Raw genomic sequence first — 55,480 nt, forward strand, 5'->3', positions numbered from 1 at the left:
AATATTCCATCTTCTTTTTCCCTTGTTCACAGTCATCCTGTGATCTTATCGGGAGCTCGACCTCAGAACAGAGGGTAGCCCAATTACGCATGCTTAGGGCCGTGACTGACATTCGACACAAGCGGCGGAGAGCCGACCTTCGCCGCGCGGCGCACGAATGACTGCAGTGCGAAGCGTTAGTAGGGCTCATCAACCTCCTCAACTCCGCTCGGCGTGATTCTGAGCCATTGACTGTCATCTCTCGCCACAGGCCATGCAATATGGATTCCGCCTGCGGATAGGTGCCTCGAGATGGCCTCTCCTACTCCCGTTCGATTGGCGAGATTGGCACCCGGACGCGGCCCCTCCTTGATCCAAATAGAACCACCCTCATAGAAGAAGACTAGTCCGATTCTTTGGAGTTCGGGTTCACCGTTCAGGTCTTCAATCGTAGTCCTCAATTCTGTTCCGAACATTTCAATTGTCTGCATCACCCCCCCCTGTCGGTGCTGGCTTACTTTCATATCCATCTATGTAGTCTCTGTCACTATGGCAGGGAAGGGCGGATTCTGGACATTCGCTGCGAATGCAAATAGCCGTGAAAGTTCTGAACTAAACCTCGCTTTTGTTCATCTGATTTTCATGATCAATCAATCTCGGGATACTACTGACCAGTCCTGAACGGATCGCGTCCCGCTCTTTTGAATAATGGCACGCCTTGTGGCAGTTCGGGCATAGCCCTACAGCGTTATCCACCGTGTCTGGTCCACCTTCCGCAAGAAAACGAACATGGTGAACTTCAAGGAAGGGCGTGCCATCCGCCCTAACGAACGGCGCCTCAGAACCACATTTCTCGCATTTTCCATTGGCAAAATTTAACGCAGCGGCGACAATAGCAGGGTCTCGTACAAACTGGTTCTGTGTTACTTGCGAACGATTTGGATTTTGATTTCCTAAAGGCGTCAAGATGTTCGCAAAGCGGGATAGTTTTGCACTTTTTGCCTGTAGACTTACCGCGTCATCCGTCGGTGAGAAAAGTGAGGAGTCTAGGCTTCCAACCTCTTCGTGTAGACGACCTAACACCTCCATAACATTGCGTCCGACATTTTTTGCAGGGAGGTAGCCTTTAACTGTCGGCATATCCTTTGTCTCGAAGAATGCTGATAGGTTTTGCATACGGAATTCGATCGAACCGTCCGTTCGATTGTTAAGCGGGCCAGAAATTAATGCGCGGCGATATTCAGCCTTAACTATGTTTTCCCCGGCTTGTTGCTTTCCGAGCATATCAAGATACGCCAACATACAGGCGAGTAGTTCATCGTCAGTCCAACGTTCGGCCGTCAGTGGCCGGTCGATAATGGCAATGACGCCAGCGAATTCTTCCGCCTGTTCTTCTGAAAGAGCAATGGAACGAGAGGTCGTATTCGTAAACAGGTTAGTCACAACCTGACTGGTCTCTTGGTGTGGTTCAACGACCTCGCGAAGAAGATTGCGGCGGCGAATATTTACATCTGAAAATTGGACCGTTGCGCTACCTGTCCGGTCCGTATCGACAGTGCTAATGGTTGCCTCGCCGACAAGACCGCGTCCCCTTAACTCGCCATCTTTACGCTTGTCATGATGCGTCCAAATCCATGCCCGATCACCGGGTTCAATCGTCTCGCGCGTTACCGCGCCCAGGATCGCTTTGGGCTTTGGAACTTCGAAGTCCACTCCGATCCAATTCTTACCGTCCTTGTCAGGCCGGAAAAGCCCATTTGCGCAATGGCGGGGGCCAATTTTAAGGATAAACTGCATCTGATTCATATTCCTTGCAGGGATGTTGGTTTGGAAATGTCGGACGTCAGAAAAGTCCACGATGTGTGAGTTCGAGTAGATCAGTATTTCGGCAGTGCGGCAAAAGTATGGACTGACGGGCCACTACATCTTCAAAACGAATGGCTGGTTTGGCGTGTAGCCCTGCAGCATTAAGCAAGCCAGCCGAACGGCGGCAATGGGCCGGGCCAAACCATGGCTATAGCCATGCGGCCAATCCGATCAATCAAGGTGATATGCTAGCCAAATCACTGTGTCTAATTCCGCGATGTTATTAGCCGGATGCTTTGGATTCTGATCAAGTGAGAGACGGAGCTTTAGCGCAAGATCGAGGTATCTAGCCCCTTCCGACATCCCAGGCGAACCGCTGAACTTCTCATCTGAAAGGTAGTTTTGAACTGGCCTATTTAAAACGGGGTAGAGTTTTGGGAACTCTAAGCATAGCATTTCTGATAGGAACGCTTTTCTCGCTGGGTTCTTTAGTTGTCTTAGGTGATCAAACTCAGCGACGACAGTGTCGTCCCTTGCACCAGCTTTTGCATCAACGATCTTTATATAGCTTTCAGCAAGCTGCTGGAAATTGGCACTCTTTCCTTGCCGCTCCCAGCCCTTACCTTGCAAGCGACCACCGACTTCCCCACCCCAATAGCTTGGAAGTCTCGCATAGAAAGTGGAAGAGCTTATTTTGCCCGCGCCGCACTGGCGAAACAGTTTAATTAGGCCGTCTCGATTTTTTTTATACTGTTCAAGTTGCTTCCGGCGCTTCCTGACAACGGCGGCTGCACCCTTGGGCCGTGGTAGCCGGATTGGGAGCACCTCAGCGTTTTGCTCCTTTTTCCTAGATTTGGTGCCGCTCCCTTTGGGAGGTTTACTCTCTCGGTAGGAGTTAAGCCAATCGGGCGATATCGGAACGGAGCGTGCGGCAATTTGATCTACCCAATGTCGCGCTCGATTTAAATCGTCCGCGCTGATTGGTAGAATCACGTTCACCTCATAGTTACTTTCGAATGCAGCGAGTGAAAGATTGGATGATCCAATTATGGCGTAAGCTTGCCCGTCCGCCTCGCGCCAGAACACCGCTTTGGGGTGAAATCCACTAATTTGATCAGCGACCCGAAAATGTACCTTGTGCTGTGCAGGAGCCCAATTGAGAACTGCGTTGCAAGCTGACTTTCGCGTGATTCCGAAATCTTTCCCAACAACCATCCTGAACCGCTCACAGCCCGCATTAAGCGCGGTGCCGCTATCCCAGTTCGTGAGGTATGCGCTAACAATCAAAAGTTCCGTAGCTGAACTCAAGGCACGTTGATATGCATTGTGCAAATTACCAGTTTCTTCGCTGGAATGAAGGAATAACTGAATTGATTTGTCCACTTCAAGACACCCGCTGCTAAGACCATTAACCTACCAATCTATCCAAGATCCAAATGATTGATAGGTGGAATTAAACTATTCGGAGCCCGCCATGTCAGGCACCAAAGGATACGCTGGCCGCCCATCTGAAAGTGTGTCGTGTCCGCATAGTTGCCATCAAACCTAAAAAACTGCTACGCATCGTTGGCAATGTCCGCTTCGGCGAAGCCGCACTGCGGCGTGGCTACTATTCGTCAAGGTCCGGTTTGGGCCGAAAGCGTACGAGATTTTCGCAAGTTTTGGATCTAGTAGATTGGCCTTATCGCTTCATTCTATTCCGCAGCTCAAATATGAAATACGCGAAAACCAAGCCAACCAGCCCCGTAAAGACTAGAAGAACAATCGACGAAACGACCAAAAAATCGTGTCCAGTTGCCATAGTAAAGGGGCTACCAAGATACTGGGATAACCAGTATTGTGCAAAAAATCCCAAAGCTCCTGCATGAACTATAGAACAATTCGTCAGGCGTTTCTGTAGCCAGTGTTCAACGGACTCGAGCACTGCAAGCTGGTGGGACTTCCATTTTTTTGACGGTCGTTGCATTCGGTTTCCACTCATTGTTTTTTCAATTTTCATTCTCGAACTAGCTCAATCCAAGTGTGAACGTCATCGTCTGTAACTTCACGTCCTTCGACATGTGATTGATACCAGCGGGCGACAATCGCACCGCGTTTTTCACTTCTAATTTTGATTATTTCTTCGTTGAGATGCTGATCGAGTGAGGTCTCGATTTTCTTGAGCGCCTCGAAATCATGACCTGCTCGGACCGCTTTGGTTCCCAATAGGATCCAAGCTGCGTCCACGTCGAACCGATCAGCCATCGCGACCAGAGCTTCAATCGGCAAGCCGCGCTGGCCCTTTTCATAGCTGTGATATGCGCGATGAGAGACCCCAATCGCATCCGCCATAGCGGTTTGCGTCAGGCCGACTTCATTGCGCGCAATCGCAAGGCGCGCACCCATGGACGTGAAGACAGATTTAGCGTCCTGCGGCATGCAAGGTTTCCTATTGACGATACTGTCATATTGAGCAAAACTGCACAAAATGACGTAAAACTACATTCATTTGCATATGACCACGTCAGAAGGTGCGGAACAAGCGATTCCATGCGTACAGAAAATTCAACCCAAACGGATAGGGTGATGAAATGGCAGAGATCGACAAAACAGACAGCTCGCAAATCCTAGGCCTTGGCAAGACGCCAGCACAATGGGTTGAGATCATGGCAGAGCAAGGGATTGAAATTTCCGAACGCACATTGCGAGAACGGGCGAATGAGACGGGCGCGTTCTATCGGCTAGGGCGAACCATGCTGATCACACCTGCGCAGATCGACACCATATTTGAAGGAGGTCAGGCATGCCGCTCACAATCAAAGAGAGGGGGCGCTTCTACTACGTCTATGGCAAGATCGACTACAACGGGCGGCCGATCACCAGTACATACCGAGAAAGCACTCACTCGACTACAAGAGCAGGCGCAGAGGACTGGGTAGCTCGGGAAACGGAAAACCAAATACGTCAGTATCTGCTCGGCGACGAAGCAAGCAAAACCTTCTCAGATGCGATAATGCTCTACAACGCCTCCCCGAAGGCTGCGAAGCAACTGATCCCGATTGTCGAAGAAATTGGCAATACCCCGCTGCGAGCGATCTCCGGTGCTCTGCTGAAAGGGTTAGGGCCAAAGCTGAAGCCGAAGGCGTCTACTGACACGTGGTGGCGCGAGATTGTGACGCCTGCCAGTGCGGTGATCAATAATGCGCACGAGCTGGAGGGTACGCCGTTAATCCGGGTGAAACCCTACGACAAGTTCGAACGGATTGCCCAAGACAGGCGGCGTGGGAAGCTTAGTAGGGTGGAACGCACCCCATCAAACAAGGAGTGGATCGAGGCGTTTTGTGACGCCGCTGATCCTTACAATGCAGCGTTGGTTCGGTTCATGTTCGAGACTGCGGCGCGGATTGATCAAGCCGTATCATTGGAACCTGATGATCTGAAGCCTGTTGAAAACAAGGTCAGGGTGAAAGCACAGAAGGGGCATCCGGAGAGCTGGATCACTGTTTCGCCTGAGATGATGGACGAGCTGCTGGCATTGCCAGCGAAGCGACCCAAGAACCGCAAGACTGGCAAGTTCATGAAACCGCGTGTGTTCGGCTATGGCAGCTCCACAGGTTACAACACCCGTTGGAAGACAATCTGCAAGCGGGCGGGCATTCAATACCTGTCTGCGCACCCGGCTGGGCGGCACGGCTTCTTCACTGAACTGGTGGTTCGCCAAGGCGTTGATCCTGTTACAGCAGCCAAGGCTGGTCGCTGGGCTGACCCTAATTTGCCAATGCGCATTTATGCCCATGCAGAGACGGATGAGGCCGATGTCAGGGCACGTTTTCGTACAAACCATGTACAGGAACACCCTGTACAAACACCCAAGCAACAGAAATCAAAGAAGGAATAACGCTATGAACGGTTCCCTCCTAAGGGGCAGGTTATTGGTTCGAATCCAATCGGGGTCACCATTACGCGGCACATGCGAGGCGTCGTGCCTTTGCTTGCTCTGGCTCGTCAAACCACTTACCCAGCTTCACACGATGTCGTTTACAAATAGTTGAGGATTCATGCCAAATAGCTTTGATGTCGCGCGGCCCGTTCTCAAACTTGGCCATCTGACGGCGCTTGCCGAAGGGTCGCAGCGGGTGATTTATGTGCATCCGCATGATCCGAACAAGTTGGTAAAGGTGTTGAAAACGATCCCTGACACGAAGGGTCGCGCCCGTTTGGCGACCTTCACTGAACGGCATTTCCCGCGCATTCGCACTCGTTGGGCCCGCAAGGAATATACCGAATACTTACGGATGATGCTGCGGATTACGGTGTCAGACGTGCCACCGATCACACATATGTTCGGGTTCACCTTTACCGATCTGGGGTTGGGGTGCGTGACTGAAAACGTTCAGGACGACGGGCTTGGTCAGACGTTATATGCGATGCGCGACACGCTGACTGCCCCAGACCTAGCCCTACTCAACGACACGATCTCGCGGCTTTACCGCTATGATATCAGGGCCAGCGACATGACCGCCCGCAATTTTGTGTTCGGCCATCGCGATTATGCAGGCACCAAAGGGCCGCGCGAATGTGTGCTGGCTGATGGGTTTGGCGACATCCACGCCATTCCGGTCAGGTCATGGGGCCGCTGGGCCAACGGCTTGGGTCTTGACGATAGTTGCAAACGCTTGGCCGTGAAAACTGGCTTGCAGTGGGATGCGAAACACCGTCAATTCACACAAAGTTAATCAGGAGTTTACCATGCCGAAACACCGCGTTCTGACCGAATTTGGCATGGGCACCTCGTTGCGCCGTCAAGACTATACGCAAGCTGCAAAGCGGGCGCTGCAAGACGCGCTGTGGCACAATTCGATCAATATGGCGGAACTCTATGGTTTCCCGAAAGAAGCGATGATCATCGACGTTGAAATCGCGGTGCAGGAACCGGATCGCGTCGACATAGTTGCCCTGCTCGACATATTTCCATACGGCCAACCCAGCGTGACAGTGCACCACGGCGGCCTCGACATACCACGTCCCGATGGCAAGCCGACCGTCATCGCGAACGCCGCTATTAACGTATCATTCATGATGGAGCGGGCATAATGGATCAGCGTATTATTATCGAAATGGGAATGGGCAACGACCTGCACGGAATGGATTATCAAAAGGCAGCGCGCCGCGCGATTGAAGACGCTTTTCGCCACTCAACCCTTCCGATTTTCGCGAGCACTGGGCTTGGGACTGACGACATGCGCGTCCAAGTCACCGTTGGTGTGCAAGAACCGGACAAACTGGACACCGCAGCGCTAGCCGAGATGTTACCAAGAGGCCGCGCGACAGTGACGGCCACCAAAGGCGGGCATAATGTCCGCAACCCTGAAACGGATGATACTGCCGTGATCGCCACCGCCGCGATTGAGGCGTTCCTGCCCGATCAATCCAGCCTTTGGGTGCAAAGCGATCGCTAGGCGCGACCTCGCAGACCACCTACACATTTGCGCTCAATGAGGTCGCGTCACTGCACAGCGTTAATAGTTGGCAACGCACCTAGACCCTTTATGTATAGGGCCAGCAGTTATGTTAAGGATACGTTATGACCACTTTGCTCGGTATTTCCGGCGCGTTGCGCGCCCAGTCAACCAACACGATGCTGATCCGCAATGCTGCCGCCCTCTTTGGCGCCGACACATTTGTTGAGGCCGATTTACGGTTTCCGCTCTACGACGGCGACATTGAGGAAACCGACGGCATTCCGGCGGCCGTGCAGACATTGGCAGACCAGATCGCACAGGCCGACGCGGTGGTGATTTCCTCGCCAGAGTATAACAAAGGCATCTCCGGCGTCTTGAAAAACGCGCTCGATTGGGTCAGCCGGACGAAAGGTGCACCATGGGCAGGCAAACCAGTTGCGATCATGTCCGCGACCGCAGGCAGGTCCGGCGGTGAACGGGCGCAAACCAATTTGATCGCGACACTGGTGCCATTCGGGCCCACGATTATCCTCGGCTCAGAAGTGCTTGTTGGCGCAAATTACGAACATTTTGACGCAACTGGCACCCTCACCAACGATATCAACAAAGCCGCATTGGCAGATCTAATGCAGCGGTTGAAGGCCACTCTCTAAACTGACTGCATAATCGAGGCTCCATCTGGGGCCTCGCATTTGCGCCGCTCCGGTATTCAGAGTAGGTCCGCATCATGCATTCCAAACCATACCAAACCCAGTCGACCATAGACATTCTTGACCCAACACGGGCGCAGGCCTTACAAGCCACCTTGGGTCAAGAGCCGACAATCCAAAGCGGCGACGCGCTACCGCCATTTGCGCATCACATCTACTTTTGGGATGCAAAAACACCCGATGTACTCGGCGCAGATGGCCATCCTGCAACTGGTAGCTTCATCCCTGACCTAGGGCTGCCAAAGCGCATGTGGGCCGCAGGGCGGATCGTGCAACACCAACCGCTCAAGGCGGGCATCAAGGCAGAGAAAATCAGCACCGTTGAAGGCGTGACACGCAAAGACGGGCAATCCGGACAACTCGCATTCGTGCGCGTGCGCCATGACATCAAACAACGCCACGCGCTGGCAGTCACTGAATGGCAAGAGCTTGTCTACCGCCCCGCCGACGCCCCGACAGCCGCGCCAAAACCAGCTCCGACAGTCGCAGCCCACTCGGAACCGCTCAACTTCACATCCACCCAATTATTCCGCTACTCAGCCCTGACGTTCAACGGTCACCGTATCCATTACGACGCCGATTACGCTCGAGATGTAGAAGGTTACGCAGGCCTCGTCGTCCACGGCCCGCTGTTGGCCCACCTCATGATGCAACTCGCAACAACATTGTACGGCGGCCTCACCGACTTCAGCTATCGCGGCGCATCACCCCTGATCGCTGGCGAAGCGGCGACACTCTGCGCAAGCGACGGCCATTTTTGGGTACGTGGCGAAGACGGACGCCTTTGCAGCAGCGGCCAAATCGCAGCCGCCTAATCAAACGCGCCACGTCCGCCCTTCATTTCGCCAAAACAACTCATTCAACAACGACCGCACCCACATACACCTGCGTTCCGCGCCCCCGCGCGCCGCAGGCGGCCCCGCAAGGCTTACAGGTTTTGATCCGCCTGAAATGCGTCTGGAATCCGGTCCACACCATTCAACACCAAATCTGCCATGACCTCGCCCACCAATGGCGCCATGCCAAAGCCGATTTTGAAACCGCCATTTGCGACAAATGCACCTGTCTCGAACGGATGATGCCCTAACATCGGCGCGCGGCTCCGGCTTCTTGGGCGCACACCTGCCCAGCGCTCATTGATCGGTGCATCTGCCAAAACAGGAAACGCCGCAATCGCGCGGGCGTGGATATCGTCAAGCTGGTGGTCCACATGCGCAGGATCGTCAAATTCGCGTTCTGAAGTTGATCCAATCGCCACGGTTCCATCGCAATGCGGTACGATATGTAGCGCGTCGGCGAATAATTGCGGTGCATCAGGCGCTGCGTAGTCGAGCAGCAGTGCCTGCCCTTTCACGCCAATCCCGACCTGCCGACTATGTCGTGCCGTCATGTCTTGTAGCCCGCGCCAGCCCGTCGCCCAGACAACTTTGCCCTGCGGTGTACCCGTCGCTTCAATCCGTCCACCAAGCCGCAAAACCGCTTCGGCCAAAGCCTGTGTCGCGCGGCGCGGATGGATCAGACCTGTCAGCGTATCCCGCACAACAAACCCCGATGGCGACGGTGGTGCCCATGGACCAAGCCCCTCTGCCGAGATCACATCCCACGTCGCTTTCCCTTGCCACAACTCTGCCGCCGTAACGGCCCGCTGCCGTGCCAGCGCAACTGCGGCATCATCGGCCAAAGGTTGCAATCGCCCTGACCGCGCATAGCCCACATCGCGTCCTGTCAATTTAGACACGCCTGACCAGAACCCGTCCGCCATCATCAGGCTTTCAAACTGGAACGCCTTTTTGCTGTTCCAGTTCTCCGGCACATGCGGGGCCAATGCACCGACCAGACCACCGCTCGCCCCTGCGGCGACGCCGTTCGGGTCAATCACCTGCACGACCGCACCGCGCTGCGCACAGGCGTAGCCCACCGACAGGCCAAACACGCCCGCCCCCATGATCGTCACATCTGCGATTGCCATTTTGCTCCTATCCCCGCAAAGATAACTTAACCTCAAGGTTTCCGCGACACGTAAGGCAAAACCCAATGCGCGACCAGACAACAGACCTGACATGGCGCAAAACGGATTTGGGCGATGTCCCAATTTCCACGCAGTTTGATGATCCGTATTATTCGCTGGATAACGGCCTCGCGGAAACGCGGCATGTGTTCTTAGACGGGAACGACCTGCCTGCACGGTTTGGCGATCATTTGCATATCGGCGAACTGGGTTTCGGAACGGGGCTGAATTTTCTAACAACGGTGCAGACCTGGATTACCGCTGGGCGCGTTGGCACGTGGCACTTCACCAGTTTTGAGGCATTTCCGTTGGATGCGGATACCGCCCGCACAGCGCTTGCTGCGTTTCCCGAACTGGGCGATTTGACTGATCCGTTGTTGGATATATGGAACGCCGCGATGCTGGCCCCGACGATTTACGCTGATGGCATAACGCTTGAGGTCATTACTGGCGACGTCCGCCAAACGCTACCCGCGTGGCAATCACGTGCGGATGCGTGGTTCCTTGATGGGTTTTCCCCGGCCAAGAACCCCGAAATGTGGGAACCTGATGTGATGCAAGCCGTGGGCGATCACACGACACAAGGCGGCACACTGGCGACCTATACCGCCGCAGGTCATGTCCGCAGATCGCTGGAAACCGCAGGATTTACCGTAACCCGCGCCACTGGATTTGGCCGCAAGCGCCATATGACCCGCGCTGTGAAGGCAAGCTGATGCAGTCCAACAATACGCGCCTTGGCATCGTTTTAATGATCGGCACGACATTTATCTTTGCCATTCAAGACGGGATTTCCCGTCATCTTGCTGGCGAATACAATGTGCTCATGATTGTGATGATCCGGTATTGGTTCTTCGCGGCCTTCGTCATCGCGATTGCACGACGTCAAGCCGGATCGATCCGTGCTGCGGCCACGACGCAGCAACCTTTTGTCCAAATTTGCCGTGGTCTTTTGTTGAGCGCAGAAATCTGCGTCATGGTCGCGGGCTTTGTTCTTTTGGGCCTGATCGAGAGCCACGCGATTTTCGCAAGCTATCCGTTGTTGGTCGCAGCCCTATCCGGCCCGATCTTGGGTGAAGCGGTCGGCTGGCGCAGATGGGCCGCGATTGGCGTAGGCTTTGTCGGTGTGCTGATCATCTTGCAGCCGGGCATTACCGTTTTTGCCCCTGCCGCGATTATCCCACTGATCGCCGCACTGATGTTTGCGCTTTATTCATTATTGACGCGCTACGCTGCCCGTAAAGATAGCGCCGCGACCAGCTTTTTCTGGACGGGTACTGTTGGCGCGGTTTTGTTGACGGTTATCGGGGCCACGTCGTGGGAGCCGATGATCGCACGCGATTGGGCGTGGATGGCGACCTTATGTGTGACGGGTGCGGCGGGGCATTTCCTGTTGATTAAATGCTACGAAGCCGCAGAGGCCAGCGCGGTGCAGCCTTTTGCCTACCTGCAACTCGTGTTCGCAACCGCAATTGGCCTGTTAGTGTTCGGCGAAGCGCTAGAACTTCACGTTGCACTTGGCGCGGGGCTTGTGATTGCGTCCGGTTTGTTCACCGTTTGGCGGGCAAGGCAGGTTGCAAAGTCCTAGTTGCCGGGCCGTGAAATCGGACGGATGCTAGGCGCAGCGTTTGGCGCTGGAATAGTCGCGGGTGCTGCAATCGCGGGCGCAGTGGATGTGGACACAACGGACACAGGTGCGGTGGGGCGCGTTTGCGGGCGGATCAAAGGTTTGTCCCCGATCAGCAAAGCGGTGAATTCAATCGGTCCTGTCTGCCCAGTCAGCCGCGCACGGTAAACCGGAATGGATTCAGTCACGCGCATGACGTAGTTGCGGGTTTCGCGAAACGGAATGTGTTCAATCCAATCGACCACATCGGCTTCGCCAATACGCGGATCGCCGCGATCATCCATCCAATTCCTTGGTCTGCTGGGGCCTGCGTTATAGCCTGCGGCAATCTGTACCGGAGAATCGCCAAACTGCTCTTGCAGCATGGCCAAATATTTCGATCCAAGCTGTGCGTTATAATTCCAGTCCGACGTCAAACGCGATTTGGAGTACGGCAAGCCCAGAAAACCTGCGACCTCTTCTGCGGTGGCGGGCATCAATTGCATCAGGCCAAGTGCCCCGACAGGGCTGCCAGCACCTGCGTTAAATTCGCTTTCGCGGCGCGCAATCGACAAGGACAGCGCGTTTTCCACGGGCAGTTCCATCGACGCCACGCCGTGCATGGGGAAATACGCGGATGGGACGATGATGCCACGGGCGGCGGCGGCTTTGCCCAGCAAAACCGCGTAGTATGAATGATCCAATTCTTCCATCAGTGCGGCCAAGCGTCCGGTATCAACCGCATCCATCTGACGACCCAACTCTGCGAAGAACTGTGTGGCCAGCCCGCGTTCGCCTGCCTCTAGCAGCGCCAACCCCGCGATCACCAGCGGATTTTCCATCACGTCCGCGTCTTGCCAATCACGCGCATCCGCACGTCCGGTCAATGCGGGGTCCAGCGTCATGCCAAGCTGTTCTGCCGCGAGCAAACCGTAGAAACCCGTTTGGTGTTCAGCCGCTTCGGCAAAGGCAAGCGCCGCTGCGTTTGCGTCACCCAGTGCCTGATACGCCCGCCCGCGCCAGTATCCGGCACGGCCGATTGATATCGGCGAATCCACGGCGGCGGTCATCGTTTCAAAATGTGCCAAGGCCAGCGTCGGGTTTTCAAGATAGCGCAAGGCGATGTAGCCCGACAGCCATTCCAGATCGGCAAAGGAGCTGCCCTCGGTCAAAAAGTGTTTCGAAGCGAGATCATACGCGCTGTCGATCCGGCCTTCGCGCATTTCCCACCGCGCCAGCACTCTGCGCCAACTTGCCCAGCGAAACGGATCGCCCAGCGCCTCGGCAGATGTGGACCGCCCGCGCAAAATCGCAATCGCTTCGGTCCGCTCGCCATCGCCAGCCAGCCAGTTGTACCGATCATAGGCAAGCCCGGGATTGCGCAGCAATGCGGCGGGCACCGCTTCGACAGCTTCGGGAATACCGCGTTCACGAATGTAGGCGATGCGAGCGGACACCAATGCGGCTTGATCGTCGTCCAACAAGGGCAACATCAACGCGGCCTCGTCGGTGAGCCACCGCCATAGCAGATTGTCAGCGCGTTTCGCGTGATGCGGGGCGACCACATCAGCAAAACCGTCCAGAATTGCGGTCCGGTCGACAGACAATAACCGCAGGTTCAGCCAAGCAGCGACGATGACGTCGTTCGCAGCGTCAGGTTTGCCTTTTGCAATCAACGCTTCTGCTAAACGCACGGCACCGACGCCAGTTTCGGGCGGTGTATCACCAAACCAAGCAATCACCGCGTCGGGGTCTGCACCTTTTTCCAATGCGCGCTCGGCTCTGACCTGCAGCGTTTGCGATCCGGGCCATGTCTGGTGGTCCGCCATAAAACGGGCGTAGGCGTCAAAGTCGCCTTCACCTTCGCGCAACTTCATCCATGTCAGTAGATCACGCGATACGTCGTTATCAACGTTCGCAAATGCTGCGTCAAAATCACCGTTGTCGGCCAGCTGAATCGCATCAACGAGCGCTGGATCAGCCTCCTGCGCAAACGCAGGCGTCAGCCCGAAGGCAACAACAAATGTGGAAATCAGGAAGCGCATAAACATGGACCCTATGGGATGTGTATCATCAAAGTAAGTGTCCTCGGTTAATACACAATGCCGAACTTGTTCATCGGCGGAAAGCTGTCTAGGTTTCGCGCGACTTTAATGGGGCGAATCTGCCTCTCGCACATAAGGAAATGCGTCATGATCACAGGGTCTCTTCCCGCGCTCGTCACGCCGTTTACGAACGGCCAGGTGGATCGTGATGCGCTTAAGAAGCTCGTCAACTGGCACGTCGAACAAGGCAGCCATGGTTTGGTGCCTGTTGGGACAACTGGCGAAAGCCCGACGTTGACCCATTCCGAGCATGACGAAGTGGTCAAAATCGTGGTGGAAACCGCTGCTGGCCGTATTCCGGTTGTCGCAGGTGCCGGATCAAACAACACTATTGAGACTGTCCGCCTTGTGAATGCGGCCAAAGCTGCGGGCGCTGATGCGGCTCTTGTTGTCAGCCCCTACTATAACAAGCCGACCCAAGCGGGCCTGATCGCGCATTTCACTGCGGCGGCTGACTGCGGCTTGCCGATTATCTTGTACAATATTCCAGGTCGGTCGGTTGTGGACATTTCACCCGCGACAATGGGCGAGTTGGCAAAGCACCCGATGATTGTGGGCGTCAAAGACGCGACTGGCGATCTGGCCCGCGTTCCACGCACGCGGATGTCCTGCGGCACAGATTTTGTCCAAGTCTCGGGCGAAGACGCGACTGCTCTCGGGTTTAATGCCCACGGCGGGGTTGGCTGCATCTCTGTGACGGCCAATGTGGCCCCTGCCCTATGCGCTGAATTCCAGAATGCGACGCTTGCGGGTGATTACCCCAAGGCGTTGACACTGCTAGACCGCCTTATGCCGCTGCATGATGCCATTTTCATCGAGCCCGGCCTTGTTGGGGCGAAGTATGCCATGTCTTTGTTAGGGCTTTGCAGCGACGAAGTGCGCTTGCCACTGGTTGATCTGACCGATGAGACCAAAGCAAAGGTCAAATCAGCCATGAGATTCGCAGGTTTGTTCGACTAAACCGCAACATTCGCACACGCCAGCGCGAGCCGCTGAAGCAATTGCGAAACATACGATCACGCGACAGCGACCCACATGAAATATCCCCGCTTCACACTCTGGAGCGGGGATTTTTTTCGTGATCGGCCCAAGTCTAAAGTGATCCAAAATCAGCCCCAAAACGGCGGTTCTGTTCAGAATTGCCAAGCCCGTGTGCAGCCCTGCACTGTTCTCTCGCGTGTGGTGTCCCAGATAAATTTCAAGGGTCTTTTTTGATCAATATCCGTCTCTTTTTCGTGATCGCAAAACCCTTTTCCACGGCGAATTTCTGACCCATCTACAACTCATCGAACACGGCAAATCACTGTCGCTGATCACAAAATAACAAATGACCACCGCGTCGCATTAAATAGGAAATTAGACATGACAAACCTGAAAACATTCGCAGTTGTAGCAGCAACCGTTCTGGCAACAGCAACTTCCGCATCCGCATACAACGCCTTCCCATTCGGCGAAACATTCGAGCAAACAGACCAACTGCAGCTTGACTTCGTTCGTGCCGAAGGCGCTGGCACAGTAGAAGTATACGACTACGCAAACGGCCAACGTGGCGCATTGCTGGGTTCTAAAGACGTTCGTTCCGGCGTGACATCAAACGTTAAAGTTAATCTTGGCCTCGGCGCAAACAGCGATATCTTGGCTGTTCTGAACGTTGGCGGCAACGAAGTGCTGATCAAAGACCTTGACCGTCGCTAAATTCTAGACGGGTGGCTGCATCCTCCCCTAGCGCAGCCGCCCCGACCCTTTTCTACCTCCTCCCATGGCAAATCATTGCCGCAGAATAACACATGCGACCTTCTCCCAGTCGCCCTCCCTAAGGACTAATAAAATGACAAACTTCAAAACACTCGCAGTCGTAGCCGCAACTGTTCTGGCAACTGCAACTTCCGCATCTGCTTACAATGCGTTCCCATTCGGCGAAACATTCGAGCAAACAGACCAACTGCAGCTTGACTTCGTTTTGGCTGAAGGCCCAGGCACAGTAGAAATCTATGACTACGCAAACGGCGAGCGCGGTGCGCTTTTGGGCTCCAAAGCAGTTCGCACTGGCGTGACATCAAACGTTAAAGTTGACCTTGGCCTCGGCGCAAACAGCGACATCCTTGCTGTTCTGAACGTTGGTGGATCCGAAGTGCTGATCAAAGATCTCGATCGTCGCTAAGACCTTGCTAAATTGGCTGCATCTCCTCCCCTAGGGTGCAGCCAGACTAGCTATTGATGCGGTTGGCAGGACTATGTCCTTTGCCAACCGTTTTCATATCTCACATCATCACATCCGCCGAACCGCGCAGCACGGGCAATTTCGCCTTGCAGACGTTTGATCCGGCCTGCCCCCATACGCACTGATTGTTCCGGCCAGAATGCGGTCACGCCCAAGGTCGTGCCTTGGCGTTTCATGTCGATACGTCCGATCAACTGGTCGCCTTCCATCACTGGGAAAACGTAATAGCCGTATTGGCGTTTCGCAGCGGGTACGAAAATTTCGATACGGTAGTGGAAGCCGAACAACCGCTCTGCCCGCTTACGATCCCGCAAGGCTGGATCAAAGGGCGACATGATCCGCACCCGCGTCGATAGTTTTGGTAATGTTAGGTCCAGCATGTCTGGTCGCGCAAAACTGCGGCGCAGCTTGCCATCAACGCCCGCGACGTCGACCTCGATGATCGTGTCGTCCGCAAAAGCGTTTTTGCACCATTCACGTGCCTCAGCCGGCGTGACCAGCGCAAAGAACGCGGCGATTTCGCCTGATGTCGCGAAGCCCAATTTATCCATCGCAAACCCGCAGGCCCAATCGACGGTCTCATCCGATGCGATCCGCGCATTTAACGCATCCGCAGGGATCACCCGTTCGGTGAGGTCGTAAATCTTGGTAAAGTTCTCGCGCCTGACAACCGAGACCTGCCCCGACCGCCATAAGTATTCCAACGCAGTTTTCGATGGATGCCAGTCCCACCAACCGCCCTTGCCACGGTCCTCGTCAGTGCCGACGTCACCAGATGTGCAAGACCCGTGATCCGAGATATGGCGCAGCACCTCGTCGATCTTTTTGGTGAAGTCGTCGCGCCGCCATTCTTTCCATCGGCTTTCCAACCACACGGCGTCACGGGCAAATTTTAACCGCCAATGCGGGAAGTGCGCCATGGAAATCGCAGAGGCATCGTGGGTCCAGTGTTCAAAGACGCCCCGATCCACAGTCAGCAGATTCGATAAATGCGCAGGTCGATACTGTTGACGTCGCGACCACAGGATCAAATCATGCGCACGGGCAAAGGTATTTACTGAATCGAGTTGGACAAAGCCCAGATCGTCCACCGCAGCTTGCAGGTCCGCCCCCTTGCCTGTTCCCGTTGGCGCATCAACCAAACCATGTTTCGACAGAAAAATATGTCGGGCGCGATCATTAGGAATGACGGGAACAGTCAAAGCGGTCTCACTTTTTTATACGTCTTATAACCAAAGACATTCCACACTCTGCCCAGTCCGGTCTTGTAGATCAACGACCCATCGCCTATCTCAATGCGACCATGGCAAAGAAACCTAAAGAAAAGACCAATTACAAAGTCATCGCCGAAAATCGGCGTGCCCGGTACGACTATGCCATCGAGGAAGATCTCGAAGTGGGCATCATCCTGCAAGGGTCCGAAGTGAAATCGTTGCGCATTGGCCAGTCGAATATCGCTGAAAGCTACGCATCTGTGGACGATGGCGAATTGTGGCTGACGAACGCTTACATCGCGCCATATGACGCGGCGATGTTCCCGCATGAGCCACGCCGCAAACGCAAGCTGTTGGTTCGCAATCGCGAGTTGATCAAGATGGCGAACGCCACCAACCGCGAGGGCATGACCCTTGTGCCGCTGGTGATGTATTTCAACGACAAGGGCATGGTAAAACTCAAGATTGCGACGGCCAAAGGTAAGAAAAACCACGACAAACGCGCCACCGAAGCAAAGCGCGATTGGGGCCGTCAAAAGCAACGTCTGTTGCGGCACGGGGAATAACCCCCGCAATCTCCCATCCTTAGACGTGTCGCAAATGTGTTAACGTCTGCGTCATAAAATAAGCGATACGCTTATCAAAAAAGGACGGGGACTATGGAAACACTTATTGCACAACTTATCGCAGGTGTCGTTGGCGGCAATGCTGCTGGCGCTGGCGTGAAATCTGCCTCTATGGGCACGACATTGAATTCAATCGTTGGATTGATCGGTGGCCTTGGTAGCGGTCAGATCATCGGCATGTTGACTGGCGGCGCTGCGGTCGCTGGCGAAGCGGCTGCCCCCGGCGGCGGTCTTGGCGATATTGTCGGCTCTCTTGTCGGCGGCGGTGCTGGCGGTGCGATCCTGACTGCAGTTGTTGGCATGATCAAAAACAAGATGGCTGGCTAAAACCCACCCCATACGCATCAAAGGGCGCCCGAACTGGGGCGTCCTTTTTCGTTTATGGTCAATGTTTGCTTGTCAGAGTTGACGCACCGCGATAGTCACAGCCTCGATCTTTGCAGAGGCGGACGCCATGACCGACGACCCACAAACTCTCGTCAGCGCTGATTGGCTGGCGACCCATTTAAAGGACTCGGACCTGCGTATTTTCGACGCGACATGGTTCCTGCCGACAATGGAACGCGACGCAAAAGCCGAATATGACGCGGGTCACATCCCCGGTGCGCGGTTCTTTGACATCGACGAAATATCCGACCAGCGATCAGAGCTGCCGCACATGGCACCGCCCGTCGAGAAATTCATGTCCCGTATGCGGGCGATGGGTGTCGGCGACGGGCATCAAGTTGTGGTCTACGATTCGCTTGGTCTATTTTCCGCCGCCCGTGTCTGGTGGCTGTTCCGCCTGATGGGCCAGAAAAATATCGCCGTGCTGGATGGTGGTTTGCCGAAATGGCTGGCCGGCGGGCATCCGATTACCAAAGATAAGCCGACAATTCGCGACCGTCATATGACCGTTGTGCCGCGCAATGACCTCGTCAAAGATGTGACCCAAGTCGCGCGCGCTGCCAAGCTGGGCGATTACACCATCATCGACGCCCGCGCCGCTGACCGTTTCCGTGGCGAAGCCGACGAGCCGCGCGCCGGTATGCGCAAAGGCCACATCCCCGGCGCGTACAACGTTCCATTTACAACGCTGCTCAATGCTGACGGCACAATGAAAGAACCTGACGGCATCCGTGCCGTCTTTACTACGGCAGGCACTGACCTGACCAAGCCTGTGATCACCACATGCGGATCAGGTGTGACAGCGGCCGTCTTGGCGCTGGCTCTCGAACGGATCGGCAAAACCGATCATTCTTTATACGACGGCTCATGGTCCGAATGGGGCATGTACGCCGATCTCCCGATACAAACCGGATAATTCAAATGCTTGAAAACCTGATTGCACAACCCGCCGATAAAATTCTCGCGCTGATGGCCGCCTACAAGGCCGACCCGCGTGACACCAAAGTTGACCTTGGCGTTGGCGTCTACAAAGACGCATCCGGCAATACGCCTGTGATGCGGGCCGTCAAAGAGGCAGAGCGCCGGATTTTGGCAGACCAATCGTCCAAGTCCTACACTGGTCTTGCTGGCGACCCTGCGTTTTCCGACGCGATGATCGACCTTGTTCTGGACGGCGCGGTTGCCCGTGACCGTATCGCTGCAGTCGCCACACCCGGCGGCACAGGCGCTATTCGTCAGGCGCTAGAACTGATCAAAATGGCTGCACCGGACGCAACTGTTTGGCTGTCGAACCCGACATGGCCGAACCACCCGTCGATTATCAAATACCTCGGCATGAAGATGTTCGAATACCGCTATTTCGACAGCGAGACACGCGGTGTCGATTTTGCGGGCCTTATCGAAGATCTCGGCACTGTGCCTGCGGGCGACGTGGTGCTGATCCACGGCTGCTGCCACAATCCGACAGGCGCGAACCTGACAGCCGAGCAATTGAGCGAAGTCATCGCCCTGCTGAAATCACGCGGTGCGATCCCGCTGGTAGATATTGCCTACCAAGGGTTTGGCGACGGGCTGGACGACGATGCGCAGGCGACCCGCGCGATTGCTTCTTCGTTTGATGAAGTGTTGATTGCCGCCTCTTGTTCCAAGAACTTTGGCATCTACCGCGAGCGCACTGGCATCCTGATGGCGATTTCCGCCACTGCTGAAGGCCAACCACTGACACAGCAAACGCTCGCGTTTTTGAACCGCCAGAACTATTCGTTCCCGCCAGACCATGGTGCGCGTGTTGTAACCACAATTCTGACTGATCCCGAACTGCGGGCTGATTGGGAAGCTGAATTGGAAGAAACTCGCAACGGCATGTTAGCCCTGCGCCAGCAGCTTGCCGACGAGCTGAAGCGTTTGACAAATTCGGATCGCTTTAGCTTTCTCGCGGATCACCGCGGCATGTTCTCTCGTCTTGGGACAACGCCTGAGATGGTCGAAAAGCTACGGGCTGATCACGGGATTTACATGGTTGGCGATAGCCGCATGAACATTGCGGGCTTGAACGCAAAGACCGTGCCGATCCTTGCCAAAGCGATTGTCGACGCTGGTATCTAAAAGAACTGGCGGAGGGATCGCCCTCCGCCTCGCCACACCAAATTTTTGAAAATTTGGACGATTTTTTAGAAAAATCGCGCGACACGCGACGCTAATGCTGCGCTTGCGAAATGATACTTGCCATCCATCGCGCAACATTCTACCTCTTGAGTAACGAATTACGTAACTTTGATACTCGAAGGATCGCAAATGTCATTCCGCCTGCAACCCGCCCCACCTGCACGCCCAAACCGTTGCCAGCTTTTCGGTCCCGGCTCGAACACAAAGCTGTTTCCGAAAATGGCAGCCTCGGACGCTGACGTGATCAATCTCGACCTCGAAGATTCGGTGTCGCCCTCCGACAAAGACGCCGCGCGTGCGAATATCATCGAAGCAATCAATACCATCGATTGGAACACAAAATACCTGTCGGTGCGGATCAATTCGCTTGATACGCCTTACTGGTATCGCGACGTTGTGGACCTGCTGGAACAAGCAGGCGACCGCATCGACCAGATTATGATCCCCAAAGTCGGATGCGCCGCTGACGTTTATGCCGTCGATGCGTTGATTACCGCAATTGAACGCGCCAAAGGTCGGACCAAACCCGTGTCGCTAGAGGTCATCATCGAATCCGCTGCGGGCATCGCCCATGTTGAAGAAATCGCAGCCTCGTCCCCGCGCCTGCAAGCTATGTCGTTGGGCGCTGCCGACTTTGCCGCGTCGATGGGGATGCAGACCACAGGCATCGGCGGCACGCAAGAAAACTACTACATGCAGCACGGCGAAAATCGTCATTTCTCGGACCCGTGGCACTGGGCGCAGGCCGCTATTGTGGCTGCGTGCCGGACACATGGCATCTTGCCAGTCGACGGCCCGTTTGGTGATTTCTCTGACGACGAAGGTTTCCGCGCACAGGCCAAACGGTCAGCGACGCTTGGCATGGTTGGGAAATGGGCGATCCACCCGAAACAAATCGCTCTGTCGAACGAGGTTTTCACCCCATCAGAAGAGGCCGTCGCCGAAGCCCGCGAAATCCTAGCCGCGATGAAAGACGCAACCGCACGCGGCGAGGGCGCGACCGTCTACAAAGGTCGCCTTGTTGATATCGCATCGATTAAACAAGCCGAAGTCATCGTGGCCCAATCTGAGTTGATCGCTGGGTAAGCGATACGGGATGGCAGGAGGGGTGTCGGCCCTGCCGCACGTCTTCTTGTCATCCCACGCTCACACCATTGCAACTTACCCTCATCACACCCTATATCTGACGTGTTGATACATAAGGCGCGTCATGACCCAATACCTTGAGTTTGAAAAACCACTGGCAGAGATCGAAGGCAAAGCGAACGAATTGCGCGCTATGGCCCGTGACAATCCAGAGGCCGGTGTTGAAAAAGAAGCAGCACAGCTGGATCAGAAAGCAAACGATCTGCTAGAGCAGCTCTATGCTGGCCTGACCCCTTGGCGCAAATGCCAAGTTGCGCGTCACCCAGAGCGGCCGCATTGCCAAGATTATATCAACGCGATTTTCACCGAATACACGCCGCTCGCGGGTGATCGGAATTTTGCGGATGATCACGCTGTTATGGGCGGCATTGCCCGTCTTGATGGCCGCCCTGTCATGGTGATCGGCCATGAAAAAGGCAACGACACAAAATCCCGCATTGAACGTAATTTCGGAATGGCCCGCCCCGAAGGGTATCGCAAAGCAATCCGTCTGATGGATTTAGCTGACCGTTTTGGCCTGCCAGTGATCACGCTGGTCGATACTCCCGGCGCGTATCCCGGCAAAGGCGCCGAAGAACGCGGTCAATCCGAAGCCATTGCGCGGTCCACGGAAAAATGTCTCGACATCACCGTGCCGCTGATTTCGGTTGTGATCGGCGAAGGCGGCTCTGGTGGTGCTGTGGCTTTTGCGACGGCAAACCGGATCGCGATGCTGGAACATTCGATCTACTCGGTGATCAGCCCAGAAGGCTGCGCATCGATCCTGTGGAAAGACGCTGGCAAAGCGAACGAAGCTGCCGAAGCGCTGCGCCTCACTGCCCAAAACCTAAAAGAAATGGGCGTTTGTGATCTGATCATCAAGGAACCCAAAGGCGGCGCACATCGTGCTCCTGTGGACGCTATCGAATCTGTGCGGGACGCGCTGATCACTATGGTTGATGATCTGGGTAAGCTGTCCGGCAAAGAAGCACGCGCGAGCCGCCGTCAGAAATACCTCAAACTCGGGTCCAAAGGTCTGGCAGCTTAAGTCATGCAAGTCCTGCGCGGGCATTGGCAACTGATCGCGTTGATCGGGCTTGTGTTCGCGCTGTGGCAAACGCCTGTCACCATTCCGCTGAAAATCCTGATCGTGTTTCTGCACGAACTGTCCCACGCCGCGATGACCGTCCTGACTGGCGGTGAAGTGGTCAGTCTGACGTTATCAGCGGATCAAGGCGGGGCCGTCTGGTCGATTGGCGGTAATCGGTTTCTCACGCTCACTGCTGGCTATCTTGGGTCGCTGCTGATCGGACTTGTTCTGCTGATTGCTGCGACACGAACCCATGCGGATCGGGCGATTATGGGCATCTTTGGCGTTCTGATGCTCGTGGTTACTGCACTGTATATCCGTGATGGTTTTGCGATCATTTTTTGTGTTGGCACGGGCGCGCTGATGCTCGTCACCGCGCGTTTTCTGCCCCATGACGTCAACGACCTGATCTTGCGTGTGATCGGCCTGACCAGCATGGTCTACGTGCCTTACGACATCTTTAGCGACACGATTGCACGGTCGGACCTGCGTTCCGACGCCCGTATGCTAGCCGAAGAATTTGGTGGCGCGACCATCATGTGGGGCGGTATTTGGCTCGTGATCAGTGTCGCGGTGATTGGCATGAGCCTGTGGCGCGGGCTTGGCCCGTCGTCCAACATTGCGCTCCGCAAAACACATTAACTACCACATCGTTTTGTCGGCACGCGCGTCCCATTCGGCGTCGTAAGTCGCGCCGTCAAAGCCCAATTCGATCTCTGTCAATATCTGCCCGACAGATGGCAAACCGCCGCTTTCATCGCCCGACGTCCACGTTTTTGCGCGCATCAATGCACGGGCGCATTGGCTGTAAACTTCGACAATAGACACCACGATGACGGACCGTGGCGCGTGGCCTTTGTCGGAAAACAGCGCGAGCGTCTCGGGATCAACCGACACAATCGCTGTCCCGTTCACACGTACCACATTGGTCGATCCCGGCACCATAAACATCAAGCTCACACGTCCATCGCTGACGATATTTCGCAGGCTATCCATCCGGTTATTGCCGCGCCAATCGGGCATTAGCAGCGTTTTGACGTCCTGAATACGGACCACCGGACCATCATCGCCCCGCGGTGAGCCATCGGTGCCGTCAGGTCCGACTGTGCTGAGAATACAAAGCCGCGACCGCGCAATCCACGCAGCATAAGATGGGGTTAAATGATCCGTAACCTTCAGGATCGACGCCTTACCGGGTGTTCCATATAGCGCCTCAAGCGCTGCGATATCGCTGATCTGATGCGGCTTAGTCACGCGGCACAAATCCAGCTTCGGCGTTCAAGCGATCCGACGCTTCTTCGATCCGGCTTTCCAGCAGGGCCATGAATTCGTTCTGGGTCAGGCCCGGCGGAATTTCTTCGAGGAATTCAACGACCGCTGTGCCGGGCTTGCGATAAACACCGCGCTTTGGCCAAAACAGGCCGATATTCAACGCAACAGGCACGCAAGGTTGCCCAAGCTGACGGTAAAGCGCACCTGTGCCCGTCTTGTACTTTGCCTTCACGCCGGGCGTGACCCGCGTCCCTTGCGGGTAAATAATCAACTGACCGGGCTGGGCTGCACCCGCTTTGACGTCAGCCAGCATTTTGACAATCGCAGCACCACGTTTGCCGCGATCCACAGGGATACATCCGACGCGCAGACCGAACCACCCCAAGACTGGCGCGTACATCAAGATACGCTTCATGATGAATTTACCGCGCGGCACAGAGCCATACAGCGCCAAGACGTCCAAGAACGACTGGTGCTTTGACGCGACCATGGATTCCTTTGTGGGTGGGGTGCCGCGAAATTCGACCTTGAGGCCGATCATCCAACGCGCTGACCAGATCACGTAGTCGCAATACAGGTGGCAGGCAAAAACCGCCGCCCGCGACGAAAACAAAACGAACGGTGCGAACACAATGCCGATGACGCCCATCGCGATATACATGCTGGCGTTAAAGAACAGGGATCGAACCCATTGGATGGCATATCTCATGATTGTTCCTTCAGCATACGCAACGCGGCTGTGCGCGTCGCAAAAAAGGCGGACACACCACCAATCAGGGGGATAACCAGCGGGTAGAGCCATTGAAACCCTTGAAAGCCAAGCCCCGTCAAAAAGCCGCCAGCGACATCGGCGCTCGGCAACAACAAAACCGCGATCATCCCAAAGAACGTTCCAATCGCGGCACCCGTTAATCCGCGCAACGTAAACCTGCGCACAAAGGCGCGGGCGATGTAGATGTCTTTGGCACCGACCAAGCGCATCACACGGATGACCTGCGCGTTTGCAGCCAATGCAGCTTGTGCGGCAAGCGTGATCAACGCGACCATCGACGCACCAATCAGCAGAATCGACACCCAGCCAAGGGTGCGCAATCGACCCGCAGCATCAATCAGTGGTTCCCGCCAGCGAGTATGATCGTCCAGAACAGCACCCGGCACCTCGGCCTGCAATCGCGCCCGTAGGCCGATTGCGTCGTAACCGTCGTCTTGCTCGATAATCTCAATCAGCTGCGGGATCGGCAGCGTATCCAACGGCAAACCGGGCCCGAACCAAGGCTCTAACAACGCTTGTTGTTCTTCGTTGGTCAACGCACGGGCAGACGCGATACCAGGGGTGGTCTCCAACACGTTCACAGCCGCACGTAATTGTGCATCCGCCTGATCGGCTGGGGCCGAGATCCGCAGGGTCGACGTACGGGCGAGTTCCGCAGACCATCTGTCAGCCAAACGCCCTGTGGCGAGTGATAAAGCCAGCGCAAATACCGCCAGAAACGCCATGGCACCTGCAGTGAACACGGTTAACCGCGCGGTGAAACCCGTGGGCGGCACGGTGCGATCCGCTTGTGCGTCACCGACAAGCAGATCAAGCAGAACACGGATATTCATAGCTCTGCCCCTGCTTGTAATAACTGACCGCCTTTGAGGCGCAGCACACGGGCGGCGACCTGTGATTTTGCAGTACGGATCAGGTTCAGGTCATGCGTCGCGATAAGCACGGTTTTCCCCATGCGGTTCAACTCTACCAGTAACGTCAGCAATCGCTGCGACATTTCCCAATCAACGTTGCCAGTCGGCTCGTCCGCGATAATCACATCAGGCGACATAATCACAGCGCGCGCAAGGGCGGCGCGTTGGCGTTCACCACCAGATAATTCGGGCGGCAGTTGATCCATTTGTTTCGCCAAACCGACCCATCCCAGCAAATCGGTCAAGTTTTCCATCAAATCCAAACGCCCCGATACCGTCAGCGGCAGCGCGATGTTTTCTGCAATCGACAGGTGATCCAAAAACTCGCAGTTCTGATGAACAACACCGATCCGGCGTCGGATCATCGCGATCTGGTCACGGTCTAGTGCAGTGGCAGGTGTGTCAAAGACGCGGACTTCGCCGCTTGTTGCCTGCAACGCACCGTAGCACAGCTTGAGCAATGTCGTTTTGCCGGCACCCGACGGACCCGTCAAAAAATGGAACGATCCTGGCTCAAGGCTGAGGGTCAGTTGAGAGAAAAGTTCAGCCCCGCCATAGTGGTAGGCCACATTATCTAGTGCAATCACACGGCGTTTCCTTTTCCCAGTTGGAACGTTATTGCCCAAAACTGCAACAGGTTTCAATCAATTCGCGCCAAAGAGGGGTGCAAATCATTGGCCTTTTCCGTTGTGATTGATAATTGTTAGGGACCATTCACGAGTCTAGCTGCCTTTTATCGGCAGAAGGAAAACAATAATGCGGCTAATTTGCCCAAATTGTGGCGCCCAATATGCGGTAGCTGATGATGCCATCCCTAGCGGGGGGCGGGATGTCCAATGTTCAAATTGCCAACATACGTGGTTTGAAACGCCGGGCGCCTCTGCGAATGACATGCCACCAGCACAGCGCACGCCTACTCCGCCGCCGCCGTCCGCGCCTGCACCGACTGCGGCCCCGTCTGTGGCACCAACACCACCGCAAACACCGGATGCGGATCGGTTCAGCGGGTCGATCAAGGACGCCTTCCGCGATATCGTCGAGGACGAGGACCTAGCCCCTCCCCCGCAGCCGCCTAAAAATCGCAAACCCGTTGATCCATCGGTTGCAGATATTCTGCGCGAAGAAGCCGCATTAGAAGTAGCTCAACGCAAATCAGAAACGCCTTCCCCGATGGAAAGCCAATCCGACCTTGGTTTGACCGATCCAGCACCGTTCCCCACGATGCAACGACCCGCAGAACCGAGGCTGGACTCTGTGCCGCCCGCAGCCGCTGCAGCGAGCACCGCCGCGACCGTGGCCGCTGCTGCCCAAGCATCGCGCCGCGAACTGCTGCCTGACATCGAAGAAATCAATTCAAGCTTGCGATCAGATGCGGAACGTATCGAAGATGGCACCGCCGGACCTGCTGCAGCGAACGAGGCCAATCGCAAAGGTTTCCGGCGCGGCTTTGTCACCGTCTTGCTGATTATTCTGGTGTTGGTGCTGCTTTATACCCAAGCGGACGGGATCGCCGCCGCTATCCCTGCGCTTGCTGGTGTCATGCAAAGCTATGTGGACGTCGTTGACGGCGCGCGCATTTGGCTGGACGACAGTATGCAAACCATGCTGGCCGCAATCGCGACTGATTAAGCTGCGCTTAGAACCGATCCAGCAAGCGGCGCAGGTAATCGCGTTCGATTTCTGGGCGTTCTTGGTCTGCGCTGCGACGGCGCAGTTCGTCTAGCAATTCTTCGGCGCGGCGATACACATCGCCCTCTTGCAACATGCCTTCATCCGTTCCGAATTGCCCGCCTTCAGACCCCAACTGACGCCCCAAAGGATCACGCTGCGATTGCTCTGAACGTGGTATGGCACCGCCGTTCTGTTCGCCTTCGCCCGGTTCTTGCGACTGGTTTTCAGCCAATGCACGGTTCAGCGCACGCATCCCGTTGCGCAATGCGTCTAATGCTTCGGCTTGGCGATCAATGGCTTCGGCCAGATTACCGTCGCCCAGTGCCTGTTCGGCACCTTCCATGGCGCGTTCAGCACGATCAAGCGCGTTTCCGGCGATTTCGCCTTCTTCACCCTCAAGGTCTGGCAAGCCGCCGCGTTGGCGTTGCAATTCGTCACGCAGCGCTTGTTGACGTTCGGACAGGGACCGCCCGTCTTCTGCGCCGCTGCCTTCGCCACCAGTGCCTTGATCGTCCTGACCGCCGCCTTGGCTATCCTCGCCGACACCTTGACCTTCGCCTTGCTGGCCGTCTTCACCTTGTTGGTTTTCGGATTGCCCCTGCTGGCCTTGTTGCTGGCCGCCCGGTTCGCCACCTTGCTGGCCTTGGTCTTGCTGCTGACCCGGCTCTTGGCCTTGCTGACCTTGTTGCTCGCCGTTCTGGTCCTGCTGGCGTTCAGGGTTTGACCGCTCTTGCAGTTCGCGGAACGCATCGTCGGACAGGTCTTCTTGCTCGCGCAGCGTGTCTTCGAGGTCTTCCATCGCTTGCTGACCGGGTGACGGCGGGCCATCCCCGCCTTGACCGTTTTCCGTAAATTGCAGGTTCTCAAGCAGTTGGTTCAATTCTTCCATCAATTGCGCGGCTTCGGCCATGCGGCCTTCTTCCATCAGCTCTTGAATGCGGTCCATCATCGCGTCGATTTCGCTTTGACTGACCTCACGAGATTCTTCGCCGCTGTCCGCTTGATCGGTGCCGTCGCCCTCTTGTGGACCTTGTTCTTCGGCGAGCAGACGCATGTAGTCGTCGGTCGCTTCGCGCAATTCTTGCATCAGTTCTGCAATCTCAGCTTCGCTCGCACCGCTGCGCATCGCCTCTGACAAACGCTCTTGCGCGCGCCGCATCCGTTCGCGGGCATCAGCCAGCGTGCCATCTTCGAGTTGCACGGCAAGATCCCAGAGCGCGGTCACGATTTCGGCCTGACCCTCGTCCGTGATCCCGTCATCCACGAACCCATCAAGCCTGCGGATAATCGCCCGCATCCGCAAGTAGGTGGTCTCGTTTGCAAACAACCCCTCAGGACGATGCGAAATCGCCTTCATCACGTCCGCGATCCGCGACACGTTACTGCGCGACCACATCAAATCGCGGCGCTGTTCAATGATGGCTTTTGCAAAGGGCTGAAAGAAACGACGACCCGGCAAGATCATCGGCTCTGCGGGGGAATTTGCCACCTGCCCAGATGCATCAACGACCTCAAGCTGCATGGTCACAGGCAAGTTCGCGAGCGGGTGTTCTGACAAGTCATCAACCAGAAATTCTTCGAAATCCGTCCGGTCGCCCGTGAACGGCATCGGCAAATCCAGCACGAGCGGTTCAATCGCATCGGGTGCAGCAGCCAGCCCGTAGCGGCGATCAACGGCATCCAGATCAAGCGCAATCGTCGCCGTGCCAGACACAACGCCGTAATCATCCAGCCCTAAAAACGGCTGTGACATCTCGCCCATCGCGTCAGCCTCAACCGGTCCGGTGAGTTCGACCAGCGGCGGCAGGTCAGCAACGACAAGCAGGTTCCACGCGATCCCGTTGTCGCCTTCAATCACGAGTGTGCCGTCTTTTGCTGCGATGAATGTCTGCTGGGTTTCCGGTTTGACCTCGGGATCAGCAACCGTGCCAGACACATCTTCGACCACGGTCAGCGCACCGACTTCGCCATACATGCGGATCGTGATTTGCGCCCCTTCAGGCACGCGCAATACGCCTGCAGGAATGTCGTTCAGATAGATTGACGGCTTGCCCGTGTAGGCAGGCGGTTCGACCCATCCTTCCCAAACCGGACCCGCGACTAGCGTTGATCCACCGTTCGGGTCGATCACAGTGCCGACCCGCAAAAGCGAGCCGAATAGCAATGCCACAACGAAAAATAACAGCGCGATAAAACGCAGACCAAACGGGTCGCGATCCGCAATCCGCAGATCAGGTTCGACAAAAGCCGCCTGTTTCGTGCGGTCTTCCATGCGGGCGACATGCGCTTTCCACACAGCTTCGGAGGCGGGGTCGCCTGCGCCAATCGCTTGAGTGTCGGCGATGGCCGCAATCGGACGCCCGGGCAATGCCGCGTCCACGCGAGCAACAGCGGCGGCACGCGCGGGCATTTTAAAGCGACGCGCACCCCAAACCAATGCCCCGATCAGGGCAACAGCAGCCACTGCGCCAAAACCCAGTAGCGTTTCGCGTGAAACCAAGTCCTGCCAGCCGAACATCAACGGCGCGATCACCACGAACAGCACCGACCAGAACGGCCAGAATGCCCGCGTCACGTTTTCCGCGATCATGCCCGCACGAGTCGCAGCAATCGGAAACGCGAGGTGGCGCATTTTGTCAGGGGATGTGGGTCGTTGTGTCAGGGCCTATGTCCTTTTCTATAGACCCACCTTACCGGATCAGAGCCATGTTGGAAGCGTATCGCGTCCAATCATCTCTTCATAGGTAGGGCGTGCGCGAATAACCGCAAATTGATCGCCATTCACCAGAACTTCGGGGATCAACGGGCGCGAGTTATATTCCGACGCCATCACCGCGCCGTAAGCACCCGCAGAGCGGAACGCGATCAGATCGTCGGCTTTGACTTCGGTCATCACACGGGCCTTTGCAAAGGTGTCACCGCTTTCACAGATCGGGCCGACGATGTCATATTTCGCAGGCTCCGCACCCGGCACAGATTCGATGATCGGGTCGATATCATGGTAGGCGTCATACATTGCAGGTCGGATGAGGTCGTTCATCGCACCGTCGATAATCATAAACTGACGGTCTTCGCCTTCTTTGATGTAGATAACTTTGGACACGAGCAGACCCGCATTGCCGGAAATCAAACGGCCCGGTTCGATCTCTATCTCGCAGCCCAGATGGCCGACGGTGCGTTTAATCAACGCGCCATAATCAGACGGCAGCGGTGGTGCCTCGTTGGAGCGGGCATACGGAATGCCAAGCCCGCCACCGAGATCAAGCCGCGTGATCTCGTGACCGTCAGAGCGTAGCTGTTCGGTCAATTCGGCAACCTTGAGGTAGGCCGCCTCGAACGGGGCAAGATCAGTCAGTTGCGAGCCGATATGAACGTCGATGCCGATCACCTTGAGACCGGGCATTTTCGCAGCCATCGCGTAGACTTCACGTGCCCGCGAAATCGGGATGCCGAACTTGTTCTCGGACTTGCCTGTCGCGATCTTAGCATGTGTTTTTGCATCTACATCTGGGTTCACGCGCACGGTTATCGGGGCAACCACGCCCAGCGATTGCGCCACGCGGTCCAGCACGACCATCTCTGGTTCGCTCTCCACGTTGAACTGACGGATACCGCCTTCCAATGCCATGCGCATTTCATCGACGGTTTTGCCGACGCCGGAAAACACGATCTTGTCGCCGGAAACACCTGCAGCCTTTGCGCGGTAATACTCACCACCGGACACGACATCCATACCAGCCCCGGCATCCGCCAAAACCTTGATAACCGCCTGATTAGACAGTGATTTCATCGCGAAACACACCAGATGATCGGTGCCGTCCAGCGCATCGTCAAAGAGTTGGAAATGCCGCGTCAGGGTCGCCGTGGAATACACGTAAAACGGTGTGCCAACAGCCGCTGCGATTTCGGCCACAGGCACGTCTTCCGCATACAACTGCCCGTCGCGATACAAAAAATGGTCCATGCTGTGCCTCTTGGAATTATGTCGCGCTTTCCTAACAGATTTCGGCAGAGGCCCAAGCGCCTATTGCAACAGCAACCAAATTTTCACCTGCACTGTAGGCATTTGCCCCTCAAACGACTAAGTGAAGGCAACGCAAGTCGCACAGATCAATCACCACCGAGGTTCCCAGAATGGCTCAATCATCCACCAAGTCCCTGTTTTGGCTGGCATCCTACCCAAAGTCCGGCAACACTTGGTTGCGGATCGTTCTGGCGAACTATCTGTTAGGTGGCGACGCGCCGCTCGCGATCAACGCGGTTCGCAAACTTGGCTACTCTGACAGCGAAGCGGCCCATTACACACGCGCGAACGGCGGCCCATATGACCTTGCCGACGCTCAGAAAACCATCGCCTTGCGCGAAAAGAGCCTGCTGAACATCGTGACCACAGGCCCCAAGGTCGCGCTGATTAAAACGCACAACTACAACAGCACGATCAACAACGTGGCCTTGATCCCTAGCGCATACACACGCGGCGCGATCTACGTCGCACGCCATCCGGGCGACGTGGCGCTGTCGTTCGCCAGCCATTACGGATTGAGCATCGACGAGACAATCGCACGCATGGCAGAACCGCGTGCCGTTGTCGGCGGCTCCAAAGGCGCGGCGCTGCAATTCACGTCTGACTGGTCGTCCCATGTGCAAAGCTGGGCGGCGAGTAAAGCATTCAAGGTCAGCGTCATTCGTTACGAAGACATGCACGACGCGCCAAAGAAAGTATTCGGCAGTGTTCTCAAACACATGGGCGTCGCGGTTGATGCGGACAAACTAGACCGCGCTATCGCGCATTCCAAATTTGACGAGCTACAAAAGCAGGAACAGACCGAAGCCTTTTCCGAAAATACCGCGCATCAGCCGCAGTTTTTCCGGTCTGGTACGGCGGGCGGTTGGCGCGACAATCTGAGCAAGGCACAAATCGACGCGCTGACCAAAACACATGGCAAAATAATGAAGGCGCTAGGTTACCTCTAGGGCGCTACTGCGACCACATGCTTTGATCGACATCGACCGACAGAATGCCGTTGCCCACGCCCACGCTTGTGCCTGCTGAGACGCCATTAGTGCCGATCGAGATGCTCGAACTGGCCGTGGGCCGCACAGGCGCACCATTCGCGCCGCAACCAGCAAGCCCCGCAGCGATCAAGATCAGCACCATGGTTTTCATTTCAAAGCATCTTTCCAAGCCGCCGTCTGCGCCCGCACATTTGCAGGTGACGTCCCACCAAAGCTGGTGCGCGATGCAACGGAATTCTTCACACCCAAAACATCAAACACCGCTTGCGTGATATCTTGGTGAACGGATTGCATGTCAGCTAGGGACAATTCCGGCAGGTCGCAAGATTTCGCCTCTGCCATCGCAACGAGCGATCCGGTGACGTGGTGCGCATCGCGGAACGGCAGGCCCAATTCGCGCACGAGCCAGTCGGCAAGGTCAGTCGCAGTTGAGAACCCAGTGGCGGCGGCGGCCTCTAGCGACGGCACGTTGGCTTCCATATCAGCGACCATGCCTGCCATTGCAGCCAGAGCCAAAAGCAAGTGGTCAGCGGCGTCGAACACTTGCTCTTTGTCTTCCTGCATGTCCTTGGAATAGGTCAGCGGAAGCCCCTTCATCACCGTCATCAAGGCAACGTTCGCCCCGAAAATCCGGCCAATTTTGGCACGAATCAGCTCTGCCGCGTCTGGGTTGCGTTTTTGCGGCATGATCGACGATCCGGTGGACCATTTGTCGGACATTTTCACGAAACGGAACTGGGCAGACGACCAGATCACCAATTCCTCGGCCAGACGGCTCAAGTGCATCGCGGTGATGGATGCGGCGGCCATAAATTCTAGCGCGAAGTCGCGGTCAGCAACAGCATCCAAGGAATTCGACATCGGGCGATCAAACCCAAGCGCCTTGGCGGTCATGTCGCGATCAATCGGGAACGAGGTGCCCGCAAGTGCCGCAGCACCCAAAGGCGACGTGTTCATCCGCTTGCGTGCATCAGCGAAACGCGACCGATCACGCGCGAACATCTCGACATAAGCCAGCATATGATGGCCCCACGTCACAGGCTGCGCGACCTGCAAATGCGTAAATCCGGGCATAACCCAATCAGCACCAGCCTCGGCCTGCCCCAACAACGATTGCATCAACGCCTCTAGTGCCGCATCTGCCGCATCACATTGATCCCGCACCCAAAGGCGGAAATCGACGGCGACCTGATCGTTACGCGACCGACCTGTGTGCAAACGACCTGCCGGTTCGCCGATCAAATCCTTCAGACGCGCCTCGACATTCATGTGAATGTCTTCCAGCGCGGTCGAAAACGGGAACTTTCCGGTTTCAATCTCTGACAACACCGTGAGCAGGCCTTCACGGATCGCTTCGGCGTCGTTATCCGTAATGATGCCTGTGGCGGCCAACATGGCGGCATGGGCACGCGAACCAGCAATGTCTTGGGCAGCTAGGCGTTGATCGAACCCAATAGAAGCGTTGATCGCTTCCATAATGGCGTCCGGTCCAGCGGCAAAACGGCCACCCCACATCGTATTCGCGGATTTTGTCATGAGAAAGGAAGCCCCGTGCTGAAATTGAAATCTGCCTTGCTTTATACGGCTCTGACCCTGCTTGCAAATACTGCTCTGGCCGACGTCAGCGCGTTTGAGGCCTTGCGGGAAGGCGATATGCGCAAGCTGAACTTCCATTCCGATCCGCAAGCGGCGTCTGACGTGGCTTTCACTAGCGAAGATGGGGCGGAAATGACGCTGGCCGATTATGAAGGTCAGATCACGCTTGTTAATTTCTGGGCAACATGGTGTGCGCCGTGTCGGGCCGAAATGCCGCAACTGTCGGACCTGCAAGATCAATTGGGCGACGATGACTTTTCCGTTGTGACAATCGCCACAGGCCGTAATCCGCGCCCTGCGATGGAACGGTTCTTTGCCGAAATCGAAGTTGATAACCTGCCGCTGCACGCCGATCCCAAATCGGCATTGGCGCGTGACATGGGCGTCATGGGCCTACCCGTCACGATTATTCTGGACCGCGAAGGTCGCGAAATGGCCCGCCTGCAGGGTGATGCCCACTGGAACAGCGACAGCGCAGTTGCGATCCTGACGGCGATCCGCGACGCAGAGTGACGCATTTAAGATTGTCGCTTTACTGTCATCACCTGCATGTTACGCTCGTCTGAACACCAGTATTTAACGAAGGACTTTTTATGTCACATCAGGCCAAAGTGATCCGCCTCGAACAGCTTGCCCTAACAATCAGAAGCGAGACGATCAAAATCCTGCCCGGTGCGCTTGATTCACGCAAATTGGCGCACAAACAGCTCGCCGCAAAAATTGATGGTTGGGAACAATCCATCAAGTTGGTGCAACGCGACATGAAATCGCAAAGCAACTTTAATCACATGATCCACCGCCACAATCCCGGTGGACGCAAGGACCATGACGCGGGCCAACGCCTGAAAAGCGGCGAAGAGAATGTCAAACTGATCTCGAATGCTTTGGACAAAGTGATCGACGCGCTAGAAGAATTGTCAGCCCAGTTCCACGGCGGCGACAATGCCGAGACACGTGCGCTCAAAGGTATTGGTGCGGCGCTTAAAAACTGGTCCAAAACAGCGAAACATAGCGAAACGGGCATCATCGGCACCCCGGCGCCCGCAAACACGCAGGCCACTATCCAGCAAGCCAAACCATTCCTGCCACAAGGCGCACCCGGCATGACTGGTCCGGGCGCAATCGACGCTTTCACGTTGGTTTTGGGTGTATTTGTCCTGCTGAAGTCGCTGACGAAAAAGAAAGACTAAGCGCGACCGGATGTTTCCGACAGCAACAATGGATCGACGCCGATATTTTTCAGTGCGGCGGTCCATTTAAAGTCATTCGCACGACCAAACACGATTTCATCGTCCGCCTCACAGGTCAGCCACCCGTTGCGGGCGATTTCGCTTTCAAGCTGCCCTGGACCCCACCCCGCATAGCCTAGCGCCATCATAGCGCTTGCCGGACCGGCCCCTTGGGCGATCTCTTCGATCACGTCCATTGTGGCGGTCATCGCAAAGTTGTTATCAACCTGCATCGTCCCGCCTTCTGACGTGTAATCAGCGGAATGCAGGACAAAACCCCGCGCACGCTCCACTGGGCCGCCAATGTGAACGCGTATTTTGCGTGCATTTGGCCCCATCGGAATATCGAGCTGTTCGAGCAAGTTCAGAAACCTGATTTCCGGCGATGGTTTGTTAACGATCAATCCCATCACGCCATCGTCAGAGTGGGCGCAGATATACACGACACTGCGTGCAAAACGATCATCGCCCATGACGGGCATCGCGATCAGCAACTTTCCGGTAAGATTCGTTGGGGTCATTTCCATCCAGCTATTGTCGCAAGCCAGACTGCATCACGCAAGTCACACAAATCTGGCTCGCCAAGACGTGAGTTCAATTTCAGTCGTTCCTGACTATGTAGGGGGTATGAAAACACTCAAGTCGATTCTGAAGACAACATGTCTGCTCGTTGCCACTGCGTCCCCCGCGATTGCGGGGCCGTTTGATGACGTCGCACGGATCGACGTGATCCCCGGTTGGCAGACTGCGTCAGGCACCCATATGGCCGGACTGCGCGTCACTTTGCGCCCCGGTTGGAAAACCTATTGGCGTGCGCCCGGCGATGCTGGCATCCCGCCAGAGTTTTCATGGACTGGTTCGCAAAATATCACCGCAGCCCAGTACCATTGGCCTGTCCCGCAGGTTTTTGACCAAGGGGACATGCAGTCGATCGGCTACCACGACACGCTCGTTTTGCCGATTGAACTGACCCAAGCAGACCCGTCCGCCCCAATCCAGATGTCCGGCGAAGTCACGCTTGGCGTTTGCGAAGACATCTGTGTGCCTGTGTCGCTGCCGTTTCTGGCGATGTTACCAACGGACGGCCAACGTGATGGCGCGATCACAGCGTCATTACTGAACCAACCTCGGAATGCGACAGAGGCTGGCGTGCGCTCTGCGATCTGCCGCGTATCACCAGCGGATTCCGGCCTGACGGTGACGGCAACGCTGACTATGCCATCAGCAGGCACCGTAGAATCAGTCGTGATCGAAGCCGGAAATCCAGAAGTCTGGGTGTCCCAAGCCGACATCACACGCTCTGGCGATACCCTGCAAGCAACCGTCGATATGATCCACGCGACATCGAGTAGCTTTGCTTTGGACCGATCCGCCGTCCGTATCACCGTGTTAGGCAGCGACTACGCCGTAGACGTGCGTGGATGCGTGGGCGGCTAAGGCGTTATTTGCGCCGCTGATGTTCGTCTAAACGCGGCATGATCTCAACGAAATTGCAGGGCATGTGCCGATAATCGAGCTGCTTGACGAGAATTTCATCCCAAGCGTCTTTGCACGCCCCCGGACTACCCGGCAGCGCAAACAGATAAGTGCCGTTCGCCACACCACCCGTTGCGCGGCTTTGCACTGCAGAGGTGCCAATCTTCTGCATCGAAACAATCGTGAAAACCGTGCCAAAGGCGTCGATTTCTTTCTCATACACATCGCGGTGGGCTTCGACAGTCACATCACGCCCCGTTAGACCCGTACCACCCGTCGAGATCACAACATCAACCGCATCATCCGCACACCATTTGCGCAACTGATCCGCGATCTGAGCGCGTTCATCAGGTAAAATCATCCGATCCGCGACCAAATGCCCAGCATCTTCGATCCGCGCGACAAGGGTATTTCCGGATTTATCATCGGCGGTGGTGCGCGTATCGCTCACGGTCAGCACGGCGATACGGATTGGCACAAAAGCGCGGTCGGTCATGAGGATATCGTCCTTAGTTTGGCTTGCACATCAAGCAAATCAGCCCAAGCATCTCGTTTCGCGAGTGGCGTTTTCAGCAATGACATCGGATGGGCCATCGGCATCGCAGGGCGGCCTACGACTTCGGTCCATTTGCCGCGCAAACGGCTGATCCCGGTTTTATCCAGCAGCATCTGGCAGGCCGTGTTGCCCATCAAGATCACCACATCAGGGTTCGCAAGCGCGATATGCCGCTCCAGAAACGGACGCATCATCGCCATATCTTTGCGATTAGGCAGGCCATCTCCGGGCACGCGCCACGGCATCGCGGTGGCCATATAAACAGCCTTTGCAGGGTCATCGGCATCAGCCGCCAAGCCAATCGCCGCCATCATTTTCGCCAGCAAATCACCCTGCACGCCTGCAAATGGTCGCCCCGCTACGTCTTCTTCGCGCGACGGGGCTTCGCCCACGACCATCACACGCGCTGCAGGATTGCCCGCAGCGAACACCATTTTGCGCGCACCGCGCTTCAAATGACAATGATCAAACCCGTCCAGAGCCGCCCGCAACGCATCCAAATCCGACACACCCGCCGCCGCGGATTTTGCCAGTGCGACTGTATCCAACTCTTTGACAACAATCGGCGCGGGCCGTTCTGGGCCAGCATTCGGATTCGGCACGGCTTTCGGCTTGGCGGGCTCCAGATTGTAGCGGTTCACCGGCGTTTCGTCGATTGCCTCGTCGGCGCCCAACTCAAGCTGCCATTCCAGCAACGCGCGGTCGTCCCAATATGTTGTACTTACAGAATCCATGCGCGAAACATACCGCGCAAATACGGCATACGGTAGCGTTGATTGCGCAGACCCCGTTGCGTGATCCCAGCCTGCTTCCTATAACGGCCCAAACAACGCAAAAGGAGCCGCCCATGTCGTTTCGCGCCCAGCATCTTTTGGGGATTGAGCCGCTCCACCCCACGGAAATCACCACGCTTCTGGATTTGGCCGATCAATACGCCAATGATCCCAACTCTGTACGGCACCGCGATGTGCTGGCGGGCATGACGCAAATCAACATGTTCTTCGAGAATTCCACGCGAACGCAGGCCAGCTTCGAGTTGGCGGGCAAGCGGCTCGGCGCAGACGTGATGAACATGGCGATGCAAGCGTCCTCGCTGAAAAAGGGCGAGACGCTGATTGATACCGCGTTGACGCTGAACGCGATGCACCCCGATTTGCTGGTCGTGCGTCATCCACATTCCGGTGCGGTTGATCTGCTGGCCCAAAAGGTCAACGGCGCGGTTCTGAACGCTGGCGACGGCAAGCACGAACACCCGACCCAAGCGTTGCTGGATGCGCTCACGATCCGCCGCGCTAAGGGACGCATTCACCGTCTGTCCGTGGCGATCTGTGGTGACGTTGCGCATTCCCGCGTTGCGCGGTCCAACATCATGCTGCTTGGCAAGATGGAAAACCGCATCCGCCTGATCGCCCCACCGACATTGATGCCATCTGGCGTGGCCGAATTCGGCTGCGAGGTTTTTCACGACATGGAAGAAGGCCTCAAAGACGTTGACGTCGTGATGATGCTACGCCTTCAAAAAGAACGCATGGACGGTGGTTTCATCCCGTCAGAGCGCGAATATTACCACCGCTACGGGTTGGACGCGGCAAAGCTCGCGCACGCCAAACCCGACGCGATTGTTATGCATCCCGGCCCGATGAACCGTGGCGTTGAAATCGACGGCACGATTGCCGACGACATCAACCGATCCGTGATCCAAACGCAGGTCGAGATGGGTGTGGCCGTCCGCATGGCCGCAATGGACTTGCTCGCGCGAAACCTACGGGCGCGGCGCGGTGCAGCGCTAGAGGGCGTGATGGTATGACCGACACAATCGCGCCTCACGAATACGGCAAAGTCCGTGTCTTCCAACTGGCCTACCAGCTAGATTCTGAGATCGACCAGCAAGACGACTATGATCGGCTCGGACAGGCCCTAGGCGCAAAAATTGTCACAGAAAAAGACGTGCAGATTGTCCACGAGACCGCGCTGCACGACCTTGGTCTCGCGCAATTTTTGATGCTGGGTTACGGTATCACTGAGGCTGAAATCGCACCACAAATGGATATGCTGAACGGCCTCAAAGGCAGCTTTGCGATCATCAGGTCCGGCGCATTTGGCGACCAAGGTGCAACGCTACGTACCAACGGTGACGCCAAATTGGTCGCCACATTTGCTGAACAAGTGGCCGCACCACCTGCACTGACCCCGCTCGCATCAGACAGCAGCCAAGGCACGCTGACCCCGCCGACCAAAGCACCCAAATCCGACGCCCGCATCGGCGGCATGGTCGCCACGGTGGTTCTACTCCTGATGGGCATATTCGTTTGGCTGATGATCTGGATCGGCGGCTGATGTCGGACTTTCCCGCTCTTAAGGCTGACGAAACAATCCTTTGGCAGGGCCGCCCCGACGCCAAACTGCGGTTCGGTATCACGACCATGGCCACCGGCATTTTCGCCGTGACTCTTGTACTGGCCTGCCTTGGGCTTGCGACCGTGATTGATCGGGCCAATACTGGCAGCTATTGGGGAATCCTCGCACCGGGGATCATCGCGGGCGTGGCGATCGTCATGGCAATGCCCGTGATTGATAGCTTGATCCGGTATTACACGCGCTACCGCCTGACGAACCAACGTATGTTGATCGCCAAACCGGTAGGGACAAAACGGGCAAGCTACGATATCCCCGCGTTAGACGATCTAATCTACCGCAACGGCACCCCGCCTTCGATCTTTTTCTCATCCCGCACCAGCGGACGTAAAAGAACAGATATCGGCTTTGAACGCATCACCGATGCCCGCGACGTCTTTATCCAAATGCGTAAACTTGCCGGAGACACCGAGATATGACACGCCTATTCGCAGCGGCTGCGCTTATCAGAAAGACCTGCAATGACTAAAACCTTGTTCACCAACGCACGTTTGATCGATCCAGTCGCCCTAAGCGATACGTCCGGCGCTATTCTGGTTGAGGACGGCAAGATCAGCCGCGTGTTTGAGGAAACACATCCCGACATCACCGGACCTGCCATTGTGGACTGCGGCGGCAAATGTCTGGCCCCCGGCATCGTTGATATCGGCGTGAAAGTGTCCGAACCGGGCGAGCGGCACAAGGAAAGTTTTCGCACTGCTGGACGGGCTGCTGCGGCTGGTGGTGTGACGACGATCGTCACCCGCCCCGATACGCTGCCCGCTATTGATACGCCCGAAATTCTGGAATTTGTGGCACGTCGTGCCGCCCTAGATGCCCCTGTGCGCGTATTGCCGATGGCCGCGTTGACCAAAGGCCGCGAAGGTCGCGAGATGACCGAGATCGGGCTTTTGACCGACGCAGGTGCCGTGGCCTTTACAGATTGCGACCGCGTTGTCGCCAATACCAAGGTATTCTCACGCGCGCTGACCTACGCAAAATCGCTCGACGCGCTGGTGATTGCCCACGTCCAAGACCCCGGTTTGTCGGATGGTGCAGCGGTCACATCCGGCAAATTTGCGTCCCTGCGCGGCCTGCCCGGCGTGACGCCCATGGCTGAACGCATGGGGCTTGATCGCGATATCAGCTTGATTGAAATGACTGGCGCGAAATACCACGCCGACCAAATCACCACTGCACGCGCCTTGCCCGCCTTGGAACGCGCGAAACGCAACGGTCTGAATGTGACGGCGGGTATAGGTATTCACCACCTGACATTGAATGAACTCGACGTGGCGGACTACAGGACGTTTTTCAAACTCAAACCACCGCTGCGATCCGAAGAAGACCGCATCGCCGTTGTCCAAGCCGTCGCGGATGGCCTAATCGACATCATTTGTTCCATGCACACACCACAGGACGAAGAAAGCAAACGCTTGCCTTACGAAGAGGCCGCGAGCGGTGCCGTGGGACTAGAGACGCTTTTGCCAGCAGCATTACGCCTGTATCACGAAGGCCAGATCGACCTGCCACGCTTGTTCCGCGCCTTATCACTGAACCCGTCGCGGTTGTTGGGACTGAAAACGGGACGCCTACGCAAAGGCGCGCCAGCCGATCTGGTCCTATTCGACGCTGATGCGCCATTTGTGTTAAACCGCGAAACGCTTCAGTCAAAATCAAAGAACACACCTTTTGACGGCGCACGGATGCAAGGACGCGTCCTAGGTACGTGGGTCGCGGGCAATCGCGTGGCAGGAGAAGACAAATGATGCCAGAAATCACAACTGGAATGGGCGGTCTGCTGCTGTGGGCTGCGATTGGCTACCTGCTAGGGTCCGTGCCCTACGGGATCGTCGTAGCCAAAATGCTGGGGCTCGGAAACCTGCGCGACATCGGGTCCGGCAACATCGGCGCGACCAATGTTTTGCGGACAGGCAACAAAAAAGCAGCCGCGCTGACATTGCTCTTTGATGCAGGCAAAGGTGCCGTCGCGGTTCTACTTGCACGGGCTTTCGCGGGCGAAGATGCGGTGCAAATCGCAGCACTCGCGGCGTTTTTGGGGCATTGTTTCCCAGTCTGGCTTGGCTTCAAAGGCGGCAAAGGGGTCGCGACACACCTCGGCATGATGTGGGCGTTGGCATGGCCAATCGGCCTTGTATGTTGCCTGACATGGCTACTGATCGCGGCTGTTTTCCGGTTCTCATCACTCGCCGCACTGCTCGCCACAGGCTTTGCACCAGCCTTCGCGATCTTTCTTGGTCAAGGAGAGCTTGTCGTTCTACTGCTCGTGCTGGCCGTTCTGGTCTACATTCGCCACGCGGACAACATCACACGCTTGCGGAACGGCACCGAAACGAAAATCGGCTCAAAGAAGACCGAATGACACTTTCTTTCTGATCCACCACGCAGCGATCCCAACCCCACCAAGCACCCCAAGCGGGCCGAAATCGACGTCCGCAAGGTAAAGCAGCACAATCGTGAACGCGATCAGGATCGGTATATTCGTCAGCGGGCGCAGCGTGTCAGCAAGGCTTTGTATCCGCAAAATCAACGCCGCGAGATATATCGGCGGGCCTGCGATCAAAACGCCAGCCCACGCGCCCATCACAAATGCACTGCCAGCCTGCGGGTGTATCGCGGTCATGCCCGTGACGGGTAACGCCAGCAAAATGAGCATCACCCAACGCGGGTTCAGTAGAAACGACATGGCTAGCCCTCTGTTCCCATCATAAAGCAACGAAATGTGGCGGATCGCGTTGTCGTTAACTGTGCATTAAGCAGAATCAGCGAATGTGATCGTAGACAAACGTTGGCCATGCGCTGCGCCGAATGCACAGTATAACATCCAATGCCGCCTAAATTGGCGGGTGAATATGTCTGGTGAAACCGGACTGGATGCAAATGATCAACGTTTGTCTTAACCCTTACTTAATAAGAATAGTCGCTATAGATCCGCTTCAGATCGCCGTTCCAGTCGCCATTGTAGTGGTCCAGCAATTCATCCGCAGGTGTTTTGCCAGTTTCAATGGTTTCGTGCAGTGCGTTTAGGAAATGCGTCTCGTCCGCGACCATGCCGCCCGCACCGGGTTTCGCCCGTGCTTTGAGACCAGCATGTGAAATCGCGACAACTTCACGTGCCAGATCGTGCATGTTGATGCCGTCGACCTTTGCTTGCAGACCATCCACAGACGCCGCAACGCGCAACGCTTCGCGCTGCTCTGCGGTCCAGTCTTTGCACAGGTCCCATGCCGCATCCAACGCCGTCTGGTCGTACATCATGCCAACCCAGAACGCAGGCAGCGCACATAGCCGCCGCCAAGGGCCGCCGTCTGCGCCGCGCATCTCGATGAATTGCTTAATCCGCGCTTCGGGGAACACCGTTGTCAGGTGGTCCGCCCAATCGGACAGCAACGGCTTTTCACCCGGCAATGCAGGCAGTTCGCCCTTCAGGAAATCGCGGAACGACATGCCCAGCGCGTCGATATATTTCCCGTCGCGGTAGACAAAATACATCGGCACATCGAGCACCCAATCGACCCAGCGCTCAAAGCCCATACCGTCCTCAAACACCCACGGCAGCATGCCCGTGCGGCTGTCATCGAGGCTGCGCCAAATCCGGCCACGCCATGATTTATGCCCGTTTACTTTGCCCTCAAAGAACGGCGAATTGGCAAACAACGCTGTCGCCACAGGCTGCAATGCAAGCGACGTGCGCAGCTTTTGCACCATGTCGGCCTCGGACCCGAAATCAAGGTTCACCTGAACCGTACAGGTCCGCCGCATCATCTGCGTGCCATGCGTGCCGACCTTTTCCATATAAGCGTTCATCAGCTTATAACGGCCCTTTGGCATCAGGGGCATCTGCTCGTGCGTCCATTCGGGGGCGGCACCCAGACCGATAAATTTCACGCCAATCTCGTCGGCGACGGATTTCACCTCTTCGAGGTGGACGTTCACTTCGTCGCAGGTCTGGTGGATCGTTTCCAAAGGCGCACCGGACAATTCCAACTGACCACCCGGCTCTAGCGAGACGTTCGCGCCGTCTTTGGTCAGGCCGATGATATTGCCACCCTCTTCGACGGGCGCCCAATTGTAGCGTGTTTTCAAACCGTTCAGTACAGCCTTGATTGACCGATCACCCTCATAGGGCAGCGGCATCAGGCTATCTTGGCAATAGCCAAATTTCTCATGTTCGGTGCCGATGCGCCAGTCTTCTTTGGGTTTACAGCCCTTGGATAGCATTTCTGCTAGTTGAGAATGATCTTCGATCTGGCCGCCGCCGGTTTGGGGAATGGACATCTGTTGGTCTTTCTCAACTGAGTGTATCTGAACGTCTTTGGTGAACGCAGATGCGTACTAATGCAAGAGATGAACTGGACGCGACCAGATCACAACCTGATGATCGGGCGGATCGGACAGAACGCCAAGGATGGCTTCGGTCTTGATGCCGGGCAGGCTGGAAAATGCATCAAACAGCGCCTCAGCACCAGCAGCGGTGGTTGGAATAGCGATATCGCGGGCCTCTGGTCCGGTCAGTATCCAATAGGGCGCGGGATGGCCGGTGGGGTCGAAACTAAGCCGCGACAGGTCATTGATATCCATTACACCGCCGCTAAGCGGGCCGAAATATGCAAGCCTGCGTTCGGTAATCTGCACGACGCCCGGCCCATCATTCCCTTGGCGAAAGCGACCGCGCTGGATACCAGCGACGAGTAGAACAACGCCCAAGCCTGCAATGAAAAACCCCAGCCAAACGACAAAGCCATAGCCCGTCGCAGCCCAATATATCCCCAAACCCAGTACCAGTAGCGCACCCCAAACATCGCGAAATCGCCAGATCAGCGCCTTTGCTTCGGGTCGGAAAAAATCAGCCATGCGCCACCTGCGTTTCTTCGTAAAGTGCGACAGCAAAACTGCCCGTGCGTTCAAATCCTAACGCAGCATAGGCCCGCGCCGCTGCATCATTCGCAGCCGACAGCACGGCCTTGGTCACACCATCAAGTGATGTTTCCATCAGGTGCATCGCAAGTGCCACCCGCGCAAATCCACGTGATCGCCATTCTGGCGGCGTATAAACACCGCCGATTTGGACAATATCAGGCATTTGCGCATTAAATCCGGTCATCGCGACAGGTGTTCCGTCATGAACCAAAACACGATGCGAATTGGCTTGGATATAGGCTTTAATTTCTCGCGCAGCCCGACTTTGTGCCTGATCCACAGGCGTCGCCAGCGTCTCAACCTGATAATTCGCTCGCCAATGAACCAACAAATCAAACGGTGCAGCAGTTAGCGGATGCAGCGTAAAGCCGTGAATATTTGGCATCATCAGATCGGCAATCATCAGGGCGAACGACGGCTCAATCACATCAAGCGCCGCTTGACGGGTCAGCCCAGTGACACGGCGCAACGCGGTCACTTGATCTTTTTCGCCAATAAATCCTTTGATTTGACGCCCCTTTAGGACGTCAGCGACAGCAGCCCAATCCCCGCTCGGACACCACGGAAACACGATCCCTTCAGCACTGATCGTCAGCACATCGGTGATCTCAGCCCCGTCTTTCGCGACCCAAGCCTTCATCGCGCGTGGGTGTTTACCATCCAAACCGTAGCGGATCATATTCGTCAGTGGAAACATCAAAAACGGCGCGTTGGCGGACATAAATGCGATCAAAGCGTCGCGGTCGCCGCTTTCAACGCGGATCATTTCCAATCGCCAAGGGCTGCCTGCCAGAGCGTCAATGCAGCCACGGCCGCTGTTTCAGCCCGCAAAATACGCGGCCCAAGGCTAATAATTTGCGCATAAGGCAGGTTTTTCAGCATCTCGCGCTCGTCAGGTGAAAACCCACCTTCGGGTCCAATCAGGATCGCAGCACCATTCGTCGGTGCAGGCCCATTGAACCCTGCCGCTTCACCAATCATCGCCTCGTCGCAGAAATATAACGTCCGCGTCACGTCCCAATTCGCTAATACCTGCTTGAGCTTCGTAGGTGCTGTGACCTCTGGCACAAAGGTGCCGCCGCATTGCTCTGTCGCCTCGACAACCTGCGCCTGCAATTTCTCCAACCGCACACGGTCGCCGTTATTTGTATAGCTCGTTTGCACCGGCATGATCTTGGCGGCGCCCAGTTCGGTGGCTTTTTCCACAATAAACGACATGCGTTCTTTGCGGATGGGCGCGAACAGTAACCACAGATCAGGCGGCATCTGCATCGGTTTTGTCTGCGCCTGACAGCCCAGCACCCCACCGCGTTTACCGGCCTCGATCACCTCGGCGTCCCATTCGCCGTCGCGACCATTAATCAGCGACAAAACGGTGCCAGCGGTCATCCGCATGACGCCAAACAAATAATGGGCTTGCTCCCGCGACAGCGAGACCAATTGCCCTTCCCCTAGCGGGTGCTCTACATAAAGACGAACTTTTGATGCCATGGGCGGACTTTATGACCGAGAACGACAAGACGCCAGAGGGCGACGCAGAATTAGGAACCGTGGCAGACAGCGCTGGCAATTGGGTTGATCATTGGGCGCCCGCCGCCACGCGCGGATATCTACGGTTAAGCCGTGCAGATCGACCAATCGGCACGTGGTTGCTTTATATTCCGTGCCTCTGGGCTGTCGCACTCGCCTGCCTCGCGACCAACTCGTTCAACGCCTTTTCGATCTGGATCATCGTCGGCTGCGGCATCGGTGCGTTTCTCATGCGCGGCGCAGGCTGTACGTGGAACGACATCACCGACCGCGATATCGACGCCAAAGTCGCCCGCACGCGGTCCCGCCCGATTCCATCAGGCCAAGTCGGCGTCCGTGCCGCCCTTGCGTGGATGTTGATCCAATCGCTCGTCTCGCTTGCCATTCTGCTGACGTTTCCAAACATGGCCGTCTTGCTTGGCTTCCTGTCGATCATTCCCGTCGCGATCTACCCATTTGCAAAACGGTTTACGTGGTGGCCGCAAGTGTTCCTTGGCCTCGCTTTTAACTGGGGTGCATTGCTGGCATGGACCGCACAAACAGGCAGTCTCGCATGGCCAGCGGTCGTTCTATACGTCGCGGGTATCGCGTGGACTTTGTTCTACGACACCATCTACGCACACCAAGACACCGAAGACGACGCGCTAATCGGCGTCAAATCCACGGCACGCCTCTTTGGCGACAAGTCCAGCACATGGCTGCGGTATTTCCTTATCGGGACCGTTCTATTGCTGGGGCTGGCCGTTGTCATGGCCTCGCTTGACCGTTCAATCCTGTCGCTTGTCGTGGCTCTTGGCGGGCCTTGGGCGATGGGCTGGCACTTGGTCTGGCAGCTTGGGCGGTTCGATCCAGAAAACAACGACAGGTTGCTGATGCTGTTCCGTTCCAACCGGAATGCTGGCCTTATCCCAGTGCTATTTTTCGCCGTCGCGTTTTTCCTTTGATTGAACCTCGGGCATTTGGAGCCTATGCAGACCAGACAATAACGAGAAAACTACAAAAATAATGCGTTTGTCAGCTTTGTTCACCCGACTTGTCGTCTTTGCCGCCGCCGCTGGAGTCTGCGTCGTCTCAGCACGAACAGCCGTTACCTTCATCGAAGAACGGTCAGTCGTCGGTGTGCGCGAAGTCCTAATAGATCAAGGCCATGACTGGGCATCGGTCCTCAGCGACGGCCTGCAAGTCGTCCTCGAAGGACAAGCCCCATCAGAGGCGCACCGCTTCCGCGCCATGTCCGCCGCAGGCAGCATCGTGGATGCCAGCCGCGTCATCGACAACATGGATGTGGTTGATTCGCAATCGATCGCACCGCCCGAATTTGCCATCGAGATTTTGCGTAACGACAGCGGCGTTTCCCTGATTGGGCTGATCCCCGCCAATACAGATCGCGAAGCACTGGCCGAGCGGATCGCTCGCATTGCCGACGGCCAAAACGTCACCGATCTGCTAGAGGTTGCCGATTACCCGGTCCCCGAAACTTGGCAAGCTGCATTGAACTACGCGATGCGGGCCTTGTCGGATTTGCCGCGCTCTAAGATTTCAGTGTCTTCGGCCCGCGTCATCGTGAACGCGATCACAGATTCCGAGTTGGAAAAAGCCGAGCTGGAAAGCAACCTGTCGCGCAATAAACCAAGCAATGTGCGGATCACGGTCGATCTGACTGCGCCGCGTCCGGTCATTTCGCCGTTTACTACACGCTTTGCCATCGACGAAGACGGCGCGCGTTTCGACGCCTGCGCCGTGGATAGCCGCGAGGCGCTGAACACCATTATGGCCGCCGCCCGCGACGCTGGTTTTGCAGGTAATGCTGGCTGCATCGAAGCGCTCGGCGTGCCATCGCGCACATGGGGCAACGCCGTGTCTCTGTCGATCGGCGCTGTAAAAGAGCTCGGCGGCGGAACGGTCACGATCTCTGACACCGACATCGCGCTTGTGGCACCGCAAGGCACGGCGCAAGGCACCTTTGACCGTGTCGTGGGCCAGTTGGAAAACGCACTGCCAGACGTCTACGCACTGGCGTCTGACCTGCCACGCGCACCAACAGACGCCTCTGCCGGACCACCGCAATTCACCATCACCCGCAGCCCCGAAGGTGCCGTGCAACTACGCGGGCGCGTGCCGGACGACCTGACAAACACCACCGCCGCCAATTACGCTGCCGCTAAATTCGGCAAAGCAAATGTCACCATGGGCACACGGGTCGTTGATGAGTTGCCATCAGGCTGGGTCATCCGCGTCTTGGCCGGGATCGAGGCTATGTCGCAACTGTCGAACGGTTCAGTCGTCGTCGATCCTACCTCTGTTGTAGTGCGTGGCAAAACCGGATCAGAGACAGCACAAGCCGACATTTCACGCTTGCTGATCGATAAGCTGGGCCAAACTGCTGAATTTGATATCGACGTCGAATATGTCAAAGAACTCGACCCGATTGCTGGCCTGCCAACCCCCGAAGAATGCGTCGCCAAAATCACCGAGGCCACGACAGATCGCAAGATCACCTTTGATCCGGGCGCGTCGTCGATCACATCAGACACCACAGACGTCGTGGATGATATTGCCGACATTCTGAAACGCTGCCCCGATCTGCGGATCGAAATCGCTGGTTACACCGATAGCCAAGGCCGCGAAGAAATGAACGAACAACTGTCTCAAGATCGTGCCAGCGCCGTTCTCAACGCATTGCGGTCACGCCGCGTGCCCGTGTCCAGCTTTGAGGCAAAAGGCTACGGCGAGGCAGATCCAATTGCCGACAACGACACTGCAGACGGTCGCGAAGCGAACCGGCGTATTGAATTCCACTTGATTGTGCCTGAAACAGCTCCCGAAGAACCCACCGCATTAGAAGAAGCCGAAGTTCCGGCTGACGATACTGAATAAGAACGGATCCGACGTGAATAGAACCGAATTTATCATTGCCACCGCGATTATTCTCTTTGTGGCCTTCGCCCTTGGATGGTTCGCAAGTTGGCTGATCAACCGGTTTACACGTGTGACAAAAGCCGAAATCGGCGAGCTTGATAAAATGGCGCAATCCCTGCACGACGCCGAAGAAACCCGCGATCAGGCGATCACGTATCTGCAACAACGCGAAGCAGAAATGACAAACCAGCACGCACAAACCGAAGCAGAACTGCGGGCCGCAATGGATGGTCTACGCGAAGCACGGCGCGAAGCAGAAGAACTGCGCAGCTATATCGAACGCCAAAACGCCGGCTAAAGACCCGAATTTTCGCGAAAATTCATACGATTTTTCTAGAAAAATCGCGATCAATCGCGCGGTGCAGCAGCCCGTTGCAAACGATCATTGATAGCGGCACCCAGACCTGTATTTGGAATAGGCGAAACTGCTATGCGGGCCGCGCCCATCTGATCCAACTGATGCAAGCAATCAAACAAACGCGCTGCCGCTTCGACCAAATCACCGCTTTTCGACAGATTCAAGTCCGCAGCGACATTACCGAAACCGAGCAAGGTTTCGCCCTCACGCACGTCAGTCGCATTCAAACGCACCGCCCCAACCGGCGCATAATGCGAGGCCAACTGTCCCGGTGACTGCGGCGTATTGGGATCGTCAGATTGCAACAGCGGACGCCCTAAACACGCGGCCAATGCCTCTGCTGGTACACCGCCAGCGCGTAATAACACAGGTTCGCCCACGCAGCTCACAATCGTTGATTCAACGCCGACAGGACACGCTCCGCCATCAATCACTGCATCAATCCGCCCTTCAAGGCCGGCCATCACGTGATCCGCCGTCGTGGGGCTAATCCGCCCCGACGGGTTCGCGGACGGTGCTGCAATGGGTCCGCCGAACGCCGTCAACGCATCTCGTGCCAATGCATGATCCGGCACCCGAATGGCCAATGTCGATAAACCCGCTGTCACCAGCTTGCTCACGCCTGCGTCCGGCTTGATCGGCAGCACCAGTGTCAATGCTCCGGGCCAGAACGCTTGGGCCAGCATCCGCGCGTCATCGTTGAAATCGCAATACGTCATTGCCGCAGCCATATCAGGCACATGCACGATCAACGGGTTAAACGACGGACGCCCCTTTGCCTCGTAAATCCGCGCAACAGCCGTATCATCACGCGCATCTGCCGCCAGCCCGTAAACCGTCTCAGTCGGCAATGCGACCAGACCGCCGTGCTGCCAAATATCCACCGCTTGGGCGATCCCCGCAGCGTCAGCATTCAGGCGAAGTGTCTTGGTTTCATTCATGACGTGGCGTTTCAGTTGATGGGGTGCCGGACATGACACAGTTTGGGCTCATCATTTACCCATAGGCGCGGCGCAAGTTTTTGCCAAGCCGCACCCGCCCTTAGGAGGCCCCCATGTCATATCGCGCTCCGGTCCAAGATATCCGTTTTCTGATGGATAACATCGCAGGTTTTGGGGCGGTCGCAGGAACCGAGCTATTCGCCGACGCAACGGGCGACACGGTTGACGCGATCCTGACCGAGGCCGCGAAAATGTGCGAAAACGTGCTGGCACCACTGCAACGGCCCGGTGATCTGCATCCCGCAGTTTTGGAAAACGGCGTCGTGCGCACATCGCCTGGGTACGCTGAGGGCTACAAAGCGATTGCCGAGGGCGGCTGGATCGGCATTTCCGCAGACCCTGATTTCGGCGGCATGGGCCTGCCGATGACGCTGACAACTGCCGTGAACGACATGATGTCCAGCGCCTGCCTGTCGCTGCAACTGAACCCGTTGATGTCCCAAGGCCAGATCGAAGCATTAGAGCATCACGCCTCTGACGAGATCAAAGCACTGTATCTGCCAAAACTCATTTCCGGCGAATGGTGCGGCACGATGAACCTGACCGAACCGCAAGCAGGCTCTGACGTCGGTGCGCTGCGATCAAAGGCAGAACCAAATGGCGACGGCACCTACGCGATTTCCGGCCAAAAGATTTACATCTCTTGGGGCGACAACGACTTTACCGAAAACGTCTGTCACCTCGTGCTTGCGCGTTTGCCCGATGGTGTCGCAGGCACCAAAGGTATCAGCCTGTTCATGGTGCCAAAATTGATCCCTGACGCGGATGGCAATCCGGGCAAGCGCAATGACCTGAAGGTTGTGTCGCTAGAACACAAAATGGGTCTGCACGGATCGCCCACCGCGGTAATGGAATATTCCGGTGCGACAGGCTGGCTAATTGGCGCAGAACACGGCGGAATCGCAGCTATGTTCACCATGATGAACAACGCCCGCCTAGGTGTCGGTGTTCAGGGACTTGGTGCCGCTGAGGGTGCGCTGCAACACGCAATCGCCTACGCCCAAGACCGCAAGCAGGGCAAAGCAGGCGGCACTGGCTCGATCATCGAACATGCCGACGTGCGCCGGATGCTGGCGACAATGAAAGCCGACGTGTTCGCAGCCCGCGCAATCGCGCTGATGAACGCGGTGGCCATCGACATGACTACCGCCACGAACGAGCCGAAATGGAAAGCGCGCGCTGCCTTTCTGACGCCGATCTGCAAGGCATTCGGCACCGATACCGGCATCGACGTCGCCAACATGGGTATTCAGGTCCACGGCGGCATGGGCTTTATCGAGGAAACAGGTGCGGCCCAATACGCTCGCGATGTGCGCGTCACCGCAATCTACGAAGGCACAAATGGCATCCAAGCGATGGACCTTGTTGCCCGCAAACTGATGGACGGCGGCGAGGCGGCTTTTGCCCTGCTCGAAGAAATCCAAGAAACCACGGACGCCACGAAAAAGAAATTCCCGAACCTCGCCGAATCCGTCTGGCAAGCCATCGAGAACCTGCGCGAAACAACGGAATGGCTTGTGTCGCAAGACGATCTAACTGACCGTTTCGCAGGCGCCGTCCCATACCTGCGGGCCTTTGCGCGTGTTCTTGGCGGTCATGCGCACCTTCAAGCTGCAGTGTCCGGTGATGCGGCCCGCGAACGGCTTGCACGCTTCTATATCAATCGGTTACTGCCTGAACACGCCAGTCTTTTGGCGCATACGCGCGAGGGCAGTGCAGACCTGATGGCGATCACGCCGGACGATTTCGCGGCCTAAACGCCCACCAGATTGGACCACCGATGACCGCACCGCTGATCACCTACCCGTGGGACACGCCCCCAGCCGAAGGCGAGGCGATCCAAATCGCGGATGGTGTGTTGTGGATGCGGTTGCCGCTGCCCATGGCGTTGGATCACGTGAACGTCTTTGCCTTTGACGACGGCGATAGCTGGACCGTGATCGACACCGGATTTTCGTCTGACCGGATCAAAGAAATCTGGGATGCGCTGCTCGCTGGGCCGCTGCAAGGCAAACCCGTTTCGCGCCTTATCGTCACCCATCACCACCCCGATCACGTCGGTCTCGCAGGATGGTTCATCGGCAAAGGCGCAGAGCTGCTGATGCCGCGCACCGGATGGCTGATGACGCGGATGCTGACGCTTGAGGAACAGCCGACTTATCCAGAAGAGACGCTCGAATTTTACAGACGCGCGGGCATGTCTGACGAAGAATTCGCGCATCGCAAAGCGGAACGTCCTTTCAATTTTGCCGATTGCGTCGATCCCCTTCCGCTGGGCTATACCCGCATCACTGATGGTCAAACGATCCAATTTGGCGGGCGCACCTGGGACATTCGGATGGGCGACGGCCACGCCCCCGAACACGCAACCTTCTGGAGCCGCGATGACAACCTCGTCATCGGCGGCGATCAACTACTGCCATCGATCAGCGCGAATCTGGGCGTCTACCCGACTGAACCCGAAGCCGACCCTGTCCAAGACTGGCTGACTTCCTGCGAAGCATTCCAACCCTTCGCCCGTGACGATCAACTCGTTCTACCGGGGCACAAGCTGCCATTCACAGGCCTGCCGCTACGCCTGCGTCAGATGATCGAAAACCATCACAGCGCATTGGCCCGCCTCATTGAGCACCTCAAAGAACCGCGCAAAGGTGGCGACTGCTTCACCCCGCTGTTCAAACGCAAAATTGGACGTAGCGCGTATGGCCTTGCATTGGTCGAGGCGCTCGCGCACCTAAATCACCTGCATCAAACAGACATTGCAACCCGCACCATGGGCGACGATGGCGCGTGGCGGTGGCAGACTTAAGTCCGCGCGCGATAAACAACTTGCATCACAGAGTTCTGTCTCGGATATTTCCACTAGTTTTGCTATGTAAGACATCAAAGAAACAACGGTGGTATCTCGATGATGGACAATCAAATTGTGACTTCGGCCGAAGCGCTCGAAAACGATGTGCTGCCCAAGATCAAAGAAATCCACACCACCAACCAGAATTGCCCTTCAACCGGCGATCTGCCCAAAGCGATGAAAGAACCCGCCGCGACGAAAAGCCCAGCACAATGGGCTTACGAGCGGATTATCCTTTATATTCAAAACTTTGAGAAACAACTCGATAGCGATCACGAGGTCGGACTTGGCTTTGTCGGCGGCGATGCGGGCGTGATGAAGATCGAAGGATTGGGCTATTTTGACCCCGATATCGTGACATATTACGGCACAAACGGCGCGGGCGCGAAAACGCAACTAATCCAACATGTCAGCCAGTTGAACGTCATGCTTGTGTCCAGCCCGAAAAAAGTCGACCAAGCAGAGCCAAATCGCATCGGTTTCCAGCTTGCGACCGCTTTGGAACGCGACGCGGATGCGGCAACTTAACCTAACCTACACAGGTGACAGCGCAGTCTGAATCAGCTAGGACAGCGCAAATATATCAAGAAGGGCCAAGATCATGGCAGACCACAAAATCGGCGAAATGGACATCACAGTTCAGGAAAAGACGTTCGACGGCTTTATCAAGATGGTAACTCGCGGCACCATGGTGATCATCGCGTTGCTGATCCTGTTGGCACTGATCGGCGCTTAATAATGACAACGCTCACCCGACGCGCGTTTGTGGTGGGCGCACCTTTTGCTTTGGCTGCATGTTCATCGGACCCAGTTTGGGCACCTGATGCAGCCGTCAACGCCGCGACCTATCGCAGCGGCGGACCTAGCGCGCTGACCTTGTTTACCGTAAAAAATACCGGCTCTGACAACGGCGCCCATTCTGCACTGTTGATCGACGGCAGCCAGCGCGTCTTGTTTGATCCCGCTGGCAGTTTCGAGGCGGACGTGAGCCCCGAACGCAACGATGTGTTGTTCGGGTTCAGCCCTGCGGTGGAACGCGCCTATGTGTCCTACCATGCGCGCCGCGAATTTTATGTCGTTGTGCAAAACATCGCAGTTCCGGCACCTGTCGCGGAACAAGCCATGCGGCTTGCCTTTGCAAATGGCGCAGAGCCCAAGGCGCATTGCACCCGCGCGACGTCGCGGCTTTTGCGCCAACTACCGGGATTCGATGCAATCGGCGGCACATGGTTCCCGAACAACCTGTCCGACGCGTTTGGTGCGATCTCGGGCGTGGCAACACGCGAAGTCCGTGAACAGGACTAAAGCTGCCCCGTCAGGTACAGCCCCGCGTATAGCGTCACAGCACCAGCGCCAATCGCCCACAAAACATGCTTTTTCCACACGCCCATCGCAAGCGTTGCAAGGGCCGCGGTCACGCGCACCGGATCAACATCCCCACCCGTCGCATCAGGCCACAACGCAAGCGGGGCCACCATCGCGGGCAGCACGGCCACGGGCGTATAGCGCAGCAAACGCAGCACAATCGCAGGCATCGGACGATCCCCGATCAGACCTAAAAACGAAAACCGGATCACATAAGTGCCAACACCCACGAGCAGAATAGTCAGCCAAATCTCAGCGTTTGAAAACGTCATGTCCGTTTCTCCGTCCAGCTTTCCACGATCACGCCCGTGATCATCGCACAGGCCGCAGCGATCAACAGGCCGGACCCTGACGGCAATCCAACCAACACCAGGCCCACGCACATCGACACAAACGCAGCCGCCACATGGGCCAGCGTGCGTAGCATCGGGCCAATCATCGCAAGGAATGTAATCGGCAATGCAAAATCGAGCGCATATTCCGGCGGGATCGACGTGCCAACCAGCCCGCCCACAGCCGTAAACGCAACCCAAGTCGGCGCAATCGGGGTCGCAACACCAATAAAGAACCAGAAACGCTCGGGCACAGTCATCGGCACGGTCTCGTACCGCGCCACAGACGCCATATAGGACTGGTCGAAATTAAGGTATGACACGCAGGCGCGTTGCCACAGCGGCGCGCTTCCCAAAAACGGCACCAAGGCTGCAGAATACATCGCCATCCGCAGGTTCACCGCCAAAGCCGCCAATAAAACCAGCGCAATGCTCGCGTTATCGACCATCAACTGCACGGCTGCGAATTGTGACGCGCCCGCAATCACAACCACCGAAAAACCCATCGCTTGTGCGAGGCTCAAGCCCGCTTCAATCGCCACGACGCCAAACAGCATCGCAAACGGGCCTGCAACAAACACAAATGGCCAGCCATCGCGGATGCCGGCAAAGTAGGCGGATTTCTCAGTGGCAGATAACATGGGTTCGGCCTAAGCTAGAGTGCGGTCCGCCACGCTTACCGCTGACACGAAGGAATGACAATTGGCCCAGCTCGACGACACATCCGGTTACCTGATCGCACCCGACCCCACATCCACACGGCTGACGCGCAGCGTGCAAGGCACTGATCAGAACGGAAATCC

Annotated in this window: 63 protein-coding genes (1 of these 63 cut by a window edge); 37 read left to right on the top strand and 26 right to left on the bottom strand. The window is 56.4% G+C overall.

Features of this window, described 5'->3' with window-relative positions; translation table 11 throughout:
* Window positions 1-176: 176 nt before the first annotated feature.
* From FHS72_RS12405 to FHS72_RS12420, 4 genes are all read right to left on the bottom strand, one after another.
* Entirely contained in the window at window positions 177-509 is a 333-nt protein-coding gene (locus FHS72_RS12405) for a hypothetical protein (RefSeq protein WP_183529585.1), read from the bottom strand.
* 82 nt (window positions 510-591) lie between these two features.
* Window positions 592-1,776, bottom strand: a complete 1,185-nt coding sequence (locus FHS72_RS12410) for an HNH endonuclease (protein WP_183529587.1) — start codon at window positions 1,774-1,776, stop codon at window positions 592-594.
* A 240-nt stretch (window positions 1,777-2,016) separates the two neighbouring features.
* Window positions 2,017-3,168, bottom strand: coding sequence for a phospholipase D-like domain-containing protein (locus FHS72_RS12415; protein WP_183529588.1), 1,152 nt, complete (start codon window positions 3,166-3,168; stop codon window positions 2,017-2,019).
* 612 nt (window positions 3,169-3,780) lie between these two features.
* Window positions 3,781-4,203, bottom strand: a complete 423-nt coding sequence (locus FHS72_RS12420) for a helix-turn-helix domain-containing protein (RefSeq protein WP_183529590.1) — start codon at window positions 4,201-4,203, stop codon at window positions 3,781-3,783.
* Between the two features lie 364 nt (window positions 4,204-4,567).
* On the opposite strand from FHS72_RS12420, the gene FHS72_RS12425 reads away from it, so the two are divergent.
* The 6 genes from FHS72_RS12425 (at window position 4,568) to FHS72_RS12450 (ending at window position 8,751) form a co-directional block, all read left to right on the top strand.
* Complete coding sequence (locus FHS72_RS12425; protein WP_183529592.1) at window positions 4,568-5,662, top strand: tyrosine-type recombinase/integrase; 1,095 nt, start codon at window positions 4,568-4,570, stop codon at window positions 5,660-5,662.
* A 160-nt stretch (window positions 5,663-5,822) separates the two neighbouring features.
* A complete protein-coding gene (locus FHS72_RS12430; protein ID WP_183529594.1) occupies window positions 5,823-6,500 on the top strand; it encodes a YrbL family protein in 678 nt (225 codons plus the stop codon).
* Window positions 6,501-6,513: 13 nt separating this feature from the next.
* A complete protein-coding gene (locus FHS72_RS12435; RefSeq protein WP_183529596.1) occupies window positions 6,514-6,858 on the top strand; it encodes a Lin0512 family protein in 345 nt (114 codons plus the stop codon).
* Window positions 6,858-7,223, top strand: coding sequence for a Lin0512 family protein (locus FHS72_RS12440; RefSeq protein WP_183529598.1), 366 nt, complete (start codon window positions 6,858-6,860; stop codon window positions 7,221-7,223). Before FHS72_RS12435 ends, FHS72_RS12440 begins: the two co-directional genes overlap by 1 nt.
* Before the next feature lie 125 nt (window positions 7,224-7,348).
* On the top strand, window positions 7,349-7,879 hold the full coding sequence (locus tag FHS72_RS12445) for an NADPH-dependent FMN reductase (protein WP_183529600.1): 531 nt from the start codon (window positions 7,349-7,351) through the stop codon (window positions 7,877-7,879).
* A 74-nt stretch (window positions 7,880-7,953) separates the two neighbouring features.
* A complete protein-coding gene (locus FHS72_RS12450; RefSeq protein ID WP_183529602.1) occupies window positions 7,954-8,751 on the top strand; it encodes an HTD2 family dehydratase in 798 nt (265 codons plus the stop codon).
* Window positions 8,752-8,864: 113 nt separating this feature from the next.
* Here FHS72_RS12450 and FHS72_RS12455 read toward each other — a convergent pair whose 3' ends face one another.
* Entirely contained in the window at window positions 8,865-9,905 is a 1,041-nt protein-coding gene (locus tag FHS72_RS12455) for an NAD(P)/FAD-dependent oxidoreductase (protein WP_183529604.1), read from the bottom strand.
* Window positions 9,906-9,970: 65 nt separating this feature from the next.
* Here FHS72_RS12455 and mnmC2 point away from each other — a divergent pair, with 65 nt between their 5' ends.
* Both mnmC2 and FHS72_RS12465 read left to right on the top strand, forming a co-directional pair.
* Entirely contained in the window at window positions 9,971-10,660 is a 690-nt protein-coding gene (gene mnmC2, locus FHS72_RS12460) for a tRNA (5-methylaminomethyl-2-thiouridine)(34)-methyltransferase MnmC2 (protein ID WP_183529606.1), read from the top strand.
* Window positions 10,660-11,532, top strand: coding sequence for a DMT family transporter (locus FHS72_RS12465; RefSeq protein WP_183529608.1), 873 nt, complete (start codon window positions 10,660-10,662; stop codon window positions 11,530-11,532). The genes mnmC2 and FHS72_RS12465 overlap by 1 nt, the downstream gene beginning before the upstream one ends.
* On the opposite strand, the gene FHS72_RS12470 is transcribed toward FHS72_RS12465, so the two are convergent.
* Window positions 11,529-13,595: a lytic transglycosylase domain-containing protein gene (locus tag FHS72_RS12470; protein WP_246414664.1), complete on the bottom strand. Its 2,067-nt coding sequence runs from the start codon at window positions 13,593-13,595 to the stop codon at window positions 11,529-11,531. The genes FHS72_RS12465 and FHS72_RS12470 overlap by 4 nt on opposite strands.
* A 147-nt stretch (window positions 13,596-13,742) precedes the next feature.
* Between FHS72_RS12470 and dapA the strand changes: the two genes are divergently transcribed.
* The 3 genes from dapA (at window position 13,743) to FHS72_RS12485 (ending at window position 15,816) form a co-directional block, all read left to right on the top strand.
* Window positions 13,743-14,615 carry a 4-hydroxy-tetrahydrodipicolinate synthase gene (dapA, locus tag FHS72_RS12475; RefSeq protein WP_183529610.1) on the top strand — a complete coding sequence of 291 codons (873 nt, stop codon included), beginning with the start codon at window positions 13,743-13,745 and terminating at the stop codon, window positions 14,613-14,615.
* Window positions 14,616-15,017: 402 nt separating this feature from the next.
* The gene (locus tag FHS72_RS12480; protein WP_183529612.1) at window positions 15,018-15,350 is read left to right on the top strand and encodes a hypothetical protein; all 333 of its coding nucleotides are present in this window, start codon (window positions 15,018-15,020) and stop codon (window positions 15,348-15,350) included.
* A gap of 133 nt (window positions 15,351-15,483) precedes the next feature.
* Window positions 15,484-15,816 (top strand): hypothetical protein, encoded by a 333-nt coding sequence (locus FHS72_RS12485; RefSeq protein ID WP_183529614.1) that lies wholly within the window; start codon window positions 15,484-15,486, stop codon window positions 15,814-15,816.
* Window positions 15,817-15,887: 71 nt separating this feature from the next.
* On the opposite strand, the gene FHS72_RS12490 is transcribed toward FHS72_RS12485, so the two are convergent.
* Window positions 15,888-17,078, bottom strand: a complete 1,191-nt coding sequence (locus tag FHS72_RS12490; protein WP_183529616.1) for a winged helix-turn-helix domain-containing protein — start codon at window positions 17,076-17,078, stop codon at window positions 15,888-15,890.
* 101 nt (window positions 17,079-17,179) lie between these two features.
* On the opposite strand from FHS72_RS12490, the gene smpB reads away from it, so the two are divergent.
* From smpB to FHS72_RS12525, 7 genes are all read left to right on the top strand, one after another.
* On the top strand, window positions 17,180-17,656 hold the full coding sequence (gene smpB, locus FHS72_RS12495) for an SsrA-binding protein SmpB (RefSeq protein ID WP_183529625.1): 477 nt from the start codon (window positions 17,180-17,182) through the stop codon (window positions 17,654-17,656).
* 93 nt (window positions 17,657-17,749) lie between these two features.
* Entirely contained in the window at window positions 17,750-18,043 is a 294-nt protein-coding gene (locus tag FHS72_RS12500) for a hypothetical protein (RefSeq protein ID WP_183529627.1), read from the top strand.
* A 127-nt stretch (window positions 18,044-18,170) separates the two neighbouring features.
* On the top strand, window positions 18,171-19,019 hold the full coding sequence (gene sseA, locus FHS72_RS12505; RefSeq protein ID WP_183529629.1) for a 3-mercaptopyruvate sulfurtransferase: 849 nt from the start codon (window positions 18,171-18,173) through the stop codon (window positions 19,017-19,019).
* Between the two features lie 5 nt (window positions 19,020-19,024).
* Window positions 19,025-20,209, top strand: coding sequence for an amino acid aminotransferase (locus FHS72_RS12510; RefSeq protein ID WP_183529630.1), 1,185 nt, complete (start codon window positions 19,025-19,027; stop codon window positions 20,207-20,209).
* Window positions 20,210-20,398: 189 nt separating this feature from the next.
* Entirely contained in the window at window positions 20,399-21,355 is a 957-nt protein-coding gene (locus FHS72_RS12515; protein WP_183529632.1) for an L-malyl-CoA/beta-methylmalyl-CoA lyase, read from the top strand.
* Window positions 21,356-21,479: 124 nt separating this feature from the next.
* Entirely contained in the window at window positions 21,480-22,442 is a 963-nt protein-coding gene (locus FHS72_RS12520) for an acetyl-CoA carboxylase carboxyltransferase subunit alpha (RefSeq protein ID WP_183529634.1), read from the top strand.
* 3 nt (window positions 22,443-22,445) lie between these two features.
* Window positions 22,446-23,126, top strand: a complete 681-nt coding sequence (locus FHS72_RS12525; protein WP_183529636.1) for a M50 family metallopeptidase — start codon at window positions 22,446-22,448, stop codon at window positions 23,124-23,126.
* Here the strand turns inward: FHS72_RS12525 and FHS72_RS12530 are convergent, their stop codons facing one another.
* The 4 genes from FHS72_RS12530 to FHS72_RS12545 are packed head-to-tail and all read right to left on the bottom strand — an operon-like array spanning window position 23,127 to window position 26,029.
* Window positions 23,127-23,738 carry an MSMEG_1061 family FMN-dependent PPOX-type flavoprotein gene (locus FHS72_RS12530; RefSeq protein ID WP_183529638.1) on the bottom strand — a complete coding sequence of 204 codons (612 nt, stop codon included), beginning with the start codon at window positions 23,736-23,738 and terminating at the stop codon, window positions 23,127-23,129.
* On the bottom strand, window positions 23,731-24,465 hold the full coding sequence (locus FHS72_RS12535) for a lysophospholipid acyltransferase family protein (protein ID WP_183529640.1): 735 nt from the start codon (window positions 24,463-24,465) through the stop codon (window positions 23,731-23,733). The genes FHS72_RS12530 and FHS72_RS12535 overlap by 8 nt, the downstream gene beginning before the upstream one ends.
* On the bottom strand, window positions 24,462-25,361 hold the full coding sequence (locus FHS72_RS12540; protein ID WP_183529642.1) for a cell division protein FtsX: 900 nt from the start codon (window positions 25,359-25,361) through the stop codon (window positions 24,462-24,464). Before FHS72_RS12540 ends, FHS72_RS12535 begins: the two co-directional genes overlap by 4 nt.
* Window positions 25,358-26,029 carry an ATP-binding cassette domain-containing protein gene (locus tag FHS72_RS12545; RefSeq protein WP_183529644.1) on the bottom strand — a complete coding sequence of 224 codons (672 nt, stop codon included), beginning with the start codon at window positions 26,027-26,029 and terminating at the stop codon, window positions 25,358-25,360. Before FHS72_RS12545 ends, FHS72_RS12540 begins: the two co-directional genes overlap by 4 nt.
* 169 nt (window positions 26,030-26,198) lie before the next feature.
* Here FHS72_RS12545 and FHS72_RS12550 point away from each other — a divergent pair, with 169 nt between their 5' ends.
* Window positions 26,199-27,071, top strand: a complete 873-nt coding sequence (locus tag FHS72_RS12550; RefSeq protein ID WP_183529646.1) for a zinc-ribbon domain-containing protein — start codon at window positions 26,199-26,201, stop codon at window positions 27,069-27,071.
* 7 nt (window positions 27,072-27,078) lie between these two features.
* Here the strand turns inward: FHS72_RS12550 and FHS72_RS12555 are convergent, their stop codons facing one another.
* Window positions 27,079-29,745, bottom strand: coding sequence for a DUF4175 domain-containing protein (locus tag FHS72_RS12555; protein ID WP_183529648.1), 2,667 nt, complete (start codon window positions 29,743-29,745; stop codon window positions 27,079-27,081).
* A 66-nt stretch (window positions 29,746-29,811) separates the two neighbouring features.
* On the bottom strand, window positions 29,812-31,077 hold the full coding sequence (gene lysA / locus FHS72_RS12560) for a diaminopimelate decarboxylase (RefSeq protein WP_183529650.1): 1,266 nt from the start codon (window positions 31,075-31,077) through the stop codon (window positions 29,812-29,814).
* A gap of 170 nt (window positions 31,078-31,247) precedes the next feature.
* On the opposite strand from lysA, the gene FHS72_RS12565 reads away from it, so the two are divergent.
* Complete coding sequence (locus FHS72_RS12565; RefSeq protein ID WP_183529652.1) at window positions 31,248-32,087, top strand: sulfotransferase domain-containing protein; 840 nt, start codon at window positions 31,248-31,250, stop codon at window positions 32,085-32,087.
* Between the two features lie 4 nt (window positions 32,088-32,091).
* On the opposite strand, the gene FHS72_RS12570 is transcribed toward FHS72_RS12565, so the two are convergent.
* Entirely contained in the window at window positions 32,092-32,280 is a 189-nt protein-coding gene (locus FHS72_RS12570; RefSeq protein ID WP_183529654.1) for a hypothetical protein, read from the bottom strand.
* Window positions 32,277-33,665, bottom strand: a complete 1,389-nt coding sequence (argH, locus tag FHS72_RS12575) for an argininosuccinate lyase (protein ID WP_183529656.1) — start codon at window positions 33,663-33,665, stop codon at window positions 32,277-32,279. The genes FHS72_RS12570 and argH overlap by 4 nt, the downstream gene beginning before the upstream one ends.
* Before the next feature lie 15 nt (window positions 33,666-33,680).
* Between argH and FHS72_RS12580 the strand changes: the two genes are divergently transcribed.
* Window positions 33,681-34,238, top strand: coding sequence for a redoxin domain-containing protein (locus tag FHS72_RS12580; RefSeq protein ID WP_183529658.1), 558 nt, complete (start codon window positions 33,681-33,683; stop codon window positions 34,236-34,238).
* A gap of 80 nt (window positions 34,239-34,318) precedes the next feature.
* Window positions 34,319-34,915 carry a hypothetical protein gene (locus FHS72_RS12585; RefSeq protein WP_183529662.1) on the top strand — a complete coding sequence of 199 codons (597 nt, stop codon included), beginning with the start codon at window positions 34,319-34,321 and terminating at the stop codon, window positions 34,913-34,915.
* Here FHS72_RS12585 and FHS72_RS12590 read toward each other — a convergent pair.
* Window positions 34,912-35,475: a YqgE/AlgH family protein gene (locus FHS72_RS12590; RefSeq protein ID WP_425511120.1), complete on the bottom strand. Its 564-nt coding sequence runs from the start codon at window positions 35,473-35,475 to the stop codon at window positions 34,912-34,914. The genes FHS72_RS12585 and FHS72_RS12590 overlap by 4 nt on opposite strands.
* Window positions 35,476-35,581: 106 nt before the next feature.
* Here FHS72_RS12590 and FHS72_RS12595 point away from each other — a divergent pair, with 106 nt between their 5' ends.
* Entirely contained in the window at window positions 35,582-36,391 is an 810-nt protein-coding gene (locus FHS72_RS12595) for a protein-disulfide reductase DsbD domain-containing protein (protein ID WP_183529666.1), read from the top strand.
* A 4-nt stretch (window positions 36,392-36,395) separates the two neighbouring features.
* Here FHS72_RS12595 and moaB read toward each other — a convergent pair whose 3' ends face one another.
* Together moaB and FHS72_RS12605 are read right to left on the bottom strand one after the other, a co-directional pair.
* Window positions 36,396-36,926 (bottom strand): molybdenum cofactor biosynthesis protein B, encoded by a 531-nt coding sequence (moaB, locus tag FHS72_RS12600; protein WP_183529668.1) that lies wholly within the window; start codon window positions 36,924-36,926, stop codon window positions 36,396-36,398.
* Window positions 36,923-37,720, bottom strand: coding sequence for a uracil-DNA glycosylase (locus FHS72_RS12605; RefSeq protein ID WP_183529670.1), 798 nt, complete (start codon window positions 37,718-37,720; stop codon window positions 36,923-36,925). Before FHS72_RS12605 ends, moaB begins: the two co-directional genes overlap by 4 nt.
* A 113-nt stretch (window positions 37,721-37,833) precedes the next feature.
* Between FHS72_RS12605 and FHS72_RS12610 the strand changes: the two genes are divergently transcribed.
* From FHS72_RS12610 to plsY, 5 genes are read left to right on the top strand one after another with little or no spacing between them, the layout of a single operon-like run.
* Window positions 37,834-38,793 (top strand): aspartate carbamoyltransferase catalytic subunit, encoded by a 960-nt coding sequence (locus FHS72_RS12610; RefSeq protein WP_183529671.1) that lies wholly within the window; start codon window positions 37,834-37,836, stop codon window positions 38,791-38,793.
* Window positions 38,790-39,323 (top strand): FXYD domain-containing ion transport regulator, encoded by a 534-nt coding sequence (locus tag FHS72_RS12615; protein WP_183529673.1) that lies wholly within the window; start codon window positions 38,790-38,792, stop codon window positions 39,321-39,323. The genes FHS72_RS12610 and FHS72_RS12615 overlap by 4 nt, the downstream gene beginning before the upstream one ends.
* Window positions 39,296-39,820, top strand: a complete 525-nt coding sequence (locus FHS72_RS12620) for a hypothetical protein (RefSeq protein ID WP_183529675.1) — start codon at window positions 39,296-39,298, stop codon at window positions 39,818-39,820. Before FHS72_RS12615 ends, FHS72_RS12620 begins: the two co-directional genes overlap by 28 nt.
* Window positions 39,821-39,862: 42 nt before the next feature.
* Window positions 39,863-41,149, top strand: coding sequence for a dihydroorotase (gene pyrC / locus FHS72_RS12625; protein WP_183529677.1), 1,287 nt, complete (start codon window positions 39,863-39,865; stop codon window positions 41,147-41,149).
* Window positions 41,149-41,763: a glycerol-3-phosphate 1-O-acyltransferase PlsY gene (plsY, locus tag FHS72_RS12630; protein WP_183529942.1), complete on the top strand. Its 615-nt coding sequence runs from the start codon at window positions 41,149-41,151 to the stop codon at window positions 41,761-41,763. Before pyrC ends, plsY begins: the two co-directional genes overlap by 1 nt.
* Here the strand turns inward: plsY and FHS72_RS12635 are convergent.
* The 5 genes from FHS72_RS12635 to FHS72_RS12655 all read right to left on the bottom strand — a co-directional run bounded on the left by FHS72_RS12635 (window position 41,746) and on the right by FHS72_RS12655 (window position 45,812).
* A complete protein-coding gene (locus FHS72_RS12635; protein ID WP_183529679.1) occupies window positions 41,746-42,087 on the bottom strand; it encodes a hypothetical protein in 342 nt (113 codons plus the stop codon). The two genes, plsY and FHS72_RS12635, sit on opposite strands and share 18 nt — an antisense overlap.
* 221 nt (window positions 42,088-42,308) lie before the next feature.
* The gene (locus FHS72_RS12640; RefSeq protein ID WP_183529681.1) at window positions 42,309-43,679 is read right to left on the bottom strand and encodes a glutamate--cysteine ligase; all 1,371 of its coding nucleotides are present in this window, start codon (window positions 43,677-43,679) and stop codon (window positions 42,309-42,311) included.
* 57 nt (window positions 43,680-43,736) lie between these two features.
* A complete protein-coding gene (locus tag FHS72_RS12645; protein ID WP_183529683.1) occupies window positions 43,737-44,255 on the bottom strand; it encodes a hypothetical protein in 519 nt (172 codons plus the stop codon).
* Window positions 44,248-45,087 (bottom strand): GNAT family N-acetyltransferase, encoded by an 840-nt coding sequence (locus FHS72_RS12650; protein ID WP_183529685.1) that lies wholly within the window; start codon window positions 45,085-45,087, stop codon window positions 44,248-44,250. The genes FHS72_RS12645 and FHS72_RS12650 overlap by 8 nt, the downstream gene beginning before the upstream one ends.
* Complete coding sequence (locus FHS72_RS12655; RefSeq protein WP_183529687.1) at window positions 45,084-45,812, bottom strand: 16S rRNA (uracil(1498)-N(3))-methyltransferase; 729 nt, start codon at window positions 45,810-45,812, stop codon at window positions 45,084-45,086. Before FHS72_RS12655 ends, FHS72_RS12650 begins: the two co-directional genes overlap by 4 nt.
* A gap of 11 nt (window positions 45,813-45,823) precedes the next feature.
* Between FHS72_RS12655 and ubiA the strand changes: the two genes are divergently transcribed.
* From ubiA to FHS72_RS12670, 3 genes are all read left to right on the top strand, one after another.
* Window positions 45,824-46,795, top strand: coding sequence for a 4-hydroxybenzoate octaprenyltransferase (gene ubiA, locus FHS72_RS12660; protein WP_183529689.1), 972 nt, complete (start codon window positions 45,824-45,826; stop codon window positions 46,793-46,795).
* Between the two features lie 61 nt (window positions 46,796-46,856).
* Window positions 46,857-48,728 carry an OmpA family protein gene (locus FHS72_RS12665; protein ID WP_183529691.1) on the top strand — a complete coding sequence of 624 codons (1,872 nt, stop codon included), beginning with the start codon at window positions 46,857-46,859 and terminating at the stop codon, window positions 48,726-48,728.
* A 13-nt stretch (window positions 48,729-48,741) separates the two neighbouring features.
* Complete coding sequence (locus FHS72_RS12670) at window positions 48,742-49,068, top strand: hypothetical protein (protein WP_183529693.1); 327 nt, start codon at window positions 48,742-48,744, stop codon at window positions 49,066-49,068.
* Between the two features lie 50 nt (window positions 49,069-49,118).
* Here FHS72_RS12670 and FHS72_RS12675 read toward each other — a convergent pair whose 3' ends face one another.
* Complete coding sequence (locus FHS72_RS12675; protein ID WP_183529695.1) at window positions 49,119-50,069, bottom strand: L-threonylcarbamoyladenylate synthase; 951 nt, start codon at window positions 50,067-50,069, stop codon at window positions 49,119-49,121.
* Window positions 50,070-50,182: 113 nt separating this feature from the next.
* Between FHS72_RS12675 and FHS72_RS12680 the strand changes: the two genes are divergently transcribed.
* The 5 genes from FHS72_RS12680 to FHS72_RS12700 all read left to right on the top strand — a co-directional run bounded on the left by FHS72_RS12680 (window position 50,183) and on the right by FHS72_RS12700 (window position 54,285).
* A complete protein-coding gene (locus FHS72_RS12680; protein ID WP_183529697.1) occupies window positions 50,183-51,886 on the top strand; it encodes an acyl-CoA dehydrogenase in 1,704 nt (567 codons plus the stop codon).
* A gap of 23 nt (window positions 51,887-51,909) precedes the next feature.
* Window positions 51,910-52,938 (top strand): MBL fold metallo-hydrolase, encoded by a 1,029-nt coding sequence (locus FHS72_RS12685; RefSeq protein ID WP_183529699.1) that lies wholly within the window; start codon window positions 51,910-51,912, stop codon window positions 52,936-52,938.
* A 102-nt stretch (window positions 52,939-53,040) separates the two neighbouring features.
* On the top strand, window positions 53,041-53,508 hold the full coding sequence (locus FHS72_RS12690; RefSeq protein ID WP_183529944.1) for a DUF6173 family protein: 468 nt from the start codon (window positions 53,041-53,043) through the stop codon (window positions 53,506-53,508).
* A 73-nt stretch (window positions 53,509-53,581) separates the two neighbouring features.
* Window positions 53,582-53,716, top strand: a complete 135-nt coding sequence (locus FHS72_RS12695; protein WP_183529701.1) for an aa3-type cytochrome c oxidase subunit IV — start codon at window positions 53,582-53,584, stop codon at window positions 53,714-53,716.
* 2 nt (window positions 53,717-53,718) lie between these two features.
* A complete protein-coding gene (locus FHS72_RS12700; RefSeq protein WP_183529702.1) occupies window positions 53,719-54,285 on the top strand; it encodes a hypothetical protein in 567 nt (188 codons plus the stop codon).
* Here FHS72_RS12700 and FHS72_RS12705 read toward each other — a convergent pair.
* Together FHS72_RS12705 and FHS72_RS12710 are read right to left on the bottom strand one after the other, a co-directional pair.
* A complete protein-coding gene (locus FHS72_RS12705) occupies window positions 54,282-54,617 on the bottom strand; it encodes an AzlD domain-containing protein (protein WP_183529704.1) in 336 nt (111 codons plus the stop codon). The genes FHS72_RS12700 and FHS72_RS12705 overlap by 4 nt on opposite strands.
* Window positions 54,614-55,318, bottom strand: coding sequence for an AzlC family ABC transporter permease (locus tag FHS72_RS12710; protein WP_183529706.1), 705 nt, complete (start codon window positions 55,316-55,318; stop codon window positions 54,614-54,616). The genes FHS72_RS12705 and FHS72_RS12710 overlap by 4 nt, the downstream gene beginning before the upstream one ends.
* 61 nt (window positions 55,319-55,379) lie before the next feature.
* Between FHS72_RS12710 and FHS72_RS12715 the strand changes: the two genes are divergently transcribed.
* On the top strand, window positions 55,380-55,480 hold the 5' end (the start) of the coding sequence (locus FHS72_RS12715; protein WP_183529708.1) for a formate dehydrogenase accessory sulfurtransferase FdhD. It continues 778 nt past the right edge of the window; 101 of the gene's 879 nt are visible here — the first part of the coding sequence; the start codon lies at window positions 55,380-55,382; the stop codon falls past the right edge of the window.

The sequence above is a fragment of the Yoonia ponticola genome (genome assembly GCF_014199395.1).
Classification (GTDB): domain Bacteria; phylum Pseudomonadota; class Alphaproteobacteria; order Rhodobacterales; family Rhodobacteraceae; genus Yoonia; species Yoonia ponticola.

Coding starts and splice junctions, on each gene's coding strand:
- FHS72_RS12405 (WP_183529585.1), bottom strand. CDS start 509: ATGGATATGAAAGTAAGCCAGCACCGACAGGGGGGGGTGATGCAGACA.
- FHS72_RS12410 (WP_183529587.1), bottom strand. CDS start 1,776: ATGCAGTTTATCCTTAAAATTGGCCCCCGCCATTGCGCAAATGGGCTT.
- FHS72_RS12420 (WP_183529590.1), bottom strand. CDS start 4,203: ATGCCGCAGGACGCTAAATCTGTCTTCACGTCCATGGGTGCGCGCCTT.
- FHS72_RS12425 (WP_183529592.1), top strand. CDS start 4,568: ATGCCGCTCACAATCAAAGAGAGGGGGCGCTTCTACTACGTCTATGGC.
- FHS72_RS12430 (WP_183529594.1), top strand. CDS start 5,823: ATGCCAAATAGCTTTGATGTCGCGCGGCCCGTTCTCAAACTTGGCCAT.
- FHS72_RS12435 (WP_183529596.1), top strand. CDS start 6,514: ATGCCGAAACACCGCGTTCTGACCGAATTTGGCATGGGCACCTCGTTG.
- FHS72_RS12440 (WP_183529598.1), top strand. CDS start 6,858: ATGGATCAGCGTATTATTATCGAAATGGGAATGGGCAACGACCTGCAC.
- FHS72_RS12445 (WP_183529600.1), top strand. CDS start 7,349: ATGACCACTTTGCTCGGTATTTCCGGCGCGTTGCGCGCCCAGTCAACC.
- FHS72_RS12450 (WP_183529602.1), top strand. CDS start 7,954: ATGCATTCCAAACCATACCAAACCCAGTCGACCATAGACATTCTTGAC.
- FHS72_RS12455 (WP_183529604.1), bottom strand. CDS start 9,905: ATGGCAATCGCAGATGTGACGATCATGGGGGCGGGCGTGTTTGGCCTG.
- mnmC2 (WP_183529606.1), top strand. CDS start 9,971: ATGCGCGACCAGACAACAGACCTGACATGGCGCAAAACGGATTTGGGC.
- FHS72_RS12465 (WP_183529608.1), top strand. CDS start 10,660: ATGCAGTCCAACAATACGCGCCTTGGCATCGTTTTAATGATCGGCACG.
- FHS72_RS12470 (WP_246414664.1), bottom strand. CDS start 13,595: ATGCGCTTCCTGATTTCCACATTTGTTGTTGCCTTCGGGCTGACGCCT.
- dapA (WP_183529610.1), top strand. CDS start 13,743: ATGATCACAGGGTCTCTTCCCGCGCTCGTCACGCCGTTTACGAACGGC.
- FHS72_RS12480 (WP_183529612.1), top strand. CDS start 15,018: ATGACAAACCTGAAAACATTCGCAGTTGTAGCAGCAACCGTTCTGGCA.
- FHS72_RS12485 (WP_183529614.1), top strand. CDS start 15,484: ATGACAAACTTCAAAACACTCGCAGTCGTAGCCGCAACTGTTCTGGCA.
- smpB (WP_183529625.1), top strand. CDS start 17,180: ATGGCAAAGAAACCTAAAGAAAAGACCAATTACAAAGTCATCGCCGAA.
- FHS72_RS12500 (WP_183529627.1), top strand. CDS start 17,750: ATGGAAACACTTATTGCACAACTTATCGCAGGTGTCGTTGGCGGCAAT.
- sseA (WP_183529629.1), top strand. CDS start 18,171: ATGACCGACGACCCACAAACTCTCGTCAGCGCTGATTGGCTGGCGACC.
- FHS72_RS12510 (WP_183529630.1), top strand. CDS start 19,025: ATGCTTGAAAACCTGATTGCACAACCCGCCGATAAAATTCTCGCGCTG.
- FHS72_RS12515 (WP_183529632.1), top strand. CDS start 20,399: ATGTCATTCCGCCTGCAACCCGCCCCACCTGCACGCCCAAACCGTTGC.
- FHS72_RS12520 (WP_183529634.1), top strand. CDS start 21,480: ATGACCCAATACCTTGAGTTTGAAAAACCACTGGCAGAGATCGAAGGC.
- FHS72_RS12525 (WP_183529636.1), top strand. CDS start 22,446: ATGCAAGTCCTGCGCGGGCATTGGCAACTGATCGCGTTGATCGGGCTT.
- FHS72_RS12535 (WP_183529640.1), bottom strand. CDS start 24,465: ATGAGATATGCCATCCAATGGGTTCGATCCCTGTTCTTTAACGCCAGC.
- FHS72_RS12540 (WP_183529642.1), bottom strand. CDS start 25,361: ATGAATATCCGTGTTCTGCTTGATCTGCTTGTCGGTGACGCACAAGCG.
- FHS72_RS12550 (WP_183529646.1), top strand. CDS start 26,199: ATGCGGCTAATTTGCCCAAATTGTGGCGCCCAATATGCGGTAGCTGAT.
- FHS72_RS12555 (WP_183529648.1), bottom strand. CDS start 29,745: ATGCGCCACCTCGCGTTTCCGATTGCTGCGACTCGTGCGGGCATGATC.
- lysA (WP_183529650.1), bottom strand. CDS start 31,077: ATGGACCATTTTTTGTATCGCGACGGGCAGTTGTATGCGGAAGACGTG.
- FHS72_RS12565 (WP_183529652.1), top strand. CDS start 31,248: ATGGCTCAATCATCCACCAAGTCCCTGTTTTGGCTGGCATCCTACCCA.
- FHS72_RS12570 (WP_183529654.1), bottom strand. CDS start 32,280: ATGAAAACCATGGTGCTGATCTTGATCGCTGCGGGGCTTGCTGGTTGC.
- argH (WP_183529656.1), bottom strand. CDS start 33,665: ATGACAAAATCCGCGAATACGATGTGGGGTGGCCGTTTTGCCGCTGGA.
- FHS72_RS12585 (WP_183529662.1), top strand. CDS start 34,319: ATGTCACATCAGGCCAAAGTGATCCGCCTCGAACAGCTTGCCCTAACA.
- FHS72_RS12590 (WP_425511120.1), bottom strand. CDS start 35,475: ATGACCCCAACGAATCTTACCGGAAAGTTGCTGATCGCGATGCCCGTC.
- FHS72_RS12595 (WP_183529666.1), top strand. CDS start 35,582: ATGAAAACACTCAAGTCGATTCTGAAGACAACATGTCTGCTCGTTGCC.
- moaB (WP_183529668.1), bottom strand. CDS start 36,926: ATGACCGACCGCGCTTTTGTGCCAATCCGTATCGCCGTGCTGACCGTG.
- FHS72_RS12605 (WP_183529670.1), bottom strand. CDS start 37,720: ATGGATTCTGTAAGTACAACATATTGGGACGACCGCGCGTTGCTGGAA.
- FHS72_RS12610 (WP_183529671.1), top strand. CDS start 37,834: ATGTCGTTTCGCGCCCAGCATCTTTTGGGGATTGAGCCGCTCCACCCC.
- FHS72_RS12615 (WP_183529673.1), top strand. CDS start 38,790: ATGACCGACACAATCGCGCCTCACGAATACGGCAAAGTCCGTGTCTTC.
- pyrC (WP_183529677.1), top strand. CDS start 39,863: ATGACTAAAACCTTGTTCACCAACGCACGTTTGATCGATCCAGTCGCC.
- plsY (WP_183529942.1), top strand. CDS start 41,149: ATGCCAGAAATCACAACTGGAATGGGCGGTCTGCTGCTGTGGGCTGCG.
- FHS72_RS12635 (WP_183529679.1), bottom strand. CDS start 42,087: ATGTCGTTTCTACTGAACCCGCGTTGGGTGATGCTCATTTTGCTGGCG.
- FHS72_RS12640 (WP_183529681.1), bottom strand. CDS start 43,679: ATGTCCATTCCCCAAACCGGCGGCGGCCAGATCGAAGATCATTCTCAA.
- FHS72_RS12645 (WP_183529683.1), bottom strand. CDS start 44,255: ATGGCTGATTTTTTCCGACCCGAAGCAAAGGCGCTGATCTGGCGATTT.
- FHS72_RS12650 (WP_183529685.1), bottom strand. CDS start 45,087: ATGATCCGCGTTGAAAGCGGCGACCGCGACGCTTTGATCGCATTTATG.
- FHS72_RS12655 (WP_183529687.1), bottom strand. CDS start 45,812: ATGGCATCAAAAGTTCGTCTTTATGTAGAGCACCCGCTAGGGGAAGGG.
- ubiA (WP_183529689.1), top strand. CDS start 45,824: ATGACCGAGAACGACAAGACGCCAGAGGGCGACGCAGAATTAGGAACC.
- FHS72_RS12665 (WP_183529691.1), top strand. CDS start 46,857: ATGCGTTTGTCAGCTTTGTTCACCCGACTTGTCGTCTTTGCCGCCGCC.
- FHS72_RS12675 (WP_183529695.1), bottom strand. CDS start 50,069: ATGAATGAAACCAAGACACTTCGCCTGAATGCTGACGCTGCGGGGATC.
- FHS72_RS12680 (WP_183529697.1), top strand. CDS start 50,183: ATGTCATATCGCGCTCCGGTCCAAGATATCCGTTTTCTGATGGATAAC.
- FHS72_RS12685 (WP_183529699.1), top strand. CDS start 51,910: ATGACCGCACCGCTGATCACCTACCCGTGGGACACGCCCCCAGCCGAA.
- FHS72_RS12690 (WP_183529944.1), top strand. CDS start 53,041: ATGGACAATCAAATTGTGACTTCGGCCGAAGCGCTCGAAAACGATGTG.
- FHS72_RS12695 (WP_183529701.1), top strand. CDS start 53,582: ATGGCAGACCACAAAATCGGCGAAATGGACATCACAGTTCAGGAAAAG.
- FHS72_RS12700 (WP_183529702.1), top strand. CDS start 53,719: ATGACAACGCTCACCCGACGCGCGTTTGTGGTGGGCGCACCTTTTGCT.
- FHS72_RS12705 (WP_183529704.1), bottom strand. CDS start 54,617: ATGACGTTTTCAAACGCTGAGATTTGGCTGACTATTCTGCTCGTGGGT.
- FHS72_RS12710 (WP_183529706.1), bottom strand. CDS start 55,318: ATGTTATCTGCCACTGAGAAATCCGCCTACTTTGCCGGCATCCGCGAT.